The 57,671-nt window shown below is 46.1% G+C and carries 46 protein-coding genes and 3 riboswitches (1 of these 49 running past the window's edge); of the genes, 11 read left to right on the plus strand and 35 right to left on the minus strand.

Features of this window, described 5'->3' with window-relative positions; genetic code table 11:
• Nucleotides 1–782 precede the first annotated feature (782 nt).
• Nucleotides 783–1,589, minus strand: coding sequence for a transglutaminase-like domain-containing protein (locus tag A7K91_RS01995; protein ID WP_068679153.1), 807 nt, complete (start codon nt 1,587–1,589; stop codon nt 783–785).
• A gap of 14 nt (nt 1,590–1,603) precedes the next feature.
• Nucleotides 1,604–1,684, minus strand: a riboswitch (cyclic di-GMP riboswitch).
• Nucleotides 1,685–1,758: 74 nt separating this feature from the next.
• Nucleotides 1,759–1,837, minus strand: a riboswitch (cyclic di-GMP riboswitch).
• 326 nt (nt 1,838–2,163) lie between these two features.
• A complete protein-coding gene (locus A7K91_RS02000) occupies nt 2,164–3,195 on the minus strand; it encodes a copper amine oxidase N-terminal domain-containing protein (RefSeq protein WP_068679155.1) in 1,032 nt (343 codons plus the stop codon).
• 270 nt (nt 3,196–3,465) lie between these two features.
• Here A7K91_RS02000 and A7K91_RS02005 point away from each other — a divergent pair, with 270 nt between their 5' ends.
• From A7K91_RS02005 to A7K91_RS02015, 3 genes are all read left to right on the plus strand, one after another.
• Nucleotides 3,466–4,785 carry a glycoside hydrolase family 125 protein gene (locus A7K91_RS02005; protein WP_068679156.1) on the plus strand — a complete coding sequence of 440 codons (1,320 nt, stop codon included), beginning with the start codon at nt 3,466–3,468 and terminating at the stop codon, nt 4,783–4,785.
• A complete protein-coding gene (locus tag A7K91_RS02010; RefSeq protein ID WP_245697168.1) occupies nt 4,782–8,111 on the plus strand; it encodes a beta-galactosidase in 3,330 nt (1,109 codons plus the stop codon). Before A7K91_RS02005 ends, A7K91_RS02010 begins: the two co-directional genes overlap by 4 nt.
• A 174-nt stretch (nt 8,112–8,285) precedes the next feature.
• The gene (locus tag A7K91_RS02015; protein WP_068679158.1) at nt 8,286–11,102 is read left to right on the plus strand and encodes an alpha-mannosidase; all 2,817 of its coding nucleotides are present in this window, start codon (nt 8,286–8,288) and stop codon (nt 11,100–11,102) included.
• A 1,208-nt stretch (nt 11,103–12,310) separates the two neighbouring features.
• On the opposite strand, the gene A7K91_RS02020 is transcribed toward A7K91_RS02015, so the two are convergent.
• Together A7K91_RS02020 and A7K91_RS02025 are read right to left on the minus strand one after the other, a co-directional pair.
• Nucleotides 12,311–13,888, minus strand: coding sequence for a response regulator transcription factor (locus A7K91_RS02020; RefSeq protein ID WP_068679160.1), 1,578 nt, complete (start codon nt 13,886–13,888; stop codon nt 12,311–12,313).
• Nucleotides 13,881–15,716 (minus strand): sensor histidine kinase, encoded by a 1,836-nt coding sequence (locus tag A7K91_RS02025; protein WP_068679162.1) that lies wholly within the window; start codon nt 15,714–15,716, stop codon nt 13,881–13,883. Before A7K91_RS02025 ends, A7K91_RS02020 begins: the two co-directional genes overlap by 8 nt.
• Before the next feature lie 266 nt (nt 15,717–15,982).
• Between A7K91_RS02025 and A7K91_RS02030 the strand changes: the two genes are divergently transcribed.
• The 6 genes from A7K91_RS02030 (at nt 15,983) to A7K91_RS02055 (ending at nt 22,303) form a co-directional block, all read left to right on the plus strand.
• Nucleotides 15,983–16,921 carry an ABC transporter permease gene (locus tag A7K91_RS02030; RefSeq protein ID WP_068679164.1) on the plus strand — a complete coding sequence of 313 codons (939 nt, stop codon included), beginning with the start codon at nt 15,983–15,985 and terminating at the stop codon, nt 16,919–16,921.
• Nucleotides 16,922–16,940: 19 nt separating this feature from the next.
• Nucleotides 16,941–17,861, plus strand: coding sequence for a carbohydrate ABC transporter permease (locus A7K91_RS02035; protein WP_425415635.1), 921 nt, complete (start codon nt 16,941–16,943; stop codon nt 17,859–17,861).
• Nucleotides 17,862–17,942: 81 nt separating this feature from the next.
• Nucleotides 17,943–19,421, plus strand: coding sequence for an ABC transporter substrate-binding protein (locus A7K91_RS02040; protein ID WP_068679169.1), 1,479 nt, complete (start codon nt 17,943–17,945; stop codon nt 19,419–19,421).
• 205 nt (nt 19,422–19,626) lie between these two features.
• Nucleotides 19,627–20,052: a MarR family winged helix-turn-helix transcriptional regulator gene (locus A7K91_RS02045; protein ID WP_068679171.1), complete on the plus strand. Its 426-nt coding sequence runs from the start codon at nt 19,627–19,629 to the stop codon at nt 20,050–20,052.
• Nucleotides 20,053–20,147: 95 nt separating this feature from the next.
• Nucleotides 20,148–21,536 (plus strand): MFS transporter, encoded by a 1,389-nt coding sequence (locus tag A7K91_RS02050; protein ID WP_068679173.1) that lies wholly within the window; start codon nt 20,148–20,150, stop codon nt 21,534–21,536.
• 174 nt (nt 21,537–21,710) lie between these two features.
• Nucleotides 21,711–21,789: riboswitch (ZMP/ZTP riboswitch) on the plus strand.
• Nucleotides 21,790–21,814: 25 nt separating this feature from the next.
• Nucleotides 21,815–22,303 carry a GNAT family N-acetyltransferase gene (locus A7K91_RS02055; RefSeq protein WP_068679174.1) on the plus strand — a complete coding sequence of 163 codons (489 nt, stop codon included), beginning with the start codon at nt 21,815–21,817 and terminating at the stop codon, nt 22,301–22,303.
• Between the two features lie 150 nt (nt 22,304–22,453).
• Here A7K91_RS02055 and A7K91_RS02060 read toward each other — a convergent pair whose 3' ends face one another.
• The 11 genes from A7K91_RS02060 to A7K91_RS02110 form a co-directional block, all read right to left on the minus strand.
• Nucleotides 22,454–23,359, minus strand: coding sequence for a hypothetical protein (locus tag A7K91_RS02060; RefSeq protein ID WP_068679176.1), 906 nt, complete (start codon nt 23,357–23,359; stop codon nt 22,454–22,456).
• A 130-nt stretch (nt 23,360–23,489) separates the two neighbouring features.
• Nucleotides 23,490–23,960, minus strand: coding sequence for a VanZ family protein (locus A7K91_RS02065; RefSeq protein ID WP_068679178.1), 471 nt, complete (start codon nt 23,958–23,960; stop codon nt 23,490–23,492).
• 4 nt (nt 23,961–23,964) lie between these two features.
• Nucleotides 23,965–24,750, minus strand: a complete 786-nt coding sequence (locus tag A7K91_RS27245) for a YecA family protein (RefSeq protein WP_082967181.1) — start codon at nt 24,748–24,750, stop codon at nt 23,965–23,967.
• 25 nt (nt 24,751–24,775) lie between these two features.
• Entirely contained in the window at nt 24,776–25,408 is a 633-nt protein-coding gene (locus tag A7K91_RS02075) for an RloB domain-containing protein (RefSeq protein WP_068679180.1), read from the minus strand.
• Complete coding sequence (locus A7K91_RS02080; protein WP_068679182.1) at nt 25,409–26,716, minus strand: AAA family ATPase; 1,308 nt, start codon at nt 26,714–26,716, stop codon at nt 25,409–25,411.
• Nucleotides 26,717–26,868: 152 nt separating this feature from the next.
• Nucleotides 26,869–28,950, minus strand: a complete 2,082-nt coding sequence (locus A7K91_RS02085) for a glycoside hydrolase family 43 protein (RefSeq protein WP_068679184.1) — start codon at nt 28,948–28,950, stop codon at nt 26,869–26,871.
• Between the two features lie 27 nt (nt 28,951–28,977).
• On the minus strand, nt 28,978–29,784 hold the full coding sequence (locus tag A7K91_RS02090) for a carbohydrate ABC transporter permease (RefSeq protein ID WP_211274496.1): 807 nt from the start codon (nt 29,782–29,784) through the stop codon (nt 28,978–28,980).
• Between the two features lie 18 nt (nt 29,785–29,802).
• Nucleotides 29,803–30,693, minus strand: coding sequence for a carbohydrate ABC transporter permease (locus tag A7K91_RS02095; protein ID WP_068679185.1), 891 nt, complete (start codon nt 30,691–30,693; stop codon nt 29,803–29,805).
• 98 nt (nt 30,694–30,791) lie between these two features.
• Entirely contained in the window at nt 30,792–32,141 is a 1,350-nt protein-coding gene (locus A7K91_RS02100; protein WP_068679187.1) for an ABC transporter substrate-binding protein, read from the minus strand.
• Between the two features lie 123 nt (nt 32,142–32,264).
• Nucleotides 32,265–33,890 (minus strand): response regulator transcription factor, encoded by a 1,626-nt coding sequence (locus tag A7K91_RS02105; protein WP_068679189.1) that lies wholly within the window; start codon nt 33,888–33,890, stop codon nt 32,265–32,267.
• Nucleotides 33,883–35,664, minus strand: coding sequence for a cache domain-containing sensor histidine kinase (locus tag A7K91_RS02110; protein ID WP_068679191.1), 1,782 nt, complete (start codon nt 35,662–35,664; stop codon nt 33,883–33,885). The genes A7K91_RS02105 and A7K91_RS02110 overlap by 8 nt, the downstream gene beginning before the upstream one ends.
• Nucleotides 35,665–35,868: 204 nt before the next feature.
• Between A7K91_RS02110 and A7K91_RS02115 the strand changes: the two genes are divergently transcribed.
• Together A7K91_RS02115 and A7K91_RS02120 are read left to right on the plus strand one after the other, a co-directional pair.
• Nucleotides 35,869–36,108 carry an AbrB/MazE/SpoVT family DNA-binding domain-containing protein gene (locus A7K91_RS02115; protein WP_245697169.1) on the plus strand — a complete coding sequence of 80 codons (240 nt, stop codon included), beginning with the start codon at nt 35,869–35,871 and terminating at the stop codon, nt 36,106–36,108.
• Complete coding sequence (locus A7K91_RS02120; RefSeq protein ID WP_068679195.1) at nt 36,109–36,432, plus strand: type II toxin-antitoxin system PemK/MazF family toxin; 324 nt, start codon at nt 36,109–36,111, stop codon at nt 36,430–36,432. It abuts the gene before it with no gap.
• 68 nt (nt 36,433–36,500) lie between these two features.
• Here A7K91_RS02120 and rfbB read toward each other — a convergent pair whose 3' ends face one another.
• The 20 genes from rfbB to lysS form a co-directional block, all read right to left on the minus strand.
• Nucleotides 36,501–37,520, minus strand: coding sequence for a dTDP-glucose 4,6-dehydratase (rfbB, locus tag A7K91_RS02125; protein ID WP_068679197.1), 1,020 nt, complete (start codon nt 37,518–37,520; stop codon nt 36,501–36,503).
• Nucleotides 37,517–38,374 carry a dTDP-4-dehydrorhamnose reductase gene (gene rfbD / locus A7K91_RS02130; RefSeq protein WP_068679199.1) on the minus strand — a complete coding sequence of 286 codons (858 nt, stop codon included), beginning with the start codon at nt 38,372–38,374 and terminating at the stop codon, nt 37,517–37,519. The genes rfbB and rfbD overlap by 4 nt, the downstream gene beginning before the upstream one ends.
• A gap of 3 nt (nt 38,375–38,377) precedes the next feature.
• Nucleotides 38,378–38,938, minus strand: coding sequence for a dTDP-4-dehydrorhamnose 3,5-epimerase (gene rfbC / locus A7K91_RS02135; protein WP_068679201.1), 561 nt, complete (start codon nt 38,936–38,938; stop codon nt 38,378–38,380).
• Nucleotides 38,935–39,837, minus strand: a complete 903-nt coding sequence (gene rfbA, locus A7K91_RS02140; RefSeq protein ID WP_068679203.1) for a glucose-1-phosphate thymidylyltransferase RfbA — start codon at nt 39,835–39,837, stop codon at nt 38,935–38,937. Before rfbA ends, rfbC begins: the two co-directional genes overlap by 4 nt.
• A 207-nt stretch (nt 39,838–40,044) precedes the next feature.
• Entirely contained in the window at nt 40,045–41,097 is a 1,053-nt protein-coding gene (locus A7K91_RS02145; protein WP_068679205.1) for an SDR family NAD(P)-dependent oxidoreductase, read from the minus strand.
• A gap of 45 nt (nt 41,098–41,142) precedes the next feature.
• Nucleotides 41,143–42,513, minus strand: coding sequence for a UDP-glucose dehydrogenase family protein (locus A7K91_RS02150; protein ID WP_068679206.1), 1,371 nt, complete (start codon nt 42,511–42,513; stop codon nt 41,143–41,145).
• Nucleotides 42,514–42,632: 119 nt separating this feature from the next.
• Nucleotides 42,633–44,051, minus strand: coding sequence for an MATE family efflux transporter (locus A7K91_RS02155; RefSeq protein ID WP_068679208.1), 1,419 nt, complete (start codon nt 44,049–44,051; stop codon nt 42,633–42,635).
• Between the two features lie 54 nt (nt 44,052–44,105).
• Nucleotides 44,106–45,317 carry an O-antigen ligase family protein gene (locus A7K91_RS02160; RefSeq protein ID WP_068679210.1) on the minus strand — a complete coding sequence of 404 codons (1,212 nt, stop codon included), beginning with the start codon at nt 45,315–45,317 and terminating at the stop codon, nt 44,106–44,108.
• Between the two features lie 53 nt (nt 45,318–45,370).
• Entirely contained in the window at nt 45,371–46,243 is an 873-nt protein-coding gene (locus tag A7K91_RS02165; RefSeq protein WP_068679212.1) for a glycosyltransferase family 2 protein, read from the minus strand.
• Nucleotides 46,244–46,270: 27 nt separating this feature from the next.
• The gene (locus A7K91_RS27250) at nt 46,271–46,894 is read right to left on the minus strand and encodes a CatB-related O-acetyltransferase (protein ID WP_156739256.1); all 624 of its coding nucleotides are present in this window, start codon (nt 46,892–46,894) and stop codon (nt 46,271–46,273) included.
• Nucleotides 46,895–46,910: 16 nt separating this feature from the next.
• The gene (locus tag A7K91_RS02175; RefSeq protein WP_068679215.1) at nt 46,911–48,002 is read right to left on the minus strand and encodes a glycosyltransferase family 1 protein; all 1,092 of its coding nucleotides are present in this window, start codon (nt 48,000–48,002) and stop codon (nt 46,911–46,913) included.
• Nucleotides 48,003–48,086: 84 nt separating this feature from the next.
• Nucleotides 48,087–49,199 carry a glycosyltransferase family 4 protein gene (locus A7K91_RS02180; RefSeq protein ID WP_211274497.1) on the minus strand — a complete coding sequence of 371 codons (1,113 nt, stop codon included), beginning with the start codon at nt 49,197–49,199 and terminating at the stop codon, nt 48,087–48,089.
• A gap of 29 nt (nt 49,200–49,228) precedes the next feature.
• Complete coding sequence (locus tag A7K91_RS02185) at nt 49,229–49,834, minus strand: sugar transferase (protein ID WP_068679219.1); 606 nt, start codon at nt 49,832–49,834, stop codon at nt 49,229–49,231.
• 54 nt (nt 49,835–49,888) lie between these two features.
• Nucleotides 49,889–50,542: a hypothetical protein gene (locus A7K91_RS02190; protein WP_068679221.1), complete on the minus strand. Its 654-nt coding sequence runs from the start codon at nt 50,540–50,542 to the stop codon at nt 49,889–49,891.
• Nucleotides 50,543–50,596: 54 nt separating this feature from the next.
• Nucleotides 50,597–52,420, minus strand: coding sequence for a polysaccharide biosynthesis protein (locus tag A7K91_RS02195; RefSeq protein ID WP_068679223.1), 1,824 nt, complete (start codon nt 52,418–52,420; stop codon nt 50,597–50,599).
• Between the two features lie 35 nt (nt 52,421–52,455).
• Entirely contained in the window at nt 52,456–53,145 is a 690-nt protein-coding gene (locus A7K91_RS02200) for a CpsD/CapB family tyrosine-protein kinase (RefSeq protein ID WP_068679225.1), read from the minus strand.
• The gene (locus A7K91_RS02205; protein WP_068679227.1) at nt 53,126–53,893 is read right to left on the minus strand and encodes a YveK family protein; all 768 of its coding nucleotides are present in this window, start codon (nt 53,891–53,893) and stop codon (nt 53,126–53,128) included. The genes A7K91_RS02200 and A7K91_RS02205 overlap by 20 nt, the downstream gene beginning before the upstream one ends.
• Nucleotides 53,894–54,061: 168 nt before the next feature.
• Nucleotides 54,062–56,134, minus strand: a complete 2,073-nt coding sequence (locus A7K91_RS02210) for an S-layer homology domain-containing protein (protein WP_068679228.1) — start codon at nt 56,132–56,134, stop codon at nt 54,062–54,064.
• A 131-nt stretch (nt 56,135–56,265) separates the two neighbouring features.
• Nucleotides 56,266–57,051, minus strand: a complete 786-nt coding sequence (locus tag A7K91_RS02215; RefSeq protein WP_068679230.1) for a tyrosine-protein phosphatase — start codon at nt 57,049–57,051, stop codon at nt 56,266–56,268.
• 321 nt (nt 57,052–57,372) lie between these two features.
• A protein-coding gene (gene lysS / locus A7K91_RS02220) for a lysine--tRNA ligase (RefSeq protein WP_068679232.1) crosses the window boundary here: on the minus strand, nt 57,373–57,671 show its end. It continues 1,201 nt past the right edge of the window; 299 of the gene's 1,500 nt are visible here — the last part of the coding sequence; its start codon lies off the right edge, out of view; it ends in the stop codon at nt 57,373–57,375.

The following is a 57,671-nucleotide window of genomic DNA, read 5'->3' on the forward strand; positions in this document are numbered from 1 at the left end:
TCAAGGAGATTAAACAGGGCAGTTTCACTCGTTGTTCAGTTTTCAAAGAACAAGCTTTTGTTTCGTTTTGTTCCGTGTGTCTCGCATGTCTCAGCGGCGACTTTTATAATATATCACGGCCCACATATATATTGCAAGCTTTTTTTCATATTTTCTTTTATTTTGTCGAAATTCGCCTGGCCCGCTTATAGTTTCAAAAAATTACTTCATTAATATATCAAAATGTGTACTCAACAATAAACACCCATTTTCATCGAGGCCTATTTGTAGACGGCTTATAAAACAAGCCTTCTCGCCTTGCTTATCTGCGATTTTCCTGGCAATAGAACAAAAAGGCAGTTTCACTTTTCACTCACTTTACCGTAGTTTTACCTCGGTAAATTAAGATATTTAGCACAAGGTAATATTACATCTTATAAAAATTAGGTACTTATACCCGTTAATCATACTTTAGTCCTGTATTTTTCCTAATGAATTTGCTATAATTCCAATAGATGTAAAGCGAGGTGATAATCTCTGTCCGGTTATATGATGTTTACAGAGCTGCAGACTCCTTTGAAGATTTTTGGCATTCGATTGTTTAAAGACGAAGACGGCAAGTACTGGTACAAGTACAAGAACAACAAAAGAAAACGATTATTTTGATTGCCATCCATTCAACATACACGCTGATCTGCAAGAGAACATTTCAAGCTGTTCTGATGGGATTAGTTGCTCAGTAACGGCCTGCAACTAAAAAAGCCCGCTGTATCAGCGAGCTGTTTAAAAGTCTATTTTTATGCTTAGTATTTTTTAGCCGCATTATATTTGCCGGCTTCTTTGATCATCTCTATTTTTTGACTGCCAGCCTTCAAGCCTGCATCCACTGTCGTGTCTATGATGACCCACTTACCGTTTAAATATACTTCATTCCATGCATGATAGACATCCACATAATCTGATTCGCCCATTACAAGCTTGGTTGGAATACCGAGGCTGCGTAGCATTCCTGCAGTCAACGAGGCGTACCCGTAGCAAATATCTTTTCTGGTCGTAAAAGTGCGGTCAATGCTGGGAAGATAGTCTGCCGGCACATTGGCCGCCAATTTTTTATCGTAAGCAACGTTTGCAATGACATAATCATAAACCGCTTTAACCTTTTCTTCGTCGGTTGTTTTTCCTTTTATCAATTTAGCGGCTTGCACAATTGCTTTGCTGCTGCTTGTCCAGCTGATATTTTGAATGGAATTAAGATAAATCGTTTTGTCATCCTTTAAGTTCAATGTTACCGCACTTTGCAGGACGCCTTTATATTTGTTGCCCGATACATGCTCCAGAACAGTAACCTTGTATTCGCCATTTCCCAATTGCAGGGGGAAGGTTTCCTTGGCTTGTCCAGCGATCAGGTTGTAGGTATAGCTTTCCTTGCCCTTGGCAATCATCAGCTTGGTTGAAACAGCAGGTTTTACTTTATAGGAAACAGAAATTGCGCCTTGACCAAGAAGATCCGTGCCAAGCCATTCATTGCTCGCAGCGGCCTTGGCAGAGGAGACTTGTACAGAGGTAAACAGGAGGAATACGGCAATTGCCATCATGATGAATTTACGCATTAAGAAAATCCCCTTTCGGCGGCCAGGCTACCATCCCTAGAGAAGGCCCTATAGCTTTGCGTCCCTACCTTTCGATAGGTTTGCTATTATCGTGTTAGGTTTTCTTTTGTTCAATATTGGCCTATTTTTGTTCAAAAAAGGACCAGAAAAAACAAAAAAAGCATGTCCATTCGGTAGCTGGCTGCCATCAACAGGAAGGCCCTATAGCTTTGCGTCCCTATCTTTCGATAGGTTTGCCATTATCGCGTCTCGCTTTTCTAGTTCTATTCTACCATAAATATGTCACAATTCAATAGATTCATAGAAAAATATACACCCCATCGGTATGGATGTGCCGTATGATGTCGTGCCAGCGAACATCGGCGTCGATGGAGAGAACAATCAAGCCGCCTCTTTGGGCTTATAAGGCCAAGCAGCTGAAGAGCATAAGGAAGCTTGTATACGAACTCTCTCGTAGAAAACGGGCTCGTACTAATGAATAAAAAAAACCCGCCTCCTGGAGACGGGTCCTCGTACCTTTTGATTGCTGCGGGTTGGCAAATAGCCAATTCTGCTATTACTGCTATTACTGCGTTTAACTCATTTTACCAGCCAAAGCTTTGCCGGCGGCCATCTCCGCTTCAAAAGCCTTGCGATACTCCTCAATGATATCCGTGCTATATCCGTTTGAGCTCAAATTTGAGGATATGCCTGACAAAAGAGATTCAAACTGGCTTGTGCAGTTATCCACTTCCGCGCTAATTTCAGCCTTGATTTGCGCTTTGACCGTTGCATCGGTTGCTGCAAGATACTTTTCCGCCATACCGATAAGCTTAGTCTTGCAGCCGTCTCTCAAGCTTTCGAGCGAGCTCTGCGCGTTGGCTGTAATTTGCTCATAGGTAGGTTTGACAGGAACAACCCCTCCGCCATTTCCACCGCCACCGCCGCCGCCAGCTCCGGGTTGCGATCCGGCTCCTGCATTTTCGCCAGCTGCTCCTTCATTTCCGGTTGTACCGCCGCTAGTTCCGTTCGGTTTGCCAGGGTCCTTTTCTTCATTAAATTGCGCCCGGTAAGCCGCAGATTCTCCGTTTACCGTGCGGCTCACGGGGTCCCAATTCATTTCCGTGCCAATTGCTTCGGCAAGGAATCGAACCGGCACATAGATAGCGCCGTCGTAAATGAACATAGCTTGACCTTCCGGCAATGCTTTGGCTTTTCCATTAAACAGCAACGTTGCCTTAATGGTGCGTACCGGCAGCGTTACGCTTTTGAAGGGCTTCGCTTTGCCAGAGCTATTGTCCATAAGCTGCTTTTGAAGCTCCGCCAGCTCTTTTTCATTCGGCTCATCTACGGTTACCTGCAGTTTTTTGCCGTCCCAGCCTACTGTCTGCTGAAGCGCATAAGATATGTAACGAATCGGAAGATATACCCTGCCTTGATAGATAAAAGAATGCTGATTCTCCGGCAGCTTCAGCTCCTGCCCGTCAAATACAAGTCCTACTGCTTGAGTTTTGACCTTAACCACGGTCGGCTTCGAGGCATCGGCAGCCCACACGCCGGCTGGAAGCAAGGCCAGCAAAATCACCATTGCAAAAGTAAGGGCAGCTGCCCGTTTTAATGAACGCACGAATCAATCTCCTTCCTTTCTTTACCCTATTAAACTTATTGTATAGCATAATGTGCCAAACTCCAACCTAACCACTCATAAAAACGGCTTGCCTCCATACTCAAAAAGGGCGGATTGAAGGCTTTCGGCAGCTTTCTTTAATTTTTACCGCAATCCTTTAATTTGTTAGCTGTCGGCAAGGAGTTTATTCCGGTATTTTTAAGATAAGCCTATTTAAAAGGTTATTTAAGTTTAAGGCAGCACTATTAGTTTTGAGGGGGTTCCCGATTCATGGAGCAATTCAGATTGCCGAAAGTGACTATTCCGAGCCTGGAAATGCCAAATGCGGTTCAAGAGGTACTGCGCGAGGCGGAGCAAAAGCTGGCTCATCGACCAAAATTACTTCAGCTGTTCAAAAACTGTTTTCCCAATACGCTTGAAACAACAACAAAGCTGATGCCCGACGGCACTACTTTTGTCATCACCGGAGATATTCCAGCTATGTGGCTGCGCGATTCCGTCGAGCAGGTCATTCATTATGTTCCGCTGGCGGCGAAAGACGAGGAGCTTCAGCGCATTATTGCCGGCTTGATCAAACGCCATATGGAAATGATTCTTATCGATCCTTATGCGAACGCATTCAATGAAAGCGCCAACGATTGGCATTGGAATACAACCGACGAAACGGACATGTCCCCGTGGGTTTGGGAGCGCAAGTTCGAGCTGGACTCCATCTGCTTCAGCATTCGCCTTGCTTATATGTATTGGAAGGAAACCGGCAACGCGGATATTTTTGATGCGGGCTTCAAGCAAGCTATGCTGGCTATTCTGGACCTGTGGCGCACGGAGCAACGCCATTTTGAAAAATCGCCTTACCGTTTTACCCGCAACAACGGTATCCCAACCGATTCACTGCGCAACAACGGCCTTGGCATGCCTGTCAACTATACTGGCATGATCTGGTCCGGCTTCCGTTCCAGCGACGATGCCTGCGACTTCCATTACAACGTGCCTGCCAATATGTTTGCCGTTGTATCCCTTCGTCAAATGGGCGAAATTGCGGAATGGGTTTTCCGCGACATGAAGCTTGTTGAGGAGCTCGCAGCGCTTGAGGCCGACGTGAACCACGGCATCGAGCTTTACGGCATGTATAATCATCCTGAATTCGGAAAAATTTATGCGTATGAAACCGACGGCTACGGCAACTACTGTCTGATGGACGATGCAGGCACGCCTGGCTTGATGTCGATCAGCTATCTGGGGTACGCCGCGGCAGATGATCCTATCTATCTCAACACAAGACGTTTTGCGCTGAGCAAGCATAATCCTTTCTATTACGAAGGCACTGCAGCCAGCGGTATCGGAAGCCCGCATACGCCTCCGGGCTATATCTGGCACATGGCTTTGTCCATGCAAGGCCTGACGGCTACCGACAAGGAAGAGAAGCTCAAAATGATCAACTGGCTGGAAGCCACCGATGCCGATACCGGCTTTATGCACGAAGGCTTCCACTCTGACGATCCAACCCAATTTACGCGCAAATGGTTTGCATGGTCCAACAGCTTGTTCTCCCAGCTCGTTTATCAAGCAATGAAGGATAACCTGCTATGAGCAAATCCATATTGATTTTTGCCGATACTCAGTTTCCCGCACCCTCCAGGGCTTCCCTGGAGGGCGTTCAACAACTAGCGGATTCCGCAGCTCTGGTTCAAGCCGGGCAGCTGGCCGAAAAGCTCGATGCGCTAAATGAAGGCGTATTCGTCAACCTGCATGCTCCCTACTTTCCAAAAGCGGCCTGGGGCAGCATCATCTCGTTTCTTAAACGCGGGGGCGGTTTAATCAGCGTCGGTGGAGCTCCATTCCGCATTCCTGTTGAGCGGACCGATTCCGGCTGGAAAGCCGGCAATGAACAAACGGCCTATCATCAGGAGCTCCATATTCATGAAGTGCTGCCTGTGGATTCCGCACCAGTTGCAAGCTTGTCCGCAAATGCAGACCTCCCGCTGCTTCAAGGCGCGGAAGCGTTGCTCGATATTGAATCAACATGGAATATGGTGCCGCATGTGTCCAAAAGCAGCGAGCTTCCTCATCAAATGGGCTCTGCCGGACCGATGGACGCTCATTTATACCCGCTGCTGAGAGGCGTATCGCAGGACGGCCGTTTCGTCGCAGCGCCCGTTGTCCTTTGGGAAAACACCAAAGGCAAATTTCAGGGCGGACGCTGGCTATTCGTTAACCAGACAATCGGCGAACGCTTCTGGCAAAATGGCGGCGCGAAGCAGCTACTGGCTTGGGCGCAATATTGCGCTGCATCCGTTACCGAGTTTTGGCTCAAGCCAAACTATGCGTCCTACGAGCCGGGCGAGCGGGCCACCCTTACGCTCCAGCATCAATGGCTGGGGCAAGACGGCGGACAAGCCGGTAACAGGGGCGCTTCAGCCACTGGAGCGGCGGTATCGCATCCGGCTTCAGATGCGGTGTATGCAGCTCCGACCAACGATTCGGTTGGCGACAGCCAGGCAGCTCCAAGCGTATTGACAGCTTCGGTTCAGGCCTCTTCGGCCGCCGCAGCCTCTGCGTCAGGACAACTGTGGAGCGTGAGCTTGACCGTGGACTTTGTAAAGTCGGATGCCCTGTCGGCGTTGAATAATGTCCCTGGTCAGGGAGAAGCCGCCGGGCAGCCGGAAGCTGTGCGTCTCTGGGAGCATCAAGAGAAGGTAACCTCTTCCTCACGCTTGTCCTTTAAGCACATCACGCTTCCTTTTGACATCCAAGCCGGCTATTATGAAGTCGTTTGCCGCGCAGAAGCTGCAGCTGGCGAGGTGCGAGTGCTTCGTCAAGGCTTCTGGGGGATGGACCGCGCTTTCTTGGAGCAAGGCGAACCCGTAACTTGCGATCGGGATTACTTTCAAAAGGACGGACGCCCTCTGCCCGTCGTGGGCATGACCTACATGACCTCCGACGTTGCGCGGAAGTTCCTGTTCCTGCCTAACGCGTCGGTATGGAGCCGCGATATGGCGCAGATGAGCAACGCCGGAATCAACTGGATTCGGACCGGCATCTGGACCGCCTACCGCAACATCATGCAAACCGACGGTCATGCCTCGGAGGATGCCCTGAGGGCGATTGACGCCTTCCTGCTGACAGCCAAAAGCTACAACCTGCAGGTGACGTTTACGTTTTTCTCCTTTACACCGGAAACCTGGGAAGGGGTTAACCCGTATCTGGACCCTCGCAGCGTAGAGGCTCAGAAACGGTTTATCGGCGCCATCGTGTCCCGTCATCGGGATACGTCCAATGTGGATTGGGATTTGATCAACGAACCTTCGATGTTTGATCCGGTCCGCATTTTCTCCGATGGCCCGCGCACCTGCGGCGACGTATATGAGCGCGAAGCATATTCGGCATGGCTGCGCCAGCGCCATGGCACGATTGAGGCTTTGCAGGAGAGATGGAATATGACGCCGGTGCAGCTGCCAAGCTTTGAAGCAGCCGCGCCTCCTGAAGCGGAAAAGATCAATTTTGACGTACAGGATATGCATCAGGGCAAAAAGGGGCTGCAATGGCTCGACTACGTCCTGTTCTCGATGGATATGCACAACCGTTGGGCAAGCGAGCTGTACGCCGCCATCAAGGAAGAATGCCCGAACCATATGGTGACGGTCGGCCAGGACGAAGCGCTCGGCGCGCAGCGCCCGTCGCCTTTCTTCTACGGCGAAGCCGTCGATTATACGACGGTGCACTCCTGGTGGCTGAACGATCAGCTGCTGTGGGACGGCATTTTTGCGAAAACGGCGGATAAGCCAAACCTGGTGCAGGAAACGGGAATTATGTACGTGGAAACGCCTGATGGCCGGGCGAAACGCACGGAGCAGGAGCTTCACAATATTTTGGAGCGCAAATATGCCTATGCCTTCGCTGCTGGAGGAGCAGGCGCAGTTCAATGGATCTGGAACACCAACTTCTATATGGACAACGCCAACGAGTCCCATATCGGGGCGCTGCGCGCGGACGGAACGGAAAAGCCGGAGGCGAATGTGTCCTATCGTTTTGGTGCATTTATGGCGGACATCCGCGACCTGTTCCGGAATCGGAAGCTGGAGGACATCGCGGTAGTGTTCCCGTATTCCAACGACTTCTCCAATCGGAAGCTGGCGTTTGAAGCTACAACCGCAGCAACCCGGACGCTCGCCTACGAGCTCAAGCGCAACTTCAGGGGAGTGGGAGAATATCAGCTGGAGGAGCTGGAGCAAAATCCGGCCAAGTTGATTTTATTGCCAAGCCCCCATAACATAGAAGCAGAAGCCTTGAACAAGCTGCTTGATCTGGTCAGCCGTTCAGGCGCAACGCTGCTTCTGACCGGACCTGCGGGTCTGAATGCTTATTGGCATCCGCAAAACACGCTGAACGGCCTGCTTGGCGAACGCCTTCCCGGCAATGTCCGGCGCGAGGAACAGCTGAAGCTGAACGGAGAGGTTTATGCCGCCTCCTTCGGCATGCGCAAAATTGCGCAGCTGGCCAAAGAAGTCCCAGCCTGTGGCCAAAATGGACCAAACGAGGTTGTAACGGCGGCGCACGGCGTCGGCAAGCTGATCTGGTGTCCGCTGCCGCTGGAGCTGAACGACCGCGGCGAGGCGCTTTCCGCGCTGTATCGCTATGCGATAGAGCAATCGGGCTGCGAGGAAGAGCTGCAATGGCTGGAGGGCGGTTCCCTGCCGGGCGTTTATGGACGCAAGCTAAGCTTTGATGATGGCGCATTGTTTGTGTTCGTATCGGAGTTTGGGCAGGATGCCGATATTTCAGTCAACGACAACGCAACGGGAAAAACGTACTCCTTCAAGCTTGAAGAGGAACGCTCCGTCCTGTTCGCGGTCAACAGCAATGGTGATCTTTTGTCCGTGTACAGACCGCTTGAGGTGCATATTCAGACAACCTGAGGCAAGCTTCAAAACCGCATGGCCACTCAAGCAGGACTGACAGCTAGAAACAGACGTTGACAGCAGGCCAAGGTTACACATGCACAGCAAAAGCTAACCTTCAAGGTAGCAGACATCCACAGCAAGAGCGTACGTTTCCAGCAAGAACTACTAGTACAAAATGCGAGGTGCGACATGACAGCAAAGAGAACGGCTCATTTGATTTCCCACACCCACTGGGACCGGGAATGGTATCTGCCTTACGAAAAACATCATGTATTGCTTATCGAACTTATGGATACCCTGCTCGACACCATGGAGCGCGACCCTGAATTCCGCAGCTTCCATCTTGACGGTCAAACCATCATCATCGACGACTACCTGCAAGTCCGTCCCGAGAAACGCGAGCTGCTTACCAAATACATTAAGGAAGGCCGCATCCAGATTGGACCTTGGTACATTCTGCAGGATGCTTTCCTGACCAGCAGTGAAGCCAACGTGCGCAATATGCAAATCGGTCATGCCGACGCCCGTCCTTACGGACAGCTGGCGCGTATCGGCTATTTCCCTGACACCTTCGGGAATATGGGACAGGCTCCGCAGATTCTGAAGCAAGCGGGCATCGACAATGCGGTATTTGGACGCGGCGTCAAGCCTACCGGCTTTAACAATACCGTTAGCGATGGCGATTATGAGTCCGCCTTCTCCGAGCTGATCTGGGAAGGACCGGATGGCTCACGCGTGCTTGGCGTGTTGTTCGCCAACTGGTATTGCAACGGAATGGAGGTTCCCGTCGATCCGGCGGAAGCCAAGGTTTATTGGGACAAAAAGCTGGAAGAGGCCGAAAAATATGCCGCTACCGGACAGCTGCTCTTCATGAACGGCTGCGACCACCAGCCTGTACAAACTGATCTCAGCCAGGCGCTGGCAGAGGCGCGCAAGCTGTATCCCGACACCGAGTTCCTGCATTCCAGCTTCGAGGAATATTTGACTGCGCTCCGCAATGCGCTGCCGGACGAGCTGTCGGTTGTTAAGGGCGAGCTGCGCAGCCAGCGCACGGACGGCTGGTCCACGCTGGTGAACACGGCTTCGGCGCGTGTTTATCTGAAGCAGATGAACCAGGCGGGACAAACGCTGCTGGAGAAAGTAGCGGAGCCGCTTGCTGCTCTGGCTTACTGGTCCGGCGCGGATTATCCGCATCACCTGTTCACCTATGCATGGAAAACGCTGATGCAGAATCACCCGCATGACAGCATTTGCGGCTGCAGCGTAGACGAGGTTCACCGCGAAATGGTTACTCGCTTCGACAAGAGCCGCCATGTCACGGAAACGATTGTAGATGACGCATCCCACTACCTGGCGGGCAAAACAAATACCTCCGCTTTTGCCGCTTATGGCGAAAATGCTCTGCCTTTTGTTGTGTTCAACAGCACGGGCTGGGAGAGAAGCGGCGTTGTGGAAGTGGAAATCGACATCGCGCGCATTTACTACCGCGACGGCGAGCCGCTTAACGTTATGAACCAAAAAATGAAGACGCTGGACATCTCCGGACGCGTTCTGGTGGATGCGGGCGGCAAAGCTTTGCCTTGCACAGTAACCGATCTTGGCCTGCAATTCGGCTACGACCTGCCGAAGGACAAATTCCGTCAGCCTTACATGTGCCGCAGAGTGAAGCTTTCCTTCCACGCCGACAACGTTCCGGCGCTGGGCTGGGCAGCTTATGCTTACGTGCTGGCACAAGGGAACCAAGCAGCGACGGCGGCAGCAAGCGGAGATGCATCGGCTTCCGCTATCAGCCCGGACGCCATTGCTGGCGACGGCTTCCTGGAAAATCAATGGCTGCGCGTCGATATTGCGGTGGATGGCTCTTACTCTCTGAAAGACAAAACGACAGGCCGCGTCTACACCGACCTCGGCGTATATGAAAATACAGGCGACATTGGCAACGAATATATGTACAAGCAGCCTAACGGCGAGGTTGCCCTGCTGACAAAAGGCCTTCAAGCAACCATTGAAGTGCTTCAGCAAGGCGGCGACAACGCATCCATCTCTATCGTGCATCAATGGGAAATCCCTGCAAGCGCTGAAGAAGGCTTCGAGGATGAGAAGCAGGAGGCTGTTTATTTCCCTGAGCGGACATCACAGCGCTCCAAACAAACGGTTCCTTTTACAATCCGTACCGTGCTGAGCATCTCCCGTTCGTCGAAAGCGCTGGATGTGGAAACCAGCTTCAATAACCAGGCCAAAGATCATCGCCTGCGGGCTCTGTTCCCAACCGATATTGCTGCTGCAACGCACAATGCGGACGCCATCTTCGAGGTGGCTGTACGCTCCAACGAGCCTGCAGCGGAATGGACGAACCCTAGCAACTGTCAGCATCAGCAAGCTTTTGCCGATGTTAGCGGTGAAGGCGCTGGTTTGACGGTTGCGAACCAAGGCCTGCATGAATACGAGGTGCTGCGCGATGGACGCAATACGATCGCCGTTACACTGCTGCGCGCTGTGGCTGAGCTTGGCGACTGGGGCGTTTTCCCGACGCCTGAGGCGCAATGCCTGGGCGAATCTACGGTTCGCTTGAGCCTGATTCCTCATGGCGGCAACGGCGCTGAGAACGATGCTTACGCATCGGCCTATCAATACCAAGCAGGCTGGGTGGCTTGCCAGACAGACCTGCACGAGGGCACATTGCCTGCAATCGGCTCCGGCTTGAGCTGGAACGGAACGGGCGTTGCATTCTCTTCCATGAAGGTTAGCGAGCAAACGGGCGACATCATGCTGCGCTGGTTCAACATGCAGCAGAAGCCATCGGAGCTGCAAGTACGGATTTCCGGCCAGCCTGGAGCTGCCGCCTCCCTGTACAAAAGCGACATTCTGGAGCAAGTGGGCGCCGAGCAGCCTAAGCAAGAGGCTGGAAAAGATGCTGCCGCTCAGGCAGCTGCTTGGACAACGGCCGTTGGCCCTTGCGAAATTTTGACGCTTGGACTGGTTCCGGCTTCTGCTAGCCAGAAGTAATAGTGGCTTGGCTGGGGTATAAACCTGCCGGACGCAACCGGCATCTACTGACCAGCCAACTAACCAAGAGCCAGAGCCAAGGGCCAGTGCCAGCAGACTAGAAGCAACCGGCTAGTGCCATTCGGCCAGTAGCATCAAAACAAAAACAACCGGCTAGTGTCGTTCGGCCAGTAACAACCGACCAGGGGAGCTCTTACGGACATTCGTGACTGTTAGACATCGTTTTTTCTAGAAATCCGATGTCTGGCGGACATTTTTGACCGTTAGAGCTCTTTTTTTCTCGATTTGCATTGGTTTTTTGAGAGTGGCGGACAAAAATGTCCGTTACCTTTGGTCATTTGGGCTATTTGCCTATTTGGCGGTCAAAAATGTCCGTTAGCCGGTATGAAGCATCGACAGATTACTGCGGACGGGCAATCAACGAGAGCGACAACGACAAGATATTTGTTACTTCAAAACACATTTGTTACTCCAAAATACTATGCCCAACATAACAACGCTACGTGCGCGGTAAAGCTATGCCTGGCAACTCAACTTACCTACGCTCTCTGCACTATACCAGTAACTCTACTCACTTGCGCTCTGCTCCACTATTCCAGGTAACTCAACCCATCTACGCTCTGCCCCACCATTCCAAGTAACTCAACTCGCCTACATTCTGCTCCACCATTCCAAGTAACTCAACTTACTTACGTTCTGCTCCACCATTCCAAGTAACTCAGCTTACCTACGTTCTGCTCCACTATTCCAAGTAACTCAACTTACCTACGCTCTCTGCACTATACCAGTAACTCTACTCACTTGCGCTCTGCTCCACTATTCCAAGTAACTCAACTTACCTACGCTCTGCTTCACTAGTCCAGGCAACTCAACTAACATACGTTCTGCTCCACCATTCCAAGTAACTCAGCTTACCTACGCTCTGCTCCGCAATTTCTAGCAACTCAACTCACCTACGTTCCACTCAACCCCAACTACGTAGTGCAGGCTAACGGCAAAGCTCCTGCAAGTTAAGCTTCAGCTCAGCCCAGCTCCTGCAAGCTAATCTAAAGCCCCGCAGCAAGCGTGGGTTTAAGCACTCCACCTGTACGCGGCAGCATCCCGAAAAAAAGCGTTCAATCTCCGCCAATAGGCGGAAATTGAACGCTTTTTTATTGCAGACCTGTCACAGCTCATGTTGTAGTATTCAGACGCGCACTAGCGGCTTTTTACAGCATCGTCCGGTACTCCGTCGGGGAGACGCCGCTGTATTTTTTGAACTGCTTGTAGAAGTAGTTGGAGTCCCAGAAGCCAACCTTGTTGGCGATGCTTTGCGTTTTGAGATTGGATTCCGCCAGCAGCTCCTTCGCTTTGCCGATCCGGTAGCGGTTGACATAGTCGGAAAAGGTTTGCGAGGTTTCCTTGTGGAACAGCTGCCCCAAATAAACGGGATGGGTGTGGTAAAGCTGGCCCAGCAGCTTGAGCGACAGCTCCTCGCTGTAATGGGTATGAATGTGCTGCAGAATTTGCTTGATGATGGGACTGACGCTGCTGCGGTCGTTTAAGGCCTCCGCAACGTTGCGGGCGATCAGCTTGACGCAATCCGCAAGCCGCTTGGGCGTGGCCGCCTGGAAAATCCGCTCGTTAATATCCCGGTAATCCTCGCCATCGCCGGTTAACGACGTCTGTGCGTCGCGCAGCATGCGAATCATGGAATGGCAGCGTTCCAGAGCCGCGTTGCGCAGCTGAGACGGCGTAACGCCCTCTATACGCAGGCAAGCTTCCATATCCTGATCAATCATCTCCAGCAGGGCTTCCAGATCATTGGCAGCCAGCAGCCGCGTATATTCCGAATCGGGGCTAAAGGCTATGCGAGCCGCAGGCACATCCGCAGGCTTTTCATCATACCCCCACACAATTCGCTCGGGGTCAAGCAGCGTAAGCGAGAGCGCCTCCTGCGCATGCTGATAGCTGTCGGGAATTTGGACAATGCCGGATTGTACGCTGCCAATCAGCACTAGCGGGCGGATGCCATGGACATCCTCCAGCCTCTGTGCCTGCCGCTCCAGCGTCTCCCGCAGCCGCAGCAGCATTTCCTTCCCGGTTGACGGCAGTCCGCAGACCGCAATCAGGTCGTCATCCAGATTAATCAGGCAGATGGAGGGCACTCCCTCCAGGTTGAGCCCGTCCTCCATCTCGCGCCGCACAAGCGCCGCTCTCTCCGAGCCGTGAATTTCCTCATCCTCGCAGGAGGGATGTACGGTTTTGATCAGCACAACGGCCGCATGAGGCGCGGGCATTTTCATATGCAGCAGGTCGGCTCGGCTGGTCCATTCATCCAATGTCATACGCCGGGTCAGCCAGCGGAACCACAAATTGTCCTTCAAATGCTGAATTTCATCATCCAGAAGCCGGTCGGATTGATCTCTCAGCAGCTGCTCTGCCGTATTCACGAGCGTTTGCTGGAGCTCTTCTCTGTTAATCGGCTTGAGCAGATAGTTCTCAATGCCAATACGAATGGCTTCCTTTACATATATAAATTCATTGTATCCACTGAGTACAATACAGCGAAGCCGGGGGTTCTTCTCCTTCAGCCTGCGCATCAGCTCCAGGCCGTCCATCTCCGGCATGGAAATGTCCGTGAGCAAAATGTCCACGCGCAGGTTTTCCTCGGCGATCAGCTCCAGCGCTTCTTCACCGTTCTCCGCTTCCCCAACAATGTTCAAATCAAGAGCGTTCCAGTTCAATATGGCATGAAGCCCCTCCAGAATAAGCGGCTCATCGTCCACAATAAAAACATTAAACAAGGCCGTTCCCTCCCTTTTGATAAGGAATCCGCAGCTTGACGACAGTACCTTCATTCCAGACACTGTCCACGCTTACGCCGTAGTCCGGCCCGTAGAGCAGCCTGATGCGGTCGTGCACATTCATCAGCCCTATCGACGATCCTGAAAGCCTGACCATGCTGCTGAGCGCTTGCTGCAGCTCCTGCAGCCGTTCCGGCTTAATCCCTTTGCCATTGTCCTCTATGCAAATCACTATCGTCGCCCCGTCATCCTCAATGCGCGAGGCCAAAGTGATTGCCGTCACTTTTTTGCCGGTGCGCACGCCGTGTACAATCACATTTTCCACCAGCGGCTGCAGGAGGAGCTTTAGCAGCGAGCAGGACCTTGTCGCCGGCTCCAGCTCTATACTGTAGGTAATCCGGTCCTTTAGCCGAATGCGGTACAGCTCCAGAAACCGGCGGCAGTTCTCGCATTCCTCCTCCAGCGTCACCATCGTTTCCTGCTTGATTGTGTAACGCAGGAGCGACCCTAGCAGGTACGTCATATCCCCGACATTTTCGGCGCCCTCCGCAATCGCCTTCATGCGAATCGCCTCCAGTGCATTGTAGAGGAAATGAGGGTTGATCTGAGCCTGAAACGCCACCAGCTCGGCATGCTTCTGCTTGATTTCGGAGACGTAAACCTGCTTGATATAGCTGTCCAGCTCCTGGCACATAAGATTAAAGCTGTTCGAAATTTCATCCAGCTCGTCGTTTTTGCGAATCGGAATTCGTACGCTCAAGTCTCCTTTGCGCGCATGGCGCATGGCGCGGATAATGGAATGCGTCCGCGCGGAATAGCGATAGACCGTAAAATAAGCAAACAACACCGTTACCACAATACAAATGGCCGTAATGGAAATAACCCGGCTTTTGAAGCCCCGATTGCTCTGATCCATTTCTTTTTCCTGGAGGAGCGCCGCCACATACAGTCCCGATTTGTCTGTTTTTTCAATAGTTGTATACGTTTTCAAGCTGTTGTTATTGGTCCCCTGATTTCTGAGCAGCTCTCCCATCTGAGGATAAACCCTGCCTGTATTTTCCCCCGTGGAATCATACAGGATCGTCCCGTCCTGGAATAGAACAAGCTGGCTGCCCTTATGATCGCCGACCTTGGAGCGCAATACGCTTCGCAGGGAATCCGCCTTATACGTGATCAGAAGCGCTCCAACATTGCGCAGCGTAGCAGGATCGTTGATCTCCAGCGCAAATGTGTAGTTGCCTTCCCCCGTTATGCCCAGCAGCTTGTCCAGCTCGGGACTTCGTGAGCTCGCCCTCTTCTGCGAGCGCATCTCGTTGATGACCTCCCTTATTCCGTCCTGGCTGTCAGGCAACGCGGTAAAATGGGTCAGCGAGGTTTGGTACACATAGAGAAAGGACTGGCTGGAGCTGTACAACGCTATATTGGATATATCGGCATCCCGGTCCAATTGATTTTCAAAAAAGGTGATCATATCGCGATCGTTTGAGGTGCTCCCCGAAAAATAGGATTCCAGCCTATGCCGCACATAATCCGGAAGATCGTTGTTCAGGAAAAACAACACATCCTCCTGCAGCGCCTTGTCCCGGTAAACCTGAAGCATCACATCCTGCGACATGTCCATCTTCTGGTCCAAATAACCTGATATCGTATCGACGGTCAGCACTTGGGCGGCTAATTCCTTTTGCAGCAGGGAATCCGTGTAATATTGATAGATCAAAACGGCAAGTGTGAGAAAAGCCACAACCGCCACCGATGAATAAATAAAGACGATTCTACCGAAAATCTTCTTGTGAAAGGTAAAAAAAGGACGTTCCTTCAAGAGAGTCATGATGATTGGTCTCCTATAGCCGGCCGCTTGGCGCAGCCTTTGCTTTTGTCGCCTGCTTTATTGCCTGTGTTACCTACCCTCATGCTACCATGACGAGGGTCCCGAGAAAAGAACAGCCTTTTCTACAACTTTAATTTATACTGCAAACCTTAGTTTTATCAACTTTAACCATGTATCCTGTTTCAGGTAAGGTTATATATAGACGCAGCGAATCTGAAACGCAATGATCGGCCGCAACCACGAACAACAGAACTGGAGGGGTACCAATGAAAGCGCTGTACCAATTTGCAAAAAATGTAAGCCGCAATAAAGCATTTTTGCTGATGGTGCTGCCGGGAGCCTTATGGCTTCTTATTTTTGCCTACTTGCCTATGCCGGGTGCGATTATCGCATTTAAGGAATACCGGTTTGGCAAAGGCGGATTTCTGGCCAGCATACTTGAGTCCAAATGGGTGGGCTTCAAAAACTTTGAATTCCTGTTTACTGCACAGGACGCTTTTATTATCACGCGCAACACCGTGCTTTATAATCTTGTTTTTATCGTGCTTGGCTTGATTTGCTCGGTCTCCATGGCTATTATCCTGCACGAGCTGACTAACAAAAAGCTGTCCAAGCTGTATCAGACCGGCATGTTTATGCCTTACTTCCTTTCCTGGGTTATCGTTGGCTTCTTCGCCTACAGCTTCCTCAGCATCGACAAAGGCGTATTGAACCAGGTTGTCCAATATTTCGGCATGGAGCCGATCTCCTGGTATAGCGAGCCAAAGTATTGGCCATATATTCTCGTCTTCCTCAACCTGTGGAAGGGCATCGGGTACTCCAGCGTTATCTATCTGGCGTCCATCGCCGGTATCGACAAATCCTATTATGAAGCCGCTATGATTGACGGCGCCAACAAGTGGCAGCAGGTTACCCGTATTACGTTGCCTCTGCTCCAGCCTATGATGATCATTTTGACCATTCTGGCGATTGGCGGCATTTTCCGTGCGGACTTCGGATTGTTCTATCAAATTCCGCGTGAATCGGGCATTCTGTTCCCGGTTACCAACGTTATCGATACCTACGTATACCGTGCGCTCAAGGTTGTCGGCGACTTCGGCATCAGTACAGCGACCGGCTTGTATCAATCTGTAGTCGGCCTCATACTGGTTCTTACGGCTAACGGCATCGTCAAAAAAATCAACAGAGATCAGGCATTGTTCTAGGAGGAGATGGAAGATGAAAATAGCCAAAACACGCCGTCTCAACAATGGCCAGAACTTATCCCGGCCATGGAATTTCATTCTTAACCTGGTAGCTGGCGGCTTCGCATTTCTATGCGTATTCCCGTTTATATTCGTAGTTATTCTATCTCTGACCGATGAGCAGTCGCTGCTCCTTAACGGTTATCGCATATGGCCTGAGAAGTGGAGCCTGTACGCCTATGAATATATTCTTCAAACCGGCGATCAACTGCTTCGCTCTTACGGCGTCACGATTCTGATCACGGTGGTAGGCGTTCTGATTACGGTCTCCATGACCACGCTTTACGCCTATGCGCTTTCGCGGCGCAATTTCAAATACCGCGGTTTCTTTTCCTTCATTATCTTTTTTACGATGCTGTTCAGCGGCGGTCTTGTACCGTCCTACATCGTCGTCACGCAGATGCTGGGCTTGAAGGATTCCGTATGGGCGCTTATTCTGCCTATGGCGATGAACGCCTTCTACGTCCTCGTTCTGCGGACCTTCTTTTCGACCAGCGTACCGGACCCTATCATTGAGTCGGGCAAAATTGATGGCGCAGGCGAGTTCCGGTCGTTATTTTCGCTCGTGCTGCCGATTTCCCTTCCGGGCCTGGCTACCATCGCGCTGTTCAGCACGCTTGGCTACTGGAATGACTGGTTCAATGCTTTGCTGTACATTGATTCCAATCAATGGGTGCCGCTTCAGCCGATGCTGATGCGCATCGAAAACAACATGCAATTCCTGATTCAGAACTCCGCTTTGCTTAACAGCGGTCAAGGCAAGGATTTGCTCAGCTCTCTGCCTCAGGACACCTCCCGTATGGCGATGGTCGTTCTGGCGACTGGCCCGATTGTTCTGGCTTATCCGTTCTTCCAGCGTTATTTTGTACAGGGCCTGACCATTGGCGCAATTAAGGAGTAGTAACTGACGATTATAGGAAAGAAGGAGCCTCGCGCTCCTTCGGACTTGTAATATACATTATCTGCTAGGGGGATATGACACATGGTAAGGAAAAAAGGCTTAAGCTTGCTTGCGCTGGTTCTCGTCCTGTCTTTAGTATTGGCGGCCTGCGGCGGCAAGAATAATGAAAGCGGTAGCGAAGGCAGCAACTCCGGCACTAACGGCGGCAGCGAAGCTCCGGTAGAACTGGTATGGTATACGATTGGCACGCCTCCAAGAGACCTGCAAAAGGTTAACGATGAAATCAACAAAATTACGGCTGAAAAAATCAACGCTACCGTAAAAATCAAAATGCTGGATTGGGGCGAATATTCCCAAAAGATGCAAATCGCCATCGCTTCCGGCGAAAACTTTGATATCGCTTTTACAAGCTCCTGGGCTAACGATTACTTCGGCAATGCCAAGAAAAATGCATTCCTGGCCATCGACGATCTGTTGAAATCCCATGGACAAGGCATTGTAGCCGCTCTTCACCCTGACTTCCTTGAAGGAACAAAAGTGAACGGCCACAACTACGGCATCCCTGCCAACAAAGAGCTTCCGCAGCAACGCGTATTCCGTTTCAACAAAACCTTTGTTGACAAATACAACCTGGACATTTCGGGTGTAAAAACGCTGCAAGACCTTGAACCTATTTTGAAAACGTTTAAAGAAAACGAACCAACTATCGCTCCAATCCCGGCAAAAATTGCTGAGTTCTTCCACGTCGATATGCCTATCAACGATATTCCAATTATCGGCATGCCGCTGGATACAACTGATTACAAGCTGATCAACGTATGGGAAACCGACGAAGCAAAAGCTTACCTGGAAACGATGCACCGTTACTACCAAGCAGGTTACCTGCCTAAGGACGTAGCTACGCAAAAAGACGCTGGCGACTATTTCAAAACGGGCCAATGGCTGGTTGACGTAGCCGATTCCCAGCCTCTTGCAGACAACCTGTGGAGCGCTGACGCTGGTTATGAAGTTGTGAGCGTGCCTATGCAGGATCCAATTTCCTTCAACTGGTCTGTAGCTGGTTCCATGCAAGCGATCTCCATCAACTCCGAGCATCCGGAAAAAGCGATGGAATTCCTGAACCTGCTGTACACTGACGCTGATCTGATGAACCTGCTTGACTTCGGTATTCAAGATGTTCACTACACCAAAACTGGCGACAACACAAAAGACATCATTCCTGACAGCGGCTACGGCTTCCCTGCTTTCACAGCGGGCAACCTGATGCTGACTTACCTGAACAGCAACGATGCGCCTGACAAATGGGAGCAATTCCAGAAGTTCAACGATTCCGCAACAGCAGCTCCTCTGCTTGGCTTCCAAGTAGATACAAGCAAAATCACAAGCGAGCTGGCAAGCTTGAAAAATACGAAGGACGCCGTTTATGACGCGCTGTTCTCCGGTACGGTAGATCCTGCCGTTCAATTGCCTAAAGCTATCGAGAAGTTCAAAGAAAACGGCCTGGACAAAGTTATGGCTGAAATCCAGTCCCAAATCGACGCTTGGGTTGCAAGCAAATAATTAAACCTTAACTGTACTGTACCTTGTTGACAAGATAGAAGCCTCCGGCTCCGCAATGATGCGGACCGGAGGCTTCTTTTTGTTCAGGGAGATGTCGGCTTGCCCTATAAAATGGATAATGGCGTACTAATTTGACACTCTAAAAAATTCAAATTATAATGGTCTCAGCAACTATAATCATGACCAGTATTAAGGGGGGAGAACCTTGGAGTTAGAAAAATATATTGGTGTTAATGTGCAGCGCGCAGCACTTAAACTAAATAATTATTATCAAAAGGTAGTAAATCCGTTTGACATCACAGTGGATCAGTGGGAAATATTAATCGTATTATGGGAAAAAGAAGGGATCACCCAAAAAGAACTTGCCGAGAGACTGCACAAAGACCAAACGAATGTTGCACGAATGCTGTTTAAGCTGGAAAAGAAGGGATTTATTTATCGTGTGGTCCATGAAACGGACAGACGGTCTTTGCGTGTTTATTTAACTCCTAAAGGACGAGATATTAAAGATGAAATTCTTGCTCCTTCTATTGAAGCATATAACATAACCATCGAGGGGTTATCCGAAGAGGAAGTTGAAATGTTTAGAAGGATTCTTACCAAAATGTATAACAACGTAAAAGATCAATAATTAAAAGAGGAGTATCTCTTTACATTTACAGACCACATAGTTGCTACGACAACTATAGTCGAGACTATTAAAATTACATTAAGGAGTGTTGAAGGATGGCAATAAATCAAAAAGAAGTCGGGGTTTTTGATTCAAAGTATAGAGCATTGACAATAGGCATTATTCTTGCAGTAACAATTGTTGCGTTCGAAGGTTTGGCGCTGGTGACGATTGCTCCGACCCTGGCCCAGAAATTAGACGGGCTTCATTTGTTTGGCTGGATATTCAGCGCCTTTCTTTTGGCACAAATCCTCGGAACGATGATTATAGGTCAGCGGATTAACAAAAACGGCGTTTTTGCATCGTTTAGCTTATCCATTCTTTTTTTTGTGATCGGTATCGTGATTGCCGCTACATCTATGAATATGATTATGCTAATAATAGGAAGAGTTTTTCAGGGATTTGGTGCAGGGGCTATCATTACATGTGTATATTTCAGCATTACTTTAGGTTATCCCGATAAGCTTAGAACGAAAATACTTGCTTTGTTTTCCGGTGCATATATTTTGCCTGCATTAATTGGCCCATACATTGCCGGACTGATAGCGGAGTATCTGTCCTGGAGATTTGTTTTTTGGCTGGTGCTGCCTTTAATTGGTTTGGCTGTTGTGCTGACGCTTCCCGCTTTTCGCAAATTTACAGTGAAGGAGAATGTCCATTCAAAGAACAGCAGAAAAGAAGGCTATGCGGTACTGCTTGCTATTGGAACAGGCATGCTTTTGGGTGGGCTAGGCTTTATAACGGATTGGAAAGGAATTGTACTATCGTTAGCAGGATTGCTTATCATGATCCAGCCTTTGCGAAAGCTGCTGCCTGAAGGCACCTTACGTGCCAGAAGAGGTTTGCCTGCTACGATTGCTTCTAGGGGATTTTTTGCCGCTTGTTATTATGGGACTGAGAGCTATGTTGTCTTGGCTTTGACAGATGTAATAAAGCTTCCTGCAGATAGGGCGGGATTAGTTGTAGCTGCGGGTGCACTAAGCTGGTCAACGGCAGCCTGGCTACAATCAAAGCTGGATGCTAAAGACCATGGAAAGGGCCGACAGAAACGGGTAACAGCGGGCATTGGATTAATGATCATTGGAGTTACTGCGGTCATGCTGGCAGTTGGCTTACCTGATGGCGGGATCGTATTTGCATTGATTTCACAGCTTTTCACTGGATTTGGCATCGGTTTGGCACATCCTACGACTGGAGCGATTGCACTTCAACATTCCAAAGCAGGGGAAGAAGGAGAGATATCCGCCAGTCTTCAGTTTACGGATGCATTTAGTCCTGGTTTAAGCATTGGAATCGGCGGAGCTCTCATTGCCGTTAGTCAGTCGCTGAATTTGGGGTTGTTGACGGGGATTATATTGGCTCTGTCTCTACAATTGCTTTTTGTTCTCCTGAGCTTTTCGATTTCCTTTCGCATCAAACAGGCGAAGGCCTCTGAAGTGAACTGATTCAGAATCGAGCGGCGGCATCAACTAGCGCCCCGGACAAAAAGAAGCCTCCGGCTCCGCAGTTCATGCGGCCTGGAGGCTTCTTTTTGCCTAGGGAAATATCTTAATGGACAGGATTGCTCATTTAATGCTTCTAGTAAAAAGAGTGGCTATTGTGTATAGTTAGAAGAAATTTGTGGTATGCGTGACTGGCGGAACGTGGGTAACCACGAGGAAGCGTATATGGAAAACGCCGTACGCCTGGGCAAAGTATTTGATCTTTTGAAGGAGAGATAGTATTGGAGGTCCGCCCGCTTCAGGTTGATGATCAATTCCGTGTTCTAGAAATAATGGAGGAGCATTCTTTTCAGTTCCCGCCGTTCATTCGCGCACTGTATCCCGCCCGCTGGCAATCATACCTTGAAGCAAAGGATGAAAGTCAATGCGGCTTTTATGTTATGGTTGATGATAGTGAAGGCGTGATAGGGCATGCTGGATATGTGCTGCAAGAAGACGCCAACCAATACGAGATTGTCGGCGTAGCCACCAAAATGAGCAGGCTGCGGAGTGGCGTAAGCAGCAAACTAATCGCTGCCATATGCGAAAAAATCGAACAGCTCGGACATAACACTGTTGTTCTGTATACACTTCAGCATGAACAAAACCAAGCAGCAGTCGCCTTTTATGAGAGGCTGGGTTTCATAACGCTTAATCTTGAGATGAACTATTACTCGACTGGCTATCATCGGCTTACTTTAATGAAGCCTCTGCATCGGGAAGCGTTCTAAACCGATATCCTACTCCATTTCCAATGAAGAAAAGGACCTCAACTTCCCGCTATATTGCAGGGAATTGAGGTCCTTTCTTCTTGCAATGCAGGAGTTGCGCCGCTTGAATGCCCCGGCGCTATTCCTGCATTCGCAGTCTACATCTGTGGCTTACATCGCATTAGCGATAGCTGCCAGCGCATTGGCGCGCGCCTTCTCTTTGGAGCTTGCGTATTCCGAGCTCCAATCCGGCAGCGACTCTTCCGAAATGCCTTCCTTTTTGTACTGCTGCTTCGCCTTGGCAATTAGAGCGCTAAAGTCGCTGTCGCACTTGGCTTCGGCCGCAACTACATCATCCATTAAAGAACCCTGGATTTTTTCCAGTCCGCCTTCGGGGTCCGCCTTCAGCTCAGCCGCGATCTTGTTGACCAGACTGCTGCTTGTTGCGGAGCAGGACGTTCTGAGCTTCTCCATCTCCTTGGTGATGGCGGCATCAATGCCTTGCTTGATCTCATCCTTCTCATTCGGAGGCGTTGTAGCAGCCGGATTCTGCGAGGAGGAGCCCCCGCTTGCTGGCGTCTCCGACTCTTTTGAAGGCTTTACCGCCGGGCTGGTTCCGCCGCCGCTATCCGCGCCGCTTGGCGTCGCTGCTGTTGCCCCCGGCGACACCGCTCCACCGTCATTAGCTGTGCCATTGGAGGCGGAATTCCCTTGACCCGGAGCAGACAAACTGCCTTGTCCGTTCTGACCCTCTGCAGAACCTTCGCCATTATTGGCGCCATTTGCATTGCCGGGATCGTTGGAGCCCTCAGATTCGGAGCCACCCGGCTCGCCAGCCTCTCCGCCAAGCTCGCCGGACGTATTTCCAGGTTGTCCGGTTTGTCCGGTTTCCTCGGTTTGCCCTCCATCGCCCGGCTCCGCTTTGTCGCCTTCCTCACCGGATGTTTCCGCTATTTGATTCTTCAGCTTTTGAGCCTCGTCCATCTTCGAGCTAAGGCTGCTTGCTCCGTACACAACCAGAGCAAGCAAAAGCACAGCTCCCGCTCCAAATAACAGCATTTTTTTATTTTTAGTCATTTCGTCTCCTTCGCCTGTAAACCCTCCAGCCAGTGAAGAACGGCGATTCTCCTTAATCTGGTTTTTAATGCCTTATCTCTTAAACGCCTTTTCTCAACCAATTGTTTCAGTTGACATCCCGATATTTCCACTACATGCTTCCGGTTTCCCGCCAATTCCTCCATCCTGCCCTCATCCTGCTTACCATCCAGCATATGGCGATAGCTGTTGCAGAGCCTGCTCCATCAATGATAACATCCCTAACCTGGGCCCCTCTGCCGGGTACAAAATATTGATGAATCTCATCCGATATAGCAATCAGCACGCAAATCATCAGAGACATGCCAGCTCGCCGCCAGCCCCTCAGAGAGCTTAAACGGAGCGCATTAAACACCAGGATGCCCAGCAAGCCGTAGATAAAAAAGTGGGCATTTTTGCGGAATAAATGATGTGCTCGCTCAAAATGAATCCCCGCTTCGGGATACCACCCCGACACATGGGCGACAAGCCACCTTGTCAGGCTGCGGCTCCAGGCTCCCGACTCCGTCGCCGGTTGGGAGGACAAATAAAAAATTAATCCAAATGCCAAAGCAACCAATGCCCAATAAATCCATTTTTTCATGCGCTTAGCTCTTGCTCAGACAGCATTGCTTATACTTTATCCCGCTCCCGCATGGGCAGGGATCGTTTCTGCCAGCCTTTTCTTCGCGCTTGAAGGGGATGACATTGTTTGCCACACTCGTACGCAAATCTACGGGGCCAACTCCTTGAGCTGTACCGGATGATCTAGAAGGTTGAAGCAACGTGCCGGGAGCAGACTGCCCGAATTTTTCCGATAGCTCCTTTGGCGTAAAGCCGTTATTTTGCCATATTCGCGTGTTATTGGCCATCTCGGCAACTAGATGAATGAACTCATTCATCTCATCCTCGCTTTTGAAAGTCAAGTTCCGGCGTTCAAATTCATCCAAAACAATGTCAAAGGAAAAAGCAAATTGACAAATCCCTTGAATATATTCACATAAAATATCTGCCTTGTACTCATCGCCGCCATAAAAGGTTTGGGCCAAATAGGCTGACAGAGCTGTATATTGATCGCTTATTTCATAATAATAGCTGTCCTTATACTTCAGCAGGCTTTTCTTGTCGGGGAGGTACCAGGGCTTGTCCTGCCGCATCTCCAGCTCATATTCAAATTTGCCTTCATCCAGAATCGTATCTTCTACAAAATAATCCCCATGCACCTGCACAAAATGTTGGGCCAGCATCTTTTTTGAGGACTTTGCTATTTCTGTAACATCATCCAGACTACATTGGATTTCATTTTGCCGATTGTACGCATTTAATACACGCTTCTTATGTACAAGCCCATACAAGTGTGTCAAAGCAATGATATAGTCCGTTAACAGCGACATAATGCACCTTCTTTATTTGATAATTTTATAAAACATCTTCGCCCACCGCTTGAAGAACATACTTTAAAAATATATGAATTGAGAAGTCAGGATTGGGATATATGTGAGTTCCTCCAATAATTTCGCAGTCCGTCTCAACTTTTTTATTACGAATATCCTCTGCTCTTCTTATAGCCGCTTTTACATCCTGCAAACTAATTTGTTCAACTATGCGGCGTATATTTTGCTCTTTTTTAATATTGTCTTCCTTATCCAGATGATAGATACGCCTTACAATATCCAGGTACCCATCATTTGATGCAGCCGGACGATTGCAGTTTTCCTTATGAAGTACTAACCATAAATCAAAATTCACATTACTGTATGCATGGAATGTTCTTCTCCGATTTTTTCCTTTTGCACGTTTATCCTCTCGCTGCATCTTCTCACATTGCAAAATGTTTTTCTCAAAGAGCTCCTTATTAAAATCATAGTCGAAAAGCGAGGCCCGGTCGTACTGTTCATATTGTCTTTCCAATCGCCCGGGCTGATCTATAATGGCATTAATCGAAACAACACGTTGAGGAAATATTGTCAGCAATTTTGCTACATGCTCCAAATAAATCTTTTCCTGACTACCTTCGCAGGTACAAATATAGTTTCGACGCACAAGGCTCATCTATTCTCCCCCCTCATTTGACACATCTTCGAGAAGTCCTGAGAAATCAATAAATGGAAGAGCCCCGTAGTTCCCCTTAAAGTAGTTAATTAAGTAGTTATGATCATTTCGAACAGATTCTGATCCAAAATCAGCAAGGGAATAAACTGCACTGCCGTATGACTCACGGTCCTTCTCAACGAATCGAATCTGATCCCTTCGAAATATCTGATTATTCAAATAGATAGGATTATGTGTTGTGAATATTAGCTGTGCTCCTTGCTTATTTATATTTGGATTGTTGTAGAGGGAAAGTATGCCTTTGACGAGCTCTGGGTGTATAGCTGAATCAAATTCGTCAAGTACAAAAACACCACCTGATGTAAAATGCTGCTCAAATGGGATAGCAAAGTCGAGCAATTTCATGGTTCCCCTTGATTCCATCAGCTCAGCAGGAATAGCTACATCCCGACCATTAATTTGATATAGAGAGTACAGTTCCATGTCGGTTGTTTCTTCATCATCTTGCGGGTTTGATTCAAACAAAATATGCTGGGGGCCAAAGTCTGCCCTTTTAATAAATGTTTCTAATGTTTTATTCCACAACATTGTATTTTGATCCGGCATATCCTTCATGTGAAATGAAAATTTTGATTTCTTTAAAGAAAAATCGCTGACTACTGTCAATTTATTACGGAAAAAGTCAATTACGGCCTCTGCAATTTCAGTTTTAATGAGATTCTTAAAAGTTCGCGCCAAAAAAAGATCCATTTTATCGTGATTAAAGTTAACAAGCTCCTCTAGTTTCTTCAGAAGGTCTTTCTGAAGTCCTAACAGTTCCAAGGCTCTCTGATCCTCAGCAATTACAATTTTATCTTTTGTCCGTTCAAACAGCGATATTAACTCACCCTTTTTATTAATGACGGAAAGCTGCTCCGAATAAATTCTTCTACTACTCCTCTTCAGTGGCTCACACTCTACTTCAATGCTATACCTAATATGAAAGCCTTGATTAATAAATTCAATTTGAAACAACATAGGTCGCCTGCTATTTCCGTGCGCAAATGGGTATAATTCCAAATAATTCAACCCTTCTCCATCCGCATCTAGCGAGCCAGCCAATACCATTTCCCTCATAATCTCCAATGACATTATAATGCTTGACTTTCCGCTCGCATTAGGACCATATATAACTGCCGAAGGCAATAGGCGCTGACCTCGCGCATGAAGTAAATTTGTGCCCAATGTTCGCTGAGAACTTGCCCTCATACTAATTCCAGCCTCTTTTTCAAATGAACGAAAGTTCGAGAAAGTATAGTCAATTAACATTTTTTAACCCCCTGTTTTCAAACTCACTTCTTTATTATATACAATTTAGGGATTTTAGAAACTTGAATTGAGCTTTTTCCTCAAACAGTCAAGCGCACCTCTTTTAGAAACAAAAAAACCAGTCATCAGAGGACTGGTTCTTTTTGATCCGGCTAAAGAATAGTATAGCGTATTTCTCGATACACAGCCTCGCCCGAGCCAGTTAAGCCCGGCGTACCTCCAAGGCCATCAAAGGCATCGGCAGACCACATATGCTGGTCAACGCGAATAACGAGACTTTGTCCAGCTATCGTGGCTGACATCGTATGCCAGCTTGTCCAATCAAACGAAGCGGCTGCCAGAGAAGCTGTCATAACAACCTCCGTTAAGCCATTCCGGCATTGCGTAACCGTAATCGACTCCGACTCGCGGCTTAACACAATGTCAGTCCAGTTCCGCTCATCTATATACGAAACAAGCAAACCAGATTCTCCTCCCCGCTTCACAAGAACATCCGATTCAATCCGATAACCCCGGTCAGCCTCCGCCGCCTGGAATGCATCCAGCTTCCACTTGCTGCTTTCGCCTTGAATAGTGCGGCAGTGAAGCTCCCCTTCACTCACCTTGCATAAACCGTTGCCGCCCACTCTCTCCAGCAGCTCTGCAAACGGTCCTGCATTTACAGCCGTCAGCGCCACATGACGAGTCACCTCGAAACCCGCAAAGGATGCCGACGTGTAGCGCGTATGCAGACCTACGCCGCCATCAGCCAGCGGGAAGTCGGCTTGAATGACAGCAACATCATTCAGCTTGATGATAAAGCACCTGCCCGTTTTCTCCACACGCAGCAAATGGAACACCGAAAAATTAAACGTCTCCGGCAGCACATGGTGAATCGCCTCATACTGAACGCCTTTGCACATCGCTTGGGCCCGCAGCACTCTTCTCCCCACATCAAACAAAACGGACACGTAGTTATTTTCATCCACATAAGCAGCATAAATGCCGTACAGGCCTCCCGTATGATCCTTCTGCCACTTCGCGCTGACCTCCAGCACGTAATGACTATAGGCTTCACGGGTTACAGCGCCCGCTACAACTGAGCGATTTCCTTGAAGCGCCTCCCTGTTTGCTGTGGACCACTCTCCTGCTACAGATAGCCAGTCTGCACCTAAGCCTTTATCCGCGCCTTCAAACAGATCACGCAACGCCGGCTTTGCTGGCGCTGGCTGCTCGCTGTACGTTGGCCCGGCGATATATAGCTGATCCCCGCTCCAGAGTAGTGGGTCGGCTCGCATCGTGCGCTGCTCCTTGCCCATATCCAGCAGATCTTCAGCATTTCGACCATGATAAAATACCCAGCTGTCTACATTGTTCGGGCCGCGAATAACCGAGTTGTGTCCAACACCCTCTGCCCCTTCATTTTTACGAAGCAGCGGCTTATATTCGTCATCGGACGGATACTTATTCCACTCCAAATCCAGCAGCGATTCTCCATTTCCCCCATCCGCCATACAATAGCCCAGAAAATAATTCGGCCGGACATAGGCGTTGCCGCTGTACATCATGTAATGCTTCAAGCCCCGCTTCAAATAGAAGGCTCCTTCAATTGTATGCCAGTCCCGGCCGTCGCCAAAGCGGTTTTCTTCATAGATCTCCTCATCAATCGTAGGCACAACGACAATTCTGGGATCACCCGCCGGCGTCACCATATCAGCCAGTTTATCCACCAGTATGACCGTGCCTGCGCGGTCGCGATCTACACCGGAATATTCATTGTTGGAATAAAACAGATAATATTCGCCATGCTCATCCTTTACCACATGAGCGTCAAGCGAAAAGGTATCATAAAATGTCCTCACATAGCTAAACGGCCCCTCTGGCGTTGAAGAAACCGCAACCATAAGACGCTCCTCATGCACATCATCCGTATCCTCGGGCATAGAGGAAACGTACAAATAGAATTGTCCGTTTTCATAAACAGCGGCCGGCGCCCAATAGTTTTTGCGCCCTGGCAGCTGAAAGCCATAGCCAAGATGCTCCCAGCTCAGCAAATCCGACGAGCGCAGCACGACTACCCCCGCTTCCCCCGTCGCATAGGTATAGTAGCAGCCATTGTATTTCAGCACGTACGGATCGGGATGCACCAGTGTTAACGGTTCGCTCTGTCCTGCTCCTGCTTTAATAGGGAGCGGATTGCGGTATGAATCGGTTTGATGCAGCGGCCATCCGTCTGCTTGTGTTCTTTTTTCCATAACAGGTTGCCTCCTCTGGCAGATTCATTAACTCTTGACTGCTCCGGCTGTCAGCCCGGACTTCAGGGCGTTCTGGCCAAACATATAGACGATAATGGATGGAATGGTCATCAGAATAAGCGCCGCATACAGCTGTGCGACCATTTCTGGCGTCTGGCTGGTTGTCCCCGTAAAAAACTGTGTAGCCAGCGTGACCGTATACATTTTCTCATCACGAATGAGCAAAAGCGGAATAATGTAATCGTTCCAGGAGTAAATAAAGGTCAGCACCGCAATATTGATAATGGCTGGAACACCCAATGGAATCATAATCGTTCTATACATGCGGAGCGACGAAGCGCCGTCAATCATGCCCGCCTCCAATATTGCGTTTGGAATGGAATCAAAATAATTTTTTAGAATGAGCAGCATAAACGGCGCATTAAAGGCTACCAGCGGCAGGATAACACCCGGGTAGCTGTTCGTAATGCCCAGCGTCTTCGCTGTGAAGAACAGCGGCGACATAACTGCGGTAGCCGGTATCGCCAAGCAAGCCACAAGCGAGTAGAACAGGACATTCTTGAGCTTGAACTGCATTTTGGAGAACGCATACGCAGCCAGAGTGGCGAGTAAACCAACAATAAGTGTTGTGCATACAGCGATGAAGAAGCTATTGAATACAACAAGGAAATAGTTAACCTTGGGATGCCGGATGACAGCCAGATAATTGCCGAAGCCATTGATCTCAAGCGATTTAATGACCGATTGGACGAGCGGGTACAGCCAAATGAGCGCAAACACGGCCAATACGGCCTGAATGACCCACTTATCTATTTTTCGCAAATTAATAAACAAATGACTCACCTCTTCCTGTTATAAATCACGCTGCTGGCGGTTTGTAAACTGGATTTGCAGTACGGCAAGCACAAGCGCAATAATAAGAATGGTCACACCCGCCGCCGCAGACATGCCTCCATTAAACTCCTCAATCGCCTTCTTGTAGACATAGGTAGTCAGAAATTCTGTCGAACGCCCAGGACCGCCGCCGGTTAGAAGGGACACGATATCAAACGTTTTGAGCGAGCCAACGATGCCGAGAATTACGAGCGTAGAGGTTGTTCCCCCAACAAGCGGAACCGTAATTTTGAACAACGTGCGCCAGAAGCCGGAGCCGTCGATTTTGGCAGATTCATAGATTTCATCCGGAATGGCAAGCAAAGCTGAATAATAAAGAGTCATGCTAAAGCCCATCCACTCGAAAATATTGACAATAATAATCGACATAAGCGCGTATTTGGGATCTCCCAGCCAGGATACAGCCAAGAAATCAAGCCCGATAGCGCGAAGCCCCTCGTTCAAGCTGCCGAAATTGGTATCCATAATAATCCGGAAAATGGCTGCGATAATAATCGGGGCCATGATCGTAGGTATGAAATAAATGGAGCGAAAAATGGAATTGCCCTTCAGCTTGGCGCGCAGCAGCACCGCGAGCAATAAGCCGAGCGCAGCTTGTACGCCAACCGTAAACACGAAAAAGATCAGGTTGTTGCGTAAAGCGATATGGTAAGACTTATCGTCAAACAGCTTGATATAGTTATCCAAGCCGATAAATTTCATGTCCGTGTCAATGCCGTTCCATGAATGAAAGCTGGTGTATACGGTAAATCCAATGCAGTAGTACAAAAATAAACCCGACAATACAAGTATCGGCAGTACATAAAGATACGCTCTCCAGCCGGAAAGCACTGAACGATTGCCAGTCATGATGCATCACTCCTCCATTTGCCAACTATCTCTCTTGTAATAACAAAGAGCATGAATACTAACGCGCATATTCATGCTCTTTGTTTGATTTGGATGACTTATTTGCGATCGATGCCGTCGGACACTTTTTGAATGTCTTTAAGTGCGGTTTCAATGTCTTTGCCAGCCGCCACATCCTGCATCGCTATGCCGATGGCGTTTGTCAGCTCTGGATAGTCCAGCAGACGTTTGCCGATGGCGTTCGCAATGGCGTCATTTACCACCTTGATGCCCTCGCGCTCGGCATCGAATTTAAACTGGTCCAGCGTTTGAATTTCGACGCCCACCTTGGCAGGGGAGCCTTGAATGAAGTCCGCCATAATTTGCTGGCCTTCTCCCTGCGTCATAAACTCAAGCAGCTTCCACGCCGCTTCTTTATGCTTGGAGTTTTTGTTAATCGAAAGCGCCGTATCTACGCTTGCTACCGCTCTGGATGCATTTGGCCCGATTTGCGGAAGCAGGAATATGCCAGTTTCATCATTTTCGATAGCTGTGCCTTCCTTCTCCCCGCCCGGCAGGCTGTAGCCTGCATGCCAGGAGCCCGTCAGGAACATGGCCGCTTTGCCGGAATAGAAATATTGGTCGCGCGCATCGGGGTAAGTGGATAAGCCAAGCGCGCCGTCCTGCATCACCTTGTCGGTGAACAGCTTGCTCCAGGCCGTCATCGTATCCACAAAGGCTTGATCGGTCCAAGCCAGCTTGCCTTGCTCTGCCTCATACACCTTGCCTGGGGCAAATTGATTGCTTAACGATACAAACATATCCACATCATGCCAGATATCCTTTGCTCCAAATGCTACCGGTACAATGCCGTCTCCTTTTTCACGAATAACAGCATTTACGTTCAGCCACTCTTCATAGGTAGTTGGCAATTTTGTAATGCCAACCTTGTCAAAAATCGTTTTGTTATAAAGCACAAACTCCTGACCTGTCAGGTTCAGCGGCAAAGCCACCATTGTGCCATCTGTTGCTTTAACTTGATCAATCGACGCTTTTACAAAGTTGTCCTGCCAGCCAGCTCCCCAGTTTTGATCCGCAAGCGCCTCAATCGGCTCCAGCGTATTCGCATATTGGTTCAGCATTCCGCCAACCTGCATGCCCAGCAGGTCGGGCCCTTCATTGGCGGCCATCGCAACCTGAAGCTTCTTTTGGTAATCGGTTTGCTCGCCGCGCCAGTAATCCACCTTGATATCCGGGTTAGCCTTCTCAAAAGCAGCAATCGCCTTCTCTGCCTGTACATCTGTCGGAACCCATGACCAGAAGGTTACCGTTTCTTGCTTGTCAGCTCCCCCGCCTCCGTTAGTTCCTGTATCGGGCGATTCGTTTTTATTGCCGCAAGCTGCAGTAGTCATCAGCAAGACTGCCGATAATGAAAGTGCCAGTGTAAACTTCAGTGAGCTCTTTTTCATCTTTTTTTATCCCCCTTAGATGTGTGCTTCTCTTCTTGCCTCTTAATCATAAAAAAGAAGAGCCCGCTGGCGGACTCCATTATTTTTACTTTTACTCTATCTTTTTTACTTTTTGGGGCTAGACTAACTCTTCTGCTGCTTTTCGTACTCCAGCGGTGTTGCTCCGGTTATTTTTTTGAATACGGTAAAAAAGTAATTATAGTGATTAAAGCCCGCCTGCTTCACCACTTCCTTCAAATCATTCTCTCCTGAGCGGATCAGCAGCTTCGCATGCTCCACGCGCAAATGATTGACGTAATCGGTAAAGCCTTGCCCGCACTCTTCCTTGAACATACGGCTTAAATAGGAGGCATTCACGCCAATAACCTCCGCCGCGTCCTGCAGGGTGATTGGTTCGGTAAAATGCTTCCGAATCCATTCCAGCGTCCGCCCGACGTTATCGGAGTAAAGCGTATGACGCGCAGAAGGATGCAGGGCTTGCATCAGCTTGCGGTAAACCTCGACAATCCATTCCCTCATCTCCAGCAGCGTATCGAATTTGCCGATGATCTGATATGGATTTTGATCCATTCCGAATAACTCCCCGTCAGCAATGCCTGCCTCCTTGGACTTGCGGTTAACGAGGTGAATAAGCTCAACTGCCACCATTTGCGCCGTTTTATGCGGCGCCCTCGCCTTGCCCATTCGATCAAACAGCTCTTCAATTTGCCCGATAAGCTCGGCCTCATTAAGCGTTGCAAGATGCGACAACAGCAGCCTCTCCAGCTTTATGTCTACAGAGAAGCTGACAGAGGAAGGCTCTTTTCGTTGAATGCCAGGCCAGATAATAACATCTCCGCCTTCATAAAACCGCTCCTGAAGCGCCTTGTCCGCTTCCAGGAGGCGGCTCGGCAGCTGGTCCGCCTTGCCAATCTCGCTAACGCTGCAGCTTATCGTTAAATTCAACTGACGCTTAATACTCGTTCTGATTCGAGACAGCGCCTCCGATATTATGGTGTGCCAGATAAATCGGCTATTCGTCTCAAAGGAAAACAGAAACACAAACTTCCCGTTCTCCAGAGGTGTCATAAAGGCCCCCTCGGTATCCGACAGAATATTATCAACAATATCCATAAAGGAGCCTTTCATAAAAGTAAGCTCTTTGACGTCAAAGCGGTCTGACAGCATGCTGCGGCTATCCCATTCCGCCACAACAACCGTCAGCATCCGAGGATTCAGCCGAATATCGAGCTTGTCCGCTCTCAGCAGCATTGCCTCCTCGGACTCGTAGCTATTCTCTACAAGCTCCCTTATGAAATCCCTGAGCAGCGTTGTATGGCTCTGCTGCATCTGCTTCTGCATATGCAGCGTCTGCTCCTGCGCCTCCTGCTCCTTGGCAAGCAGCTCCCTGGCGGCTGTCAGAGCTGCCTGCAGCACCCCAACATCAAGCTCATGCTTTAGAATATAGTCCACGGCGCCCTTACGCATACTATTTTTGACAAAATGAATGTCGCTAAAGCTGCTGACTGCGATAACCTGCGCTTGAGGAAAATGCTCCTCCAAATAATCAATAAGCGCCAGCCCGTCCATGCCGGGCATACTCATATCCGTAATGACGATTTCGGGTCTGAACTTGTGAAGAAGCCTGATTGCCGCTTGCCCTCCGTTCGCTTCGCCGCATAGAAAAAAGCCGTGTGCTTCCCAGGCGAGCATATTTTTAAGCTTGCTGAGCATAGGCAAATCATCGTCGACAAGCAGCACGTTAAGCATCCCCCTCTTCTCCCTCCCCTTCAATCGGAATCCGCAGCGTTACAGTCGTGAACAAGCCAGGCACGCTTTCGATCTGAAGGCCGTACCCCGCTCCATAATGCAGCTTGATTCTCTCCTGCACATTGCTTAGTCCGATTCCGCTGAACCTCGACTGGCTTTTCTCGGCTTCATGGTCAAATATCGTTTCAAGCCGCTCCGGCTCCATTCCCACGCCATCATCTGAAACCTGAAATACGATATGCCCGCCGTCGCCATACCCTTTAATAACAAGCTGGCCTCTTCCCTTCAACGGCTCCAGTCCATGAATCAAGGCGTTCTCCAGAATAGGCTGCAGCAAAAATTTCAACATGCGGGCATCCAAAATAGCTTCCTCAATATCGAAGACCGCATTGAATTTATCATAATAGCGAAATTGCTGAATGTTGAGGTAATGCTCCAGATATTGCTGCTCCTCCCGCACTGTAATAAATTCCCCGCCCTTGCCCATGCTGCTATGAAGAAGCGTGACCAGCGAGGTCACCAGCTGCTTGATATTATCCGCCTTTTGAACATCGGCAAGCCATTTGATCTGGTTTAACGTATTAAACAAAAAATGCGGATTGATCTGGGCTTGCAGCGCCTTGAATTCCAGTACCCGCTTCTGCTCCTCCGTCCCCTTGATATCGTCAAGAAGAACGCGCAAATTGGTTACCATCGCATTAAAGCCGCGGCTCAGCTCCTCCACCTCGTCACCGGAGGTTATCGCAATTGGATCAGACAAATTGCCTGCGCTTACCTTTTTCATAGCGTGCCGCAAGCGTCCAATATTTCGGGTAATGTGGTTTGAAATAATCGTAGCCACAATCAATGCCGCAATTAACGTAAATACCGGAATAAGCATCATATTATTAGCGACTTTTCGGCTTTCGGCCAGCAGCTCGCTTTTGGGAATAAGGCCAACCGTTGTCCAATTCAAATAATCCGACGTATGATAGACAACAAGATGCTCTTCGCCGTTAATGCTCATACTGAGCTTTCCCGAATTCCCGTTGAGCTGAGGAAGTACGCTTGCATAGTCTGTTTCGGAAATCGACTTATTAATATTTTCCGCGCGGGGCGAATAAACAAAGCTGCCTTTATCGTCCAAAAGAAAAAGCTGGCTTTTATTAGGCAGCGGCGTATTCAATATCCGTTCAACGACCTCGTAGTTAAAATCAATCGTTACATAACCAACTGCCTCATGCCCGTTCATGATGGCACGCGAGATAGAAACGACATTTTGATTCAAATATGCGGACACCTTATTCAGCTTCGTATTGGCATGGGTCGTAATAAATATTTTGTTGCCCCGCTGCTCCAGCAGCTGTCTAAACCAGCTAGATTGCATAAATTCATCGGCTGGAACCGTTGCGCCCTGTGAATAGCTGCGCCCGTCCATGCCAGCCACCAGAATGCTGGAGATATAATATTTGTAGCCGTATAGGCTGGAGATGAAATTATCAAGCTTGCGGTCTTTTTCGAGCCGCTCAATTAATGTTTCCGTAGCATCGGGCAAAAGAACATCAATAACATTAGGTCTGTTAAGCGAAATGATCGTGCTTATATAGTCAATGTCCTTCAAGGTGAGCTCCAGGCTTTTGTTCGCATCCAGAATGGTCCGCGACATAAAGCTCTCCGCCGATTCTCGCTGGCTGCTGTAATATTTGTTGTACCAAAGCACACTCACAATTGACAAGGAAACAATGATAACAACGGAGAAGCTTGCAAATAGCTTGGTGCGTATGCCGATTCTCATCCTGGTGCTCCTACTCCATCCTGCTGGCGTTTGCCATTTATCATACTCTTGAAATGAGGGCAGGACAAGCATCACCGCTGAACTGCCATGGTTCGTCTGTATAATGGCATCATATTCGTTCCAGATGTATATACTAAGTGTATACAATATAGCTGGGGGTATGATAGAATGAATCACCAACGCCAAAAGCAAGGAGGGTTTTCCATGTCAACTACCGTACAGAAATGGGGAAACAGCCTTGGTATTCGAATTCCAAGCCATATTGCTGAAAAAATCGAGATTTGCCAAGGAACTGAAGTTGACCTAATCGTAGGTGATGATTTTACACTCACGGTTATACCCAGAAGGAAAAAGCCAACTTTGGATGAATTACTTTCGCAATGCAAACCGGAAAATCGCCACGACGAAATCGACTTTGGTCGAGAAGGAAAGGAATTATTTTAAATGAGTGCAGATCGGGGGGATCTAGTCTGGATCAATTTTAATCCTCAAGCTGGTCACGAACAAGCGGGAAGAAGATCCGCTATTGTGTTGTCGCCAGCAGCATTCAATCAAACGACTGGTTTTGTTTCGGTTTGTCCTATCACGCATACGGTCAGAGGATGGGGATTTGAAGTATTGTTGCCGGATGGATTAGTTTTTGACGGGGTTATTCTAACGGATCAGATTAAAAATCTGGATTGGCGAGCCCGGCGTATAGATATTGTCGGCAGAGCACCAGATGAAGTAGTTCATAAATGTCTTGATAAAATACACACGTTTTTATAAGTCGGCACCTTTTTGCAGGCGCCGGCTTATTTTGTGATTAACGAGCTTACTTCATATGAACACTTGATTTAAATTCCATACTGCTTATCAAAATAGTTCTGATATTCGCCGCTTATAATACGCTCCCACCAGCTCTTGTTATTGAGGTACCATTCAACTGTTTGGCTGATTCCTGTTTCAAAGGTATACTTTGGGTTCCAACCCAGCTTTGTAAGCTTGGAGGGGTCAATCGCATACCGTTTATCATGGCCCGGGCGATCCTTCACAAACTCAATCAAGTCTTCCGACTGATTCAACGCATTAATAATCGTTTTCACAACTTCAAGATTCGTTCGCTCATTATGCCCGCCAATATTGTAAACCTCGCCGATTGCGCCTTCATGCATAACCAAATCAATCGCTGAACAATGATCCCAGACATGCAGCCAATCCCGAATGTTTCCACCATCGCCGTAAACGGGAACATTCTGACCGTTAAGCACCCTCGATATCGTTAGCGGAATAAGCTTCTCTGGAAAATGATACGGGCCATAGTTATTGGAACAACGCGTAATATTAACCGGAAGCCCAAAGGTTTCATGATACGCCCTAACCAATAGATCGGACGAGGCCTTGCTTGCGCTATAAGGACTATTAGGCTGTATAGGCGTTTCTTCAGTAAAAAAAGTATCGGGATCAAAATCCAGCTCGCCATACACTTCATCCGTGGAAACATGCACAAACTTGTTAATGCCGTAAGCTTTGGCCGCATCAAGCAATACCTGTGTTCCCAGTACATTGGTTTTTACAAAAATCCCCGGGTCTGTAATTGAACGATCAACATGACTCTCCGCTGCAAAATGAACGACATAATGAAATTGCCCCTGTTGAAACAAGTCCATCATCTTATCCCTGTCCGCAATGTCAGCCTTCACAAAACGATAATTCTCTCTTCCCTCAATGCCGGAATGTTTGGTAAGATCGCCGGCATACGTCAACAGATCCAGATTGGTTATATCATAGTGGGGATATTTATCCACCATATACTGAACAAAATTACCGCCTATAAATCCGGCGCCTCCAGTAACAAGCACTTTTTTTCTTGTCATTTCCGTTCCTCCGACTTTAGTTGATCTAGGAATCGTTTTACTGCATCCTGCCATGGCGGCAATGGCTCAAGGCCATATTCAATTAATTTTTGCTTCGACATACGAGAGTTTTTGGGTCTGACTGCCCGAGTCGGGTATTCATCAGTCGTAATGCCATTAACCTTTATATCTTTATGGGCAGCTGCAAAAATTTCACGAGCAAAATCCGCCCAGCTGCAAAACCCGTCATTCGATGCATGGTAGATGCCATATTTGTCGGTGCGCACAAGGTCTAGCAGCAATCGAGCAAGATCAGCTGTATAGGTGGGAGAGCCCCACTGATCGCCCACAACATTTAATTCTCCACGTGTTTCAGCCAATCGCAGCATCGTTTTTACAAAATTATTGCCATTCATACCAAAAACCCATGAAATCCGCACGATAAAATAATCCGAAAGCAAATCCCTTACCACTTGCTCTCCTTCATATTTTGTTAACCCGTAATAATTGATAGGGCTTGGAGAATCACTTTCTTTAAAGGCCTCTTGTCCTTCTCCATCAAAAACATAGTCCGTGCTGATATATATAAATTTGGCTTGAACCTGCTTGGCCGCTGCTGCCAAATAGGTGGTGCCATCCACATTTACCTTTCGGCAGTTCTCCTTGTCATCCTCGGCTTTATCTACGGCCGTATATGCCGCGCAATGAATAACAGCATCTGGTTTATGTTTATGCACAAAAGCGGACACTGCTGCTTCATCCGTTATATCCAGAATTGACGAGGTTGTTCCTATCATGTTCAAGCCCAATGAATATCCTCTTTGAACAACATCGAAGCCAAGCTGTCCGCCAACACCCGTAACTAAAATATTCATCTTTTATTCTCCGTATATAAAGTTATACTCAGCATTACCTAATAATGGCGCTATTTCATCCTTCTCCGAAAGGATTGGTTCTGTTCCCAGCGGCCACTGGATACCAATCTCCGAATCATTCCAACGAATGCCCCGATCATGCTCTTTAGAATAAACTTCATCCACTTTATATTGAACTTCCGTATTTTCCATCAATGTCATAAAACCATGGGCAAAACCTTTGGGAACCAGCAGTTGTTTTTTGTTTTCCTCAGATAACTCAACACCGACCCATTGCCCAAACGTCGGGCTGCCTTTGCGAATATCAACAGCCACATCATAAATAGCTCCCCTGGTGCAGCGAACCATTTTCGTTTGCGCTTTAGGATTTATTTGATAGTGCAGCCCCCTCAACGTCCCTTTTGCAGCAGAAAAAGAATGGTTATCCTGAACAAAGGTTATGTCTACCCCTTCGGATTCCAACCGGCTCTCGCTATACGTTTCCATAAACCATCCGCGATGATCGCCATGAACCGTTGGTTCAATAATGATTACCCCATCCAATTGAGTCGTTGTCAGCTTCATGCAAAAACGCCCTCCTGTTTAACCACTTCTCTATTTTGCTGAGCCAATCTTAACAAATATTGGCCATATTCGTTTTTCTTTAAGGAATCGGCCAGCTCAAGCAGCTGCTTTTTGCTAATATAGCCTTTACGATATGCAATCTCCTCTAAACATGCTACCTTCAGGCTTTGTCTTTTCTCAATGGTCTCAATATAGGTTGAGGCCTCAAGCAAGGATTCGTGTGTCCCCGTATCCAGCCAGGCAAAACCACGGCCAAGAAGCTCGACATGGAGCTCATCCAATTCCAGATAAGCCTTATTAACATCTGTGATCTCCAGTTCACCACGCGCCGAAGGGGTTATTTGCTTGGCGATATCAACTACACGATTGTCATAGAAATACAAGCCTGTTACCGCATACGTAGATTTTGGCATTTCAGGTTTTTCTTCTATAGAGATGGCTTTGCCGTTTTCATTGAATTCTACTACGCCGAAGCGTTCCGGATCTTTGACATTATAGCCAAAGATAGTTGCGCCTCTTTGACGCAAAGCGGCTTTTGCCAATAGATTCGTAAAGCCGTGTCCATAGAAAATATTATCCCCTAATATTAATGCCACACTATCATCACCAATAAAGTCCTCCCCAATAAGAAAGGCCTGCGCCAATCCATCCGGCGACTCCTGAACAGCATAGCTAATAGTGATGCCAATGTCACTTCCATTGCCTAACAGTTGTTCAAAGCGGGGTGTATCTTGGGGAGTAGAAATAATCAAAATATCCTGAATACCAGCTAACATAAGGACCGACAAAGGATAATAAATCATAGGTTTATCATAAATCGGAAGCAGTTGCTTGGATATCGTCTTGGTTAAAGGATACAGCCTTGTCCCGCTGCCTCCTGCAAGAATTATGCCTTTCATATGTACCCTCCTGGAAAACGTACTTCTACTCCTATTTTAATGTAAGTCTTGGATGAATACTACAGCTACTCTTGGTAGAATCGAGTTTTATTGGTTAACTGCTCAATAATAAGATTGCCCTCGTACGGACCTTAAAAAAAGAGCTGCCTTCGTTAAAAAGCAGCTCCTTTTATGGATAATATTGAATATTGGACACCGGGGTTTTGGTTACTTAATTCCGTAATAGTCCACATACCAGTCAGCAAAGCGCCTCAGGCCTTCGCTAATCGGCGTTTGCGGCTTAAAGCCCACCGCCTCATACAACGCATCCGTGGATGCATAGGTGGCCGGAACATCGCCGGGTTTAATGGGCTCGAACTGTTTGGCAAAACAAATATCCCTGCCAAGAGCTTTGCTAAATGCCGTCTCCAGCGCCCCGATAAAAGCCATCAGCTTCTCCGGGCTGTTGTTGCCGATGTTGTATACCTTATGTGGAGCGTCTGCTCCATCAACTCCCGCCGTACCTGTGCCTGCTGGAGGCTTCTCAATAAGCCGGATTATGCCGTCGACAATATCGTCGATGTAGGTGAAATCCCGATACAAATCATTTTCGAAGTCGCCATTGTTGTAAATGGCGATCGGCCGCCCCCCAAAATAGCTGTCGGCAAAGCCGAAATAAGCCATATCCGGCCTTCCCATCGGACCGTAAACTGTGAAAAACCGCAGCCCCGTCGCCGGTATGCGGTACAGATGGCTGTAGGTGTGCGCCATAAGCTCATTGCTCTTTTTGGTAGCTGCGTACAGGGAAACGGGATGGTCCACCGGATCGCTTTCTTCAAAAGGAACCTTGCGGTTCGCCCCATACACCGAGCTGGATGAAGCATACAGCAGATGCTTCACCGGGAACTCGCGGCATGCCTCCAGAATATGATGAAACCCAACAATATTGCTTTGTATATAAGCATCCGGGTTCTCCAGCGAATAACGGACCCCCGCCTGGGCAGCCAAATGAACAACCACCTCGGGACGGTATTGCCGGAACAAGCCGGTTAACGCTGTTTTGTCCGCAATATCTCCTTGTACAAAAACAAACCGCTCCTGCTGCTTCAGCATCTCCAGTCTTGCTTGCTTCAGCTTAGGGTCGTAATAATCATTCAGGTTATCAATCCCGATAACCATTGCTCCATTCTCCAGAAGCCTTCGGGATACGAAGCTGCCGATAAACCCCGCTGCGCCGGTAACCAGATAAACGCCGTTTCCTTCAGTGATTTGATCACTCAATGATATTGCCTCCCCTACTGCTCTAACCTCATGCATCTGTCCGTTTTATTGAACGGCTGCCTCATTTACATGCCTGGCATGTCTCTCTTGCGGGACAGCTCCTTCACGTCCGATGGAATGATACTCTACGCCTGCATCTCTCATAGCCGCCACACTGTACAGATTGCGCCCGTCATACACTAATGGGGTACGCATCAGCTTACGGTAAACGTCCGGGTGCAAAGCTTTGATTTCTCCCCACTCCGTAAAAATAAAGCAAACATTCGCACCATCGAGCGCCTCCTCGGGCGTTGAAACATACGAAATGGCTCCTTTTGCGCTTGCACCCTCTGGGAAAAGTTTGGCAAAATTAGCCGCACCAACAGGGTCATAGGCGTATATGTCCGCTCCTTGCTGTAACAGCATAGGCACATTTTCCAACGAGGCCGCTTCTCTGAGATCGTCCGTTCCGGGCTTAAAGGTCAGCCCCAGCACAGCCACCTTCAGACCGTTAAAGGTAATCAGCCGTTTGCTGGCTTTTTTGTACAGCATTGTTTTCTGATCCTGATTTACATCAATGGCGGATTTGACAGTCCGGAGCTCATAGCCGTGTTGCTTGGCCAGGTATTCAAGCGCCTTCGTATCCTTCGGGAAACAGGAGCCGCCAAAGCCGATGCCGGCATTCAAGAACTTGCTGCCGATCCGGGGATCATACCCCATGCCTTCGGCTACATCCCCGATATCCGCGCCAACCAGCTCGCACAGATTGGCGATATCATTCATATACGATATTTTCAGAGCAAGAAAGTCGTTGGCGGCGTATTTAATCATTTCCGAGGATCTGCGATTAACCGAAACGATAGGCAGTCCAAATGGCTTATAAATGCTTTTGAGCAGCTCCTCTGCCCACTTGCTTTCCGTCCCGATAATAATGCGCTCCGCGTGCAAAGTATCATGAACAGCCGAGCCTTGCGCCAGGAACTCCGGATTGGAGGCCACTTCCACCTTCACCGGATTGATTAGAAAGTCCCGAATGAACTGCTCCACTTTATCGTTAGTACCTACAGGCACAGTTGATTTGACAACAACCAGACAGTCCTTCTCAATCGTTTCAGCGATTTGCCTAGCCACCGTTGCGATGTAGGACAAATTGGCCGATCCATCCGGCTGCTCCGGTGTGCCGACCCCGATAAAGATCGCATCAGCATCTTTATATGCGGACACATAGTCGGTGGTATAGTCAATTCTCCCGGCGGCATAATTTTTCTGCATCAGCTCTTCCAGCCCGGTCTCATAAATAGGCGAAACGCCCGACTTCATTAACTCTACTTTGCTCTCGTCGATATCGACGCAGGTCACTTGGTGGCCCATCTCTGCAAAACAGACACCCGCGACAAGTCCGACGTAGCCAGTTCCGGCTACTGCTAGTTTGTGCATGGTTTTCTTCCTTCCTTTAAATGGACAACTTTTCTTAGATTACACACTATTTGAGATAATGTTGTTATTCGCCGAGAATTCACTCCTGCTAAAATAACGTCCTTCAAATAAACCACTCTTTATCTACGTACTAAGCTTCTCACAATTTTTATTGAACTAACAATACTCTTCTTATTAATTAGTACATATAACAAAAAAGCAACACAATAAATTATGGATGAAATCCAAGATTGAAAATACCATGAACTTAAAAGAAATACTACAATTACGGCAGACTCCATAAGCATCGGTTTCAGTATTGCAATTTTAAAAACTTTTGAAATAACAAAATCTGAAAGAATAGACCTGAATGCTAATAGAATAATAATTGATAGGATTGAAATGTACAAATCATTTAGCACCTGTGTTGCAAGTATGGTTAGAAAAACACTAATAAGAAGTGTGACGATATTTATTTTCAGCATTTCATTTTCTCTTCTTAATGTTTTAAAAAAAGTATTAGATAAAAGTGCTGTTTTACCTTCGTAGACGAAAATAGGGAAAAGTATAGACATATAATCAATACTTTCAGCATAAAGAGGCAGCCATTTTTTTAAAATTACACTTAATGGGTAATAGAATAAAAGCAAGGAAAATAAAAAGGTTACCAGTAGAATTTTCATAGAGGTATAAATTATTTGAAGTTTCACCGGACCGACTCTTCTTAATATTGGATAAATAACTATCCCTACCGCATTAATAAATACCATAAAAAAATTAGAAATACTCAATGTAAGCGACACTTTACCAAAGACTGAAATATCCCAACTTCTCTCTATACCAAATCTCAAAGTACCGACTACCAATATACTTGAAATATTTGAGAACATTAGTTTTATTCCACTATAAATATTATCTTTTATCTCTCTTACACTTATATAAAAGGATCTCACATTTTGAAAGACTAAGTCTTTACAAATGTAAACTGTGTACCCCCATGCTATCAGTTTAGCCAATAAGTCCGATATAACAAAAAGTTCATATTTTGTTATGCCTAGAACTAAAGTAATAGTAACTAAAATGCTGTAAACGACTCTATCAATAATTATAATCTTAGAGTACTCTCTAATCCTATTAGTTGCTTGTAATAGAAACATTAGCATGGCTCTTGATCCAACAATAATTGTACAAATAGCTATGGAAACAACAATAAATTGTCGATCAACTGCTTCATTATTGATGACTATAAAAAGTATAATTGCGGCTGCAATTGAGGCTTGAAAGATAAACAAGCACCAAAATTGAGAGAAGAAATATCTTTTGTTTAACTTAGAGTATGTTTCACCCCCAAATCTTAAATAAATACCATCATTCCAACCTAATTGAAAGAAACCAATAAAAGAAAAATAAAATAAATATAACTGTAAATATCCATATTCATTAACTCCAATTAATTTTGGTGCTATTATGATTATTAATATTGAAATAAACAAAGATAAAGCGTTGGCCATTATTGATGAAGACAAGTTGTATAGGAATGTTATCACTTTATTATTCATAAAAACCTCTCAATCTATTCAAGCCGAACCGTATAATATAACAACCTTTTTATCTTAATGGATCGATTTTTTAGATTCGTTTTGAATCATAAGTGTGACAATTCCTAACCCTAGAAAAACATATAACATAAATAACTTTGTACCAAAGTTGGGCTCGAGCATTCCGTGAGCTAAAACAGCCCAAAATCCTCTGCGATATCCTATAATAAACACAAAAGATTTTTTGTTTTTAACTATAGCTAATCCCTTTTTTAAATAACTGTTAATTGTAAACAAAAGGAACATAAATAACAAACATGAAAGAATACCTGTATCGGCAAGTGTCTGTAATATGAAATTATGGGCAAGATAATACTCATTTAATGCATTAACATTCAAATAACCATTTCCAAGTATAGGGTGATCTTTAAAGGCAGCAAAATAAAATTCAAATATACGAAATCTATCAATGAGGTTAGACTGGTTTACTAAGTTATCAAATCTCCCAGTTGCCGCCATTTGAGATAAAAATCTTCCGCCAATTACATAAATAATATATGCCCCTATACACACGCTGAAAGCAATGATGGTTTTTTTTGCAATTGAAATCTTACTAAGAAATAATTCTTTAATGATAAGGAATACTGAAAATACAAAAACAATAAATAGTGATGTTCTAGAACCTGTAAAAATAAGGGCAACTCCTGTTAAAACTACTCCTGCTAAATACTGAAGGGTCAGCTTATTAAGAAACTTTGAAAAAAGAATAAAGAATGGAATTAATAGTAATGACGCAAGATAATTGCTTGAACCTATATCTAGGACTATTTTATTCCCAAGCATAAAGTTTCCACCATTAATAAGAATCGTTTCATAAAATATAAAAGATGTTAATACAAAACTTGATACCAAGAAATATGTACCCAAATTTTCAATTTTTTTAGAACTAATGGTTAAATTTGATAAAACTAAAAGTACTAAACCTGCCTCAATATACGTAGTTAGACCAATTAAATATCTACCCAGATTATCAGCATTAACAACTGAGATACTACTTGTAATTACAAAAAATAAATGAATCTTTATTGGATTAGTATATGTGATTTTCCCTAACTTCAAAATATTAATCAACCATAATAAAAATACAAAAATAAAAAAAGCTTCCCCAATATAAAAAGTAAGCGTTGAATCCATGATAGATAAAAATAATGGAGGTAAAAACAGTGTAAATAAGCACATTATAAACAATTTATGAAAGATAATATTGGTTTGTAATACACTTCTCACTTCTTCAACTCCATTTATTGTGAATTAAAATCCAGTTGCTCCATAACGTATATTCATGATTTTAGCTTAATAATTATAGTTTTAATTATCCATAAAAAAAGCGCATGTATCACATGCATACTGTAAATTAAATTAGGGAATTTGTTAATGTTATTTTTCTTGAGAACATATAAATAACTCTTCTTGGAATCTATTAATCTTCGCAGCTGTAAACTACTAGATTTCCCATGAATATGATAAATTTGTTCATAATCATAAATGTAATTATCTTTTCCTAGCTTATGGAGTCTTACACAAAGATCAAGATCTTCAGCATACATAAATATATTTGAATCAAAGCCATTAATGCTGTTAAACATTACTTTATCACAAATAAAAAAGGCTCCTGATACCCAGTCACTTTTAAACAAACCTTTGTTCGTATAGTTTGCAAATCTAATTTTTTTAACAAAATTAAAATTCCAGAAAAGGAAACATAATTTAAAATCATTAAATACCGAAGGAAACTTAAATCCTAATGTTTGTATTGAATTATCGGGATTTAATATTTTACAACTCAGAGCACCAATATTATTTGTTTCCCTATATACGTTAATGAGATTGTTAATATTAATCTTTTTAATATAAGTATCACTATTTATAAATAAGAGAAGGCTTCCCTTAGCATGCTTAGCCGCTAGATTATTTCCTCCACCAAATCCAACATTTTGATCGCTGGGGATTATAAACACCTTCTCTTCATGATTATATAACTCATTTAAATATTTCACACTTTCATCTTTTGAATTATTATCAACTACAAGTATCTCATAATTAAAGTTGTATGGAATACTATCCATAATTGATGAGATGCATTGTCCAGTTAATTCTTTTGTATTATAATTAACAATTATTATTGATAATTCTAATTCTGATTCAGCAGACAAATTTCTACCTCCATTAGCAAGTTGCTTTTACGATTTATTTAATTCATCAACTATTTTTTTGATATCTTCAATTTTTGCATTTTTATCAAAGTAATAGATATTATTTTCAATAAATTTTTTATCAATTAATTTATAATCAATCTTAATTAACTCTTCGATAATGTCATTACTAAATCTATACTTTAAAACTTTTGCTGGATTTCCAACTACAATTGCATAAGGTGGTACACTTTTACTCACTACACTTCCTGCCCCAACTACTGCGCCTTGTCCAATTGTAACCCCTGAAAGGATAATACTGTCTGTCCCAATCCAAACATCATCTTCAATTTTAATTTTACCTTTGCTCGTAGATTCCACACAACTCTGGAATAATACTTTATTTTTAATGGGAAAATTAGAGATTGTATCAAGATGGTGATTTCCGCCCAATATAAATTTTACTCCAGATGCAATTGATACATAACTGCCTATTTCTAATCCTTCATTCTCAGAACCATACGTAAATATATTTAAAGAGCCGTACGTATATTTCCCAACCGAAACTACATTTCGATTGAAAATTCTTCTTGGTATAGTAGAGTTGCTTTTATTTTTGATTCTCCACTTAATTCTAAAGATGAGTAGTTTCAACATCCTAATAAATATCATAAACACTTCACTCCATTTATTGGACCAGACTTAAATAGTACTGTTTAAGATACGAGGTGCAGTCCTCTACATCATAACCTTTTGACTTAATCTCTTTATATGTAATAGGTCGATTTATTGAATCAATATAACTTGATACAATTTTTGCCCATATATTAGGGGGGTGCTTAAGCGGAACAACATCAACTAGATTTGTTAGTACTACTTCTTGTGGAATGCCATCAGAAATAACACATCGCAATCCAGCAGACTGAGCTTCTACCACAGTCATTCCAAGTCCTTCATAACGTGATGGAAATAAAAAAACATCCATCGCTTGATAATATTCACTTACACGCCCAGTACTACCAGTAAAAATAACTCTATTATATACTTGTATATCTCTTGCGTATTGTTCAATCTGTGTCCTTAATGGGCCGTCACCAACCAGCAAAAGTATTGCATTATCAACTTCATCGCAAATTTCTTTGAATACTTCTAACATAAAGAAATGATTTTTCGAAGGATCAAACCTTCCTACATGACCTATTACAAATTTATGATTTAATTCAAGATCGGACCTAATTTTTTCTCTTACGTCTTTATTGAACTCAAATTGTTTTATGTCTATACCATTATTAATAACTTTAAATTTTGTGCGGGCTCCAAACAACCAAATTCCAGCTTCATTAGAGCAAGCTAATAAATTCTTTGTAACATAACGTATTGGATGTTGGTATATTTTTTTAATAATTCCATTTATTCCTTTTCCGGATGATGTGCTATGACTATGGGAAATAATTTTTATATCATATTTTTTTGCAATACTCAAATAAATTAAAGCAGTACTTCTAACATGTCCATGAACAATCAGGTATTGATTTTTTGAGAATAAGTCATTCCATGATTTTACATATTCATGGTGATTCAACCCTTTATAAGCAGGTATATTATGAATTTCCCCCCCTAGGCTCTCAATCTCATCATTATATTCACATCTTTCTTTAGTATGTATAACAAAATCAAATTGAATACAAGAACGATCAATTTTACGGTATATATTCATAATCATTGTTTCTGCCCCACCACGATCTAATCTACCAAAAACATGTAGTACTCTAAGTTTCATCCTTCCCCCCTCCTACCATGTGCAGCGTTAAAGAAACAACGTGAGATAATAATATACATTAACACTCTAAGGATTAATATTATTTTAATGTTTCATCAACTTTTTTATCTCATCGATTTCATTTAGATAAGTATTAATTATAATTTGTCTATCAAATTGTTGCTCCATCTTCTCTCTAGCTAACCTACCCATAGCTGCTAGCGAGGATGAATCAAGTTCAATTAACATTTGAATCTTTTTAAATAAATCATCTGCATTTCTTGCCTCAAATAAAAAACCTGTTTTATTATCATCAATAACTTCTCTTGAGCCATGGATATTTGAAGCAACACAAATTCTTCCCATCGCTGCCGACTCTAATAATGCATTAGGCACGCCTTCCCCCCCATGCGATGGGAGAATAGTACAATGACATTTTTCAATCCATTGTTTGATGTTCTTTTGAAAACCAATATATTGAACAATGCCTTTTACATGATAATCATTAATTATTTGCGAATACTGACTTTCTTCAATAAATCCAGCAATATAGAAATTGGCTTTTGGATAGGTTTTCTTGAGATTTAATGCGCAGTTCAGGTATTCTTCAATACCCTTTATCTTCATGACTCTTCCTATGAAAATAAAGTTAATTTCATTTTCTATGGACGGCAAAGGTGTAAGCTGATAATCACTTAAATTAACCCCTGAGCCAGGGATTACTCTATAATTATCTTTAACTATCTTTTGACTAATAAAAAAGTCTTTGTCTCCATTATTCTGGAATAGTACTTTATAAGAGTTTTTTAATGAGAATTTATACATTATTTTAGCGATTTTATTAATAAAATTATCACTTAAAAAGGTTGCACCTGTTCCTGTAATATTGCTAATTTGTTTCTTTCTAGTTATCCTCGATGCTATACCCCCATAAATATTAGGTTTAATAGTATATGATAATATAATATCAGGATTTATTTTTTTTATTAGCACTAAGTATCTTATTAGTTGGTATGCATCCTTTATCGGATTTATTCCCCTGCGATCAACATCTGTATTGTATATCTTGCATCCCATCTCTATAAAGTATTTATTTTCAATAAAGTTTGGCATGGAGATAATTACTTCATTTCCCTCTTCAATTAATCTTTTAATTAACTCTCTTCTAAAATTATATAATGTAATAAAGTGATTTGATAGAATCATTATTTTACTCACAATACATTTCTCCTGCATGGAATTTTCATTTATCTTAACTTATCGCTAAAACCCGTTCCCCCCTCTAGCACCCCTCGTCTTTTAACAACACTAATAAAAGTCATTAAAAAGCATTTTACATCAATTGCAAATCCAAGTTTTTGGACATACTCACCGTCCAACTTAGCCTTAACATCTATCGGCAATTCATCTCTTCCATTTATTTGTGCCCATCCTGTTAATCCTGGCAGTACATCGTTTGCGCCATATTGATCACGCTTTTCAATCAAATCGTGCTGATTCCATAACGCTGGTCTAGGCCCAACAATACTCATTTGACCCAATAAAATATTAACAATTTGCGGAAGCTCATCCAGGCTTGTTTTTCGTAGAAATGCACCTACTTTAGTGATATACTTATCTGAATTTACTAACAAATGAGTTGGTGTGTCCTTAGGTGCATCTATTTTCATAGTGCGAAATTTCAAAATGTAAAAATAAGATTTCCCCTTACCGATTCGCTTTTGTTTAAAAAACACTGGCCCCCGTGATTCTAATTTAATGGCGCTCATAAGAACAATAAGTAATGGCAATAATAAAACTAAACTAATTAAAGACAGAAGAATATCTATAAATCGCTTGAATTTTATATACATGCATATCTCCTCCAAAATGAGGTTTACAAAGTATTGTATTTTAAGTTTAGAGTTTTAATCTTTCGAAACTTCATTATAGCTTTTTCCTTGACTCAACCCATACTTCTTAGCAATTTCAATCAACTCGTCATACTGCTCCGGTGACAAGCGCTCCAATATCAAATCCCTTGCTTCCTTCTTCTCTGCTTGACTCAAACCCCCGCTAGATAATTCCTGAAGCTTTTTCAAATCATCAGCGCTGAGCTCTTTCATAAAAACCGTAGCCAGCTTTGCTTTTTCTGCTACGGTTATTTTCTCTTGCACATCCTTGGCTTTATCTACCGACACTTCAGCTTTATAACCATCGTTATCTTTTCCGCCGTCAGGTTGGGAGGGTGTGGCAGGTTCCCCTTCAGTTTCTTGTCCCTGATCTGGTTTATTGGAGTTTTCACCGCTCTGCTCTGAGCCGTCTGTCTGTGAGCCACTATTATCCGTATCGTCCCCATCACCAGGAGTGCCGTTCGAGTTTTGGCCAGAATCGTCTGGTTGCCCCGTTCCGCCAGGAACCTCCGTTGGCAGCTCTGCCAACAGCTCTTCTTCCAGGCTGCCAGCCAAGGATGCCAGCATTTTATCCATGACATAGTTAGCGGCGAATAAGCCGCCAATGCCTAATACGACAATAATTGAAGCGATCCAGATGAGTACTTTTTTCCACTTTTTTTTGCGCATGATATCGCCTCCTGATGAGTGTATTGCTGAACAAGTTCATCACCTAAGTGATGGCTAAGAAACGTTGGAGTAAAAAGGAACCAAGTTTTCAATGACAGCTCTGACCGACATCTGATCTCCGCCTAATACCTTCTCAAACCGCTTTAACTGCTGCTCCAATTCCTTGGAGCTGATCTGCGCTGGTCTGCCTATAAAAATACGTTCATGCTGCGTAGCTGTTGTTGCTTCTGAATCTGTAAGCAGCTCTTCAAACAGCTTTTCCCCTTCACGCATGCCGCTGAAATTAATTTCGATATCTACATAAGGCTCATATCCGGACAAACGAATAAGGTCGACGGCCAAATCCAGAATTTTGACTGGGCTGCCCATGTCCAGAATGAAGATTTCGCCGCCTTTGGCGAAAGCACCGGCTTGAAGCACCAGCTGAACAGCCTCGGGAATGGTCATAAAATAACGAACCATATCCGGGTGAGTGACGGTGACGGGACCGCCCGCCGCAATCTGCTCCTTGAATCGGGGCACAACGCTGCCGCGGCTCCCCAAAACATTGCCAAATCTCACGGCTACAAATCGGGTATTGCTTGTTGTATTAATGCTCTGCACATACATTTCGGCAATGCGTTTAGTGGCCCCCATTACGCTGGAGGGATTAACGGCTTTATCGCTGGAGATCATGACAAACACTTCTGCTCCGTGCTGATCTGCCGCATCCGCGACATTTTTGGTACCGAATACATTATTTTTGACCGCTTCGGATGGGTTACGCTCCATTAAAGGCACATGCTTATGCGCTGCAGCATGGAATACTGCCTGGGGCTTGTACTTGCTGAATACCTCGTCCATCCGGTAACGGTCCTGAATATCCGCAATGATGGTTTCCAGGTGAACGTAGGGAAATTTTTTGAGCAGCTCCATTTCAATGCTGTAAATACTGTTTTCTCCATGGCCGAGAAGCAGGAGCCGGGAAGGATTGCAGGAAGCAATCTGTCTGCATAACTCCGAGCCGATTGAACCGCCTGCGCCTGTAACCAAAACGGTCTTGTTCGCCACATAACCCATGATGCCATCCAGATCGGTTACGACAGGGTCTCTACCCAGCAAATCCTCAACCTCTACGTTACGCAGAGCACGTACGGCTAACTTGCCTGTTATGAGATCGTTAATGGCGGGGATAATTTTCACTTTGGCGCGTGTTGTTTTGCATAGGTTGATCATATCTGAAATGTCCTTCCGCTTAACGGAAGGCATGGCGATTACAATATCATGAATATTATGAGTTTGTACCAGCTCCGAAATCTGATTGCGATTGCCAAGCACGGAATACCCGCCAACCTGCATATGGCGTTTATTAGGATCGTCATCAACAAATCCGATCAGGCGGCTTCCCTTAAAGCTGTCTGCTGTTGTAATTTCTCTGGCAATTAAAGCTCCGCAGTCACCGGCGCCGATGACCAGAATGTTGTTGCTTTCCCCATTTTTAGAGAACCGATTTATACGAATAATTCTCCAGACCAGCCTGGAGCCCCCCATAAACAGGAGTATCATTTCCAGGGATCTTGTAGCAATGGATAATGGCACTCTTGCGCCATCAATTAACGAAGCTGCTATGTAGGACAGAATCATTCCAGCTAACAAAGCTTTGAATAAAGCTATTAATTCACCGATGCTGGCATATTGCCACATTCGGCGGTACATTCGAAAGTAAGCAAGACTGATACCGCAAATCAATGTTGTTGTAAAAGCATACAGCAGCATCTGCTGTTCGTAGCGAGGAGGAATATGGCCATCGAAGCGGAAGAGATACGCAATCCCTATTGCTACCCAAATAATGACAATATCCACAATCATTATGATTAATATCCTGCTCCTATGACTCATTCCTCGTTCGCCTCCATTGATTTAAAGCAAGACCATCATTCTTTAGCGCCGTAATAATAATAGTAGGATTCTTCGTTAGCTTTTCGTTTGACGTTGTTTAAGACAACACCCAAAATACGGGCATTAACGGTTTGCAGGTTTTGAATTGCTTTTTTGGCAATATCTCGTTTAACCCTGCCTTGATCCACGACCATGATGGCTCCATCGCTTTTGGTAGCAACGATTTGTGCATCAGTGACAGCCAGCAGCGGCGGGGTATCGATCAAAATGATATCGTACATGTCGCGAAGCTGCTGAATCACCGCATTCATCCGGTTGGAACCTAACATTTCGGCGGGATTGGGCGGAATCGTTCCTGACGTTATGACATCCAGGCCGGGAACGCTGCTCGACTGGATGGATTCCTCTAGCGTGCATTGCTGGGATAACACGGATGATAAGCCCCATCGGTTGGATATGGAGAAGTTATGATGGGCGGTAGGCTTCCTCAGGTCGGCGTCGATTAATATAACTTTGCGCTCCGACTGGGCATACGTAATGGCGAGGTTGGTAATCGTTGTTGTTTTGCCCTCGCCCGGACCGGCTGAGGAGACCATAATGACCTGAATTTTTTCATCAATAGCCGAATAATCAATATTGGTTCGCAGAGACCGATACGACTCGGATATAGGGGAACGAGGGTTGGACAGCGTGATAAGCTGGCGTTTATTTTTCGACTGTGACACGTTCAAGTTCCCCTCCTTTGTACGATCGAGCTGCCCTGCTGCTTGGGGAAGCCCCTGCCTCCTCAGGACTCATCTTCGAAATCATAGCCAGAGTTGGCTGTCCCAAATACTCCAATACATCAGCTTCCGTCTTGATGGTGTCGTCCATATACTCCAGCAGGAATACAAAACCGACGGCAAGCATAAGCGATACAACAAAAGCAATGGCAATATTTAAAGGAACATTCGGCGCTACCGGCTCTGGCAATGCATCAACCGGAGCATCGTTCAAAATCGAAACGTTTTCGACCTTGAAAATATGTTGAATTTCCTCGCGGAATACGCTCGAAACAGCATTTACCGTTTCAGCCGCTTTTCTGTAGTCAATGTCCTGTACAACAAGCGTCATGACTTGAGTATTGTTAACCGAGCTGACCCTGATCTTTTTGGATAGCTGCTCTGTTGTATACCCCAATTGCGGATACTGACTTGCCACTTTATCTAGAATGGCCGGCGTTTTGATAATTTCCTTGTATGTATCAATCATGCGAATATTGGTATTAATCTGGTTCAGGTCTAGCTGTCCCGCTGCAGGCTGCGATGATGTCTGGTTAACAATAATTTTGGTAAAAGCCTCATAGACCGGGGATTTAAAAAAGAGGCTGTATACAGCTGCCGCTGCGGAGCACAAAACGACAAAGGCAACAATAAGCCAAAGCCTCTTCCGAATTACGGCAATATATTGCCTCAAATCAAGTTCGTTAGACACAACACTACTCCTCCGTTAGACATAGTTTTCATCATGATGTATAGTTCTCTAGCACCATGCCCTTCTGCATTATACCACTATAGGGGTAGATATTCTGTGAGATTTCGTAAAAAATCTCCCCCCCATCCACATGGGAGGAAGATTTTGTGGTGATTGTAATATATTTGTTTAGAAGTTGAATGCTCTGTAAATGATCACTGCAGCTTGAGCGCGAGTTGCGTTGCTGTTTGGCGAGAACTTGCCTTCGTTGCCAACCACGATGCCGTGGTGAGCCGCAAATGCAACGCCATCTTTCAGCGAGGAGCTGATTTGTCCAGCATCAGAGAAAATCGCCAGCTCAGCATCCTGGTCTTCGATTGCTGCAGCGCCTTTTGCTTTCAATGCGCGTGCAACCATTGTTGCCATCTCAGCGCGAGTAATTTTTGCATGAGGGTCGAAACGGTTAGCCGAACGTCCGTTGATAACGCCCAGGTCAGCCGCCGCAGCAACATAAGGAGCGAACCACTCGCTAGCGCCTACATCGCCAAACGTCGCTTTTGCAGATACGTTATCCATATCCAGAGCGTGAATCAGCATTTTCGCAAATTCAGCGCGAGTTACTTGATCCTGTGGAGCAAATACGCCTTCCGCTTTGCCGTTGATTGCGCCTTTAGCTGCAATGACTTGAATTGCGCGTCCAGCCCAAGCTTCAACTGCTTCTGTATCGCCGAAGGATACCTTGTTTTCCACTACTGCATAAGAGGAGAAGGTATCACGCAGTTCAACAAAAGATCCCTCTGCTTTATTGTATCGACCGCCATAATAATTCAGTTTACCCTCAATAATTTTGGCAAGTGTCAACAAATCAGTATCAACATCATTAGTAACTTCGACAGGCAATTTAACTTTCACAGGATTCGAGAACTGATCTACAACCACATTGTTTGAAGTGAGATTAAATTCAAAAACTTTGGATACAACCTTTGCTTGCTCATTCAATTCTTGGGAAGGAGCTGCTTGGTTTACTTTAAGCTCAACAGCGCCAGTGATATCTCCGCCAACCGGAATTTCCACTCCGAATTTGCCTGCTTGTACGGCGATTCCAGCCAATTTTGCATCTGCGCTTGCAGTCACGATGGAAGCCGGAAGACTGATAAGCATTTCATACTGCGATACCGAACCGAAGCTTAGCGTCAGCGTAACAGCTGGCAGTGCTTCACCCGTCACGCTCTTCAGGCTGTCTGCAATAGCCGCGATGCCTTTAATGATATTCAGCACATTGTTTTCATTAGGAGAAAGTGTTGCCACATTGCCAACCACGGAAGGGATGCTGTTAATGGCAGAAAGCTTAACAGCAGCAGCATGGGCATCCTTGACAGCACGTTCAATCAATTCTGCTTTTTGCGCTTCTGTTGCTTCAGCCAGTCTGGTTTTGAGTGATTCCAGATTTTTCACTGCAACTTCCGCGTCGAGTGGAAGGCTGCTGGACGGGAATCCGCCGATACCGCCAATATTTATTGGATTGTTATTAGTTGGTGCAGGGAATGCAGCTTTGTAAGCTTCGTTAAGAGATACAAATGCTTTTACACCCGTTTGGAAGTTCACTTTATCATTATCCTGAAGGCTGGTGAACACGTCAGCCAAATCTTGGGAAGTAATCCCTACGCTATTTGCGTATGTTTTAAACTTATCATTGGAATTGATTGCATCAGTAGCTGCCGTTTTTAGCTGGGCTTTGATTGCCTTCAAGTCGCTGATGTCGCTGAGAGTCAAATTGCCAACAATTTTAGCCACGCTCAGCTCCATGTTGTGAAGCACAGTTGCGACGTCATCTACAGACAAGCCTGGTTCAAGCTTGTCCAGGAAACCCTCATTGTTTTTCGCAATGTTTTCATAATCATCTTTCCAGGTGCTTCCAATTGGGAGAGTCAAAACGCTTTCGATCAAGTCGTTGATAGTAGCGCTGTCGACATTCGGATTAACGATTTTTGCAACTAGAGGTTGCAGAATAGCTGGATCTTCCGCAATCGCTTGAGCAATCTCTGCTCTGAATGCATTTACATTTGCCAAGCCTTGAGGAGTCAGCTGCGAGTATACCTGTTGAGCACGATTCGCGAAATCAGAGTATGCAGCAGCTTGAACCACATTACTAACACCAAGCTTTTCGGCCAATCCCTTATTGCTGAGTGGGATGCCTGCGAATGCGGACATGGCAACGCTAGCCGCGATTGTTGTTACTGCCAGTTTCTTTTTGAACGACATTACCAATCACCTCTATAATTAGAATAGTTGCACTCATCTTAAATGGATGAATGTCTAGTAAAACCAAAGGCACTGCTTTCTTATGTATCGGTTTTGTGAAGCCAGTCTTGAACCTTTACCTGCACATTCCCTTACCTTCTTGAAAATAAGGACATAAGCCTGCGCCATTGTCCTCCCCCTGCTGTGGAAGAAGCCGGCTGCTCGCCCAGCGGCGTATTGTCCAGCAACCGTCTGGCATTGTCCCTCAAATAGCTGCTCCATTGTTCTCCCATTGTTCTCTCAATGAACGAATAGGCTTCGCCCAATCGAAAGCCCCGGCGGGAGATATGATGCGCATCTGACGATACAAATTGGATACTGCCTTGCTTGAGCAATGAAAGCGAAGTCTGTTGAATCCGTTTTCCGAATACGCCGAGCAAGGAATGGGTGGTTACCTGTCCGCATGCTCCGAGCTCTATTAATTTCTCGAACCGTTCCGGATGCTGCACAACCTCCGAGTTTCTCTCAGGATGAGCGATAACCGTTGTTAACCCCATGACACTCAGCTCATGAATCATTTCTTCCATAGACCTCGGAATACGGGAAGACGGCATCTCCAGCAAAACATATCTGCTGCCGGCCAGCGTGAGCAATTCATCTCGGCTCCAGGCATCCAGCAGATCATCATGAACGCGAATTTCCTGACCTGCGGCTACTGTGACAGGCACTCCCGCTTCTATCAGTCTAGCATTAACTGATTCTACGAGCCGTCGCACATCGGAAGCCGGATTCATATAAGCTCCATTGGCGTGATGAGGCGTTGCGATGATGGTTGTAATCCCCTCTGAACAGGCTGCCCGGGCCATATTCAGCGTATCATCAAAATTCTCCGCCCCGTCATCCAATCCGGGTAAAATATGACTGTGGATATCTATCATGCCGACTGTTCACTCCTTCGTCAGCAGTTGTTGATAATCTTCGACATTCTGCTTCATGCTCCGACAGTCAAACGACATTACCCTCAGTATATCCTAGAGTTTCCAAATATACAAAGCCAAAACCCCCTTTTGAAAACGCTTTCTATCAAAAATGAGAGAAAAAGTTCAGATTTTGTTCAGAGAATCCCAGTTTTAGGGACCTATTCTCTCAAAAATGATTCCTTTGACCTACTATGTTTTTATTGGATTTTTTATAGGTTTTCCAGTTTGTTAAAGAAAAAAGGCGCTGCATATGCAACGCCTCTGTTGAAATCCGTTATATTAATGCTCGCCCCGCATATGAGGGAACAGCAGCACGTCGCGGATAGACGGCGCGTTCGTCAATAACATGACGAGACGGTCAACGCCGATGCCAAGCCCGCCAGTTGGCGGCATGCCATATTCCAGCGCGCGGATAAAGTCGTCATCCATTTCATGCGCCTCGTCGTTGCCCTGCTCCTTCTCCTGCAGCTGGGACTGGAACCGCTCGCGCTGGTCGATCGGGTCATTAAGCTCGGTAAATGCATTGGCATGCTCGCGCGCCACAACAAACAGCTCGAAGCGATCCGTGAAGCGCTCGT

It is taken from the genome of Paenibacillus oryzae (genome assembly GCF_001675045.1).
Lineage (GTDB): Bacteria > Bacillota > Bacilli > Paenibacillales > Paenibacillaceae > Pristimantibacillus > Pristimantibacillus oryzae.

Coding starts and splice junctions, on each gene's coding strand:
- rfbD (WP_068679199.1), bottom strand. CDS start 38,374: ATGAATATTTTAGTTACGGGTGTTGGCGGACAGCTTGGCTTCGATGTT.
- A7K91_RS01995 (WP_068679153.1), bottom strand. CDS start 1,589: ATGCGTAAATTCATCATGATGGCAATTGCCGTATTCCTCCTGTTTACC.
- A7K91_RS02050 (WP_068679173.1), top strand. CDS start 20,148: ATGGCAATAAATCAAAAAGAAGTCGGGGTTTTTGATTCAAAGTATAGA.
- A7K91_RS27245 (WP_082967181.1), bottom strand. CDS start 24,750: ATGTCGCTGTTAACGGACTATATCATTGCTTTGACACACTTGTATGGG.
- A7K91_RS02100 (WP_068679187.1), bottom strand. CDS start 32,141: ATGAAAAAGAGCTCACTGAAGTTTACACTGGCACTTTCATTATCGGCA.
- A7K91_RS02110 (WP_068679191.1), bottom strand. CDS start 35,664: ATGAGAATCGGCATACGCACCAAGCTATTTGCAAGCTTCTCCGTTGTT.
- A7K91_RS02005 (WP_068679156.1), top strand. CDS start 3,466: ATGGAGCAATTCAGATTGCCGAAAGTGACTATTCCGAGCCTGGAAATG.
- A7K91_RS02150 (WP_068679206.1), bottom strand. CDS start 42,513: ATGCACAAACTAGCAGTAGCCGGAACTGGCTACGTCGGACTTGTCGCG.
- A7K91_RS02040 (WP_068679169.1), top strand. CDS start 17,943: ATGGTAAGGAAAAAAGGCTTAAGCTTGCTTGCGCTGGTTCTCGTCCTG.
- A7K91_RS27250 (WP_156739256.1), bottom strand. CDS start 46,894: ATGATATTTATTAGGATGTTGAAACTACTCATCTTTAGAATTAAGTGG.
- A7K91_RS02060 (WP_068679176.1), bottom strand. CDS start 23,359: ATGACTAAAAATAAAAAAATGCTGTTATTTGGAGCGGGAGCTGTGCTT.
- A7K91_RS02075 (WP_068679180.1), bottom strand. CDS start 25,408: ATGAGCCTTGTGCGTCGAAACTATATTTGTACCTGCGAAGGTAGTCAG.
- A7K91_RS02010 (WP_245697168.1), top strand. CDS start 4,782: ATGAGCAAATCCATATTGATTTTTGCCGATACTCAGTTTCCCGCACCC.
- A7K91_RS02115 (WP_245697169.1), top strand. CDS start 35,869: ATGTCAACTACCGTACAGAAATGGGGAAACAGCCTTGGTATTCGAATT.
- rfbA (WP_068679203.1), bottom strand. CDS start 39,837: ATGAAAGGCATAATTCTTGCAGGAGGCAGCGGGACAAGGCTGTATCCT.
- A7K91_RS02025 (WP_068679162.1), bottom strand. CDS start 15,716: ATGACTCTCTTGAAGGAACGTCCTTTTTTTACCTTTCACAAGAAGATT.
- A7K91_RS02195 (WP_068679223.1), bottom strand. CDS start 52,420: ATGAGTCATAGGAGCAGGATATTAATCATAATGATTGTGGATATTGTC.
- rfbB (WP_068679197.1), bottom strand. CDS start 37,520: ATGACAAGAAAAAAAGTGCTTGTTACTGGAGGCGCCGGATTTATAGGC.
- A7K91_RS02215 (WP_068679230.1), bottom strand. CDS start 57,051: ATGATAGATATCCACAGTCATATTTTACCCGGATTGGATGACGGGGCG.
- A7K91_RS02175 (WP_068679215.1), bottom strand. CDS start 48,002: ATGAAACTTAGAGTACTACATGTTTTTGGTAGATTAGATCGTGGTGGG.
- A7K91_RS02065 (WP_068679178.1), bottom strand. CDS start 23,960: ATGAAAAAATGGATTTATTGGGCATTGGTTGCTTTGGCATTTGGATTA.
- A7K91_RS02210 (WP_068679228.1), bottom strand. CDS start 56,134: ATGTCGTTCAAAAAGAAACTGGCAGTAACAACAATCGCGGCTAGCGTT.
- A7K91_RS02080 (WP_068679182.1), bottom strand. CDS start 26,716: ATGTTAATTGACTATACTTTCTCGAACTTTCGTTCATTTGAAAAAGAG.
- A7K91_RS02155 (WP_068679208.1), bottom strand. CDS start 44,051: ATGAATAATAAAGTGATAACATTCCTATACAACTTGTCTTCATCAATA.
- A7K91_RS02190 (WP_068679221.1), bottom strand. CDS start 50,542: ATGCGCAAAAAAAAGTGGAAAAAAGTACTCATCTGGATCGCTTCAATT.
- A7K91_RS02185 (WP_068679219.1), bottom strand. CDS start 49,834: ATGTATATAAAATTCAAGCGATTTATAGATATTCTTCTGTCTTTAATT.
- A7K91_RS02030 (WP_068679164.1), top strand. CDS start 15,983: ATGAAAGCGCTGTACCAATTTGCAAAAAATGTAAGCCGCAATAAAGCA.
- A7K91_RS02015 (WP_068679158.1), top strand. CDS start 8,286: ATGACAGCAAAGAGAACGGCTCATTTGATTTCCCACACCCACTGGGAC.
- rfbC (WP_068679201.1), bottom strand. CDS start 38,938: ATGAAGCTGACAACGACTCAATTGGATGGGGTAATCATTATTGAACCA.
- A7K91_RS02120 (WP_068679195.1), top strand. CDS start 36,109: ATGAGTGCAGATCGGGGGGATCTAGTCTGGATCAATTTTAATCCTCAA.
- A7K91_RS02095 (WP_068679185.1), bottom strand. CDS start 30,693: ATGACTGGCAATCGTTCAGTGCTTTCCGGCTGGAGAGCGTATCTTTAT.
- A7K91_RS02085 (WP_068679184.1), bottom strand. CDS start 28,950: ATGGAAAAAAGAACACAAGCAGACGGATGGCCGCTGCATCAAACCGAT.
- A7K91_RS02105 (WP_068679189.1), bottom strand. CDS start 33,890: ATGCTTAACGTGCTGCTTGTCGACGATGATTTGCCTATGCTCAGCAAG.